Source organism: Brevibacterium salitolerans (genome assembly GCF_039531405.1).
GTDB classification, from domain to species: Bacteria; Actinomycetota; Actinomycetes; order Actinomycetales; family Brevibacteriaceae; genus Brevibacterium; species Brevibacterium salitolerans.
This window is the reverse complement of record NZ_BAAAPZ010000003.1, coordinates 135,764-193,434: the sequence shown is the minus strand read 5'-3', so window position 1 is coordinate 193,434 and position 57,671 is coordinate 135,764. Positions and strand designations below refer to the sequence as shown.

Annotated in this window: 47 protein-coding genes and 1 tRNA gene; 21 read left to right on the top strand and 27 right to left on the bottom strand. The window is 71.4% G+C overall.

All coding sequences use genetic code 11. From position 1 onward, the window contains the following. Nucleotides 1-33: 33 nt before the first annotated feature. The 3 genes from ABD240_RS05535 to galU form a co-directional block, all read right to left on the bottom strand. Complete coding sequence (locus ABD240_RS05535) at nt 34-2,220, bottom strand: hypothetical protein (RefSeq protein ID WP_344335975.1); 2,187 nt, start codon at nt 2,218-2,220, stop codon at nt 34-36. Nucleotides 2,221-2,318: 98 nt separating this feature from the next. Further along, entirely contained in the window at nt 2,319-2,918 is a 600-nt protein-coding gene (locus ABD240_RS05530) for a GNAT family N-acetyltransferase (protein WP_291794337.1), read from the bottom strand. 27 nt (nt 2,919-2,945) lie between these two features. Then, nucleotides 2,946-3,857, bottom strand: a complete 912-nt coding sequence (gene galU / locus ABD240_RS05525) for a UTP--glucose-1-phosphate uridylyltransferase GalU (protein ID WP_344335971.1) — start codon at nt 3,855-3,857, stop codon at nt 2,946-2,948. A 130-nt stretch (nt 3,858-3,987) separates the two neighbouring features. Here galU and ABD240_RS05520 point away from each other — a divergent pair, with 130 nt between their 5' ends. From ABD240_RS05520 to mscL, 4 genes are all read left to right on the top strand, one after another. Further along, on the top strand, nt 3,988-4,674 hold the full coding sequence (locus tag ABD240_RS05520) for a 5-formyltetrahydrofolate cyclo-ligase (RefSeq protein ID WP_344335968.1): 687 nt from the start codon (nt 3,988-3,990) through the stop codon (nt 4,672-4,674). Between the two features lie 84 nt (nt 4,675-4,758). Further along, nucleotides 4,759-5,106: an FmdB family zinc ribbon protein gene (locus ABD240_RS05515; RefSeq protein ID WP_291794331.1), complete on the top strand. Its 348-nt coding sequence runs from the start codon at nt 4,759-4,761 to the stop codon at nt 5,104-5,106. Between the two features lie 172 nt (nt 5,107-5,278). After that, nucleotides 5,279-6,040 (top strand): SAF domain-containing protein, encoded by a 762-nt coding sequence (locus ABD240_RS05510; RefSeq protein WP_291794330.1) that lies wholly within the window; start codon nt 5,279-5,281, stop codon nt 6,038-6,040. Nucleotides 6,041-6,235: 195 nt separating this feature from the next. Continuing rightward, entirely contained in the window at nt 6,236-6,688 is a 453-nt protein-coding gene (gene mscL / locus ABD240_RS05505) for a large conductance mechanosensitive channel protein MscL (protein ID WP_291794327.1), read from the top strand. Between the two features lie 482 nt (nt 6,689-7,170). On the opposite strand, the gene ABD240_RS05500 is transcribed toward mscL, so the two are convergent. Together ABD240_RS05500 and ABD240_RS05495 are read right to left on the bottom strand one after the other, a co-directional pair. Beyond that, entirely contained in the window at nt 7,171-12,144 is a 4,974-nt protein-coding gene (locus tag ABD240_RS05500; protein ID WP_344335963.1) for a DUF4011 domain-containing protein, read from the bottom strand. 385 nt (nt 12,145-12,529) lie between these two features. Continuing rightward, nucleotides 12,530-12,602: transfer RNA gene (locus tag ABD240_RS05495), tRNA-Arg, on the bottom strand. Between the two features lie 153 nt (nt 12,603-12,755). On the opposite strand from ABD240_RS05495, the gene ABD240_RS05490 reads away from it, so the two are divergent. After that, complete coding sequence (locus tag ABD240_RS05490; RefSeq protein WP_344335960.1) at nt 12,756-15,104, top strand: choline/carnitine O-acyltransferase; 2,349 nt, start codon at nt 12,756-12,758, stop codon at nt 15,102-15,104. A 127-nt stretch (nt 15,105-15,231) separates the two neighbouring features. Here ABD240_RS05490 and ABD240_RS05485 read toward each other — a convergent pair whose 3' ends face one another. The 5 genes from ABD240_RS05485 to pdxH all read right to left on the bottom strand — a co-directional run bounded on the left by ABD240_RS05485 (nt 15,232) and on the right by pdxH (nt 20,428). Next, nucleotides 15,232-16,230, bottom strand: a complete 999-nt coding sequence (locus tag ABD240_RS05485) for a universal stress protein (RefSeq protein ID WP_291792177.1) — start codon at nt 16,228-16,230, stop codon at nt 15,232-15,234. Nucleotides 16,231-16,449: 219 nt separating this feature from the next. Further along, nucleotides 16,450-16,953, bottom strand: a complete 504-nt coding sequence (locus ABD240_RS05480; protein ID WP_291792175.1) for an HNH endonuclease — start codon at nt 16,951-16,953, stop codon at nt 16,450-16,452. 503 nt (nt 16,954-17,456) lie between these two features. Next, nucleotides 17,457-18,239 carry a C40 family peptidase gene (locus ABD240_RS05475; RefSeq protein ID WP_344335956.1) on the bottom strand — a complete coding sequence of 261 codons (783 nt, stop codon included), beginning with the start codon at nt 18,237-18,239 and terminating at the stop codon, nt 17,457-17,459. 616 nt (nt 18,240-18,855) lie between these two features. Further along, nucleotides 18,856-19,539 (bottom strand): iron-dependent transcriptional repressor DtxR, encoded by a 684-nt coding sequence (locus ABD240_RS05470; protein WP_291792170.1) that lies wholly within the window; start codon nt 19,537-19,539, stop codon nt 18,856-18,858. A gap of 190 nt (nt 19,540-19,729) precedes the next feature. Then, entirely contained in the window at nt 19,730-20,428 is a 699-nt protein-coding gene (gene pdxH / locus ABD240_RS05465) for a pyridoxamine 5'-phosphate oxidase (protein ID WP_291792168.1), read from the bottom strand. Nucleotides 20,429-20,626: 198 nt separating this feature from the next. Here pdxH and serC point away from each other — a divergent pair, with 198 nt between their 5' ends. Then, nucleotides 20,627-21,781, top strand: coding sequence for a phosphoserine transaminase (gene serC, locus ABD240_RS05460; protein WP_344335952.1), 1,155 nt, complete (start codon nt 20,627-20,629; stop codon nt 21,779-21,781). 178 nt (nt 21,782-21,959) lie between these two features. Here serC and ABD240_RS05455 read toward each other — a convergent pair whose 3' ends face one another. Continuing rightward, the gene (locus ABD240_RS05455; protein ID WP_291794857.1) at nt 21,960-22,472 is read right to left on the bottom strand and encodes a DUF456 domain-containing protein; all 513 of its coding nucleotides are present in this window, start codon (nt 22,470-22,472) and stop codon (nt 21,960-21,962) included. Between the two features lie 181 nt (nt 22,473-22,653). On the opposite strand from ABD240_RS05455, the gene ABD240_RS05450 reads away from it, so the two are divergent. Then, nucleotides 22,654-23,496, top strand: coding sequence for a DUF4166 domain-containing protein (locus tag ABD240_RS05450; RefSeq protein WP_344335949.1), 843 nt, complete (start codon nt 22,654-22,656; stop codon nt 23,494-23,496). Here the strand turns inward: ABD240_RS05450 and ABD240_RS05445 are convergent. From ABD240_RS05445 to ABD240_RS05430, 4 genes are all read right to left on the bottom strand, one after another. Continuing rightward, nucleotides 23,478-24,749 carry an MFS transporter gene (locus tag ABD240_RS05445; RefSeq protein ID WP_344335946.1) on the bottom strand — a complete coding sequence of 424 codons (1,272 nt, stop codon included), beginning with the start codon at nt 24,747-24,749 and terminating at the stop codon, nt 23,478-23,480. The genes ABD240_RS05450 and ABD240_RS05445 overlap by 19 nt on opposite strands. Nucleotides 24,750-24,887: 138 nt before the next feature. Next, on the bottom strand, nt 24,888-25,919 hold the full coding sequence (locus ABD240_RS05440) for a DUF3027 domain-containing protein (RefSeq protein WP_344335944.1): 1,032 nt from the start codon (nt 25,917-25,919) through the stop codon (nt 24,888-24,890). After that, complete coding sequence (locus tag ABD240_RS05435) at nt 25,919-26,287, bottom strand: cold-shock protein (protein WP_291793038.1); 369 nt, start codon at nt 26,285-26,287, stop codon at nt 25,919-25,921. Before ABD240_RS05435 ends, ABD240_RS05440 begins: the two co-directional genes overlap by 1 nt. Before the next feature lie 344 nt (nt 26,288-26,631). Next, complete coding sequence (locus ABD240_RS05430) at nt 26,632-26,865, bottom strand: hypothetical protein (RefSeq protein WP_291793035.1); 234 nt, start codon at nt 26,863-26,865, stop codon at nt 26,632-26,634. A gap of 183 nt (nt 26,866-27,048) precedes the next feature. Between ABD240_RS05430 and ABD240_RS05425 the strand changes: the two genes are divergently transcribed. Then, the gene (locus ABD240_RS05425) at nt 27,049-29,574 is read left to right on the top strand and encodes a helicase-associated domain-containing protein (RefSeq protein WP_291793033.1); all 2,526 of its coding nucleotides are present in this window, start codon (nt 27,049-27,051) and stop codon (nt 29,572-29,574) included. 42 nt (nt 29,575-29,616) lie between these two features. Then, nucleotides 29,617-31,305, top strand: coding sequence for a DNA repair helicase XPB (locus ABD240_RS05420; protein ID WP_344335936.1), 1,689 nt, complete (start codon nt 29,617-29,619; stop codon nt 31,303-31,305). A gap of 363 nt (nt 31,306-31,668) precedes the next feature. Here ABD240_RS05420 and ABD240_RS05415 read toward each other — a convergent pair whose 3' ends face one another. Continuing rightward, nucleotides 31,669-32,739 (bottom strand): EamA family transporter, encoded by a 1,071-nt coding sequence (locus tag ABD240_RS05415; protein ID WP_344335933.1) that lies wholly within the window; start codon nt 32,737-32,739, stop codon nt 31,669-31,671. A gap of 282 nt (nt 32,740-33,021) precedes the next feature. Here ABD240_RS05415 and ABD240_RS05410 point away from each other — a divergent pair, with 282 nt between their 5' ends. From ABD240_RS05410 to pspAB, 9 genes are all read left to right on the top strand, one after another. After that, nucleotides 33,022-33,729, top strand: a complete 708-nt coding sequence (locus tag ABD240_RS05410; RefSeq protein ID WP_344335930.1) for a CGNR zinc finger domain-containing protein — start codon at nt 33,022-33,024, stop codon at nt 33,727-33,729. A 232-nt stretch (nt 33,730-33,961) separates the two neighbouring features. Then, a complete protein-coding gene (locus tag ABD240_RS05405; RefSeq protein WP_344335928.1) occupies nt 33,962-34,729 on the top strand; it encodes a response regulator transcription factor in 768 nt (255 codons plus the stop codon). A 70-nt stretch (nt 34,730-34,799) separates the two neighbouring features. After that, nucleotides 34,800-36,668 carry a sensor histidine kinase gene (locus ABD240_RS05400; protein ID WP_291794841.1) on the top strand — a complete coding sequence of 623 codons (1,869 nt, stop codon included), beginning with the start codon at nt 34,800-34,802 and terminating at the stop codon, nt 36,666-36,668. An 11-nt stretch (nt 36,669-36,679) separates the two neighbouring features. Then, on the top strand, nt 36,680-38,500 hold the full coding sequence (locus ABD240_RS05395) for a trypsin-like peptidase domain-containing protein (protein ID WP_344335923.1): 1,821 nt from the start codon (nt 36,680-36,682) through the stop codon (nt 38,498-38,500). A gap of 202 nt (nt 38,501-38,702) precedes the next feature. Next, nucleotides 38,703-38,993, top strand: a complete 291-nt coding sequence (locus ABD240_RS05390; protein ID WP_291794843.1) for a WXG100 family type VII secretion target — start codon at nt 38,703-38,705, stop codon at nt 38,991-38,993. Nucleotides 38,994-39,139: 146 nt separating this feature from the next. Next, nucleotides 39,140-39,925, top strand: coding sequence for a PspA/IM30 family protein (locus ABD240_RS05385; protein ID WP_291794844.1), 786 nt, complete (start codon nt 39,140-39,142; stop codon nt 39,923-39,925). Next, on the top strand, nt 39,922-40,206 hold the full coding sequence (pspAA, locus tag ABD240_RS05380) for a PspA-associated protein PspAA (protein WP_291794845.1): 285 nt from the start codon (nt 39,922-39,924) through the stop codon (nt 40,204-40,206). The genes ABD240_RS05385 and pspAA overlap by 4 nt, the downstream gene beginning before the upstream one ends. Before the next feature lie 227 nt (nt 40,207-40,433). Further along, nucleotides 40,434-41,324 carry a zinc metalloprotease HtpX gene (gene htpX / locus ABD240_RS05375; protein ID WP_291794846.1) on the top strand — a complete coding sequence of 297 codons (891 nt, stop codon included), beginning with the start codon at nt 40,434-40,436 and terminating at the stop codon, nt 41,322-41,324. Nucleotides 41,325-41,457: 133 nt separating this feature from the next. Continuing rightward, entirely contained in the window at nt 41,458-42,036 is a 579-nt protein-coding gene (gene pspAB / locus ABD240_RS05370; RefSeq protein WP_291794847.1) for a PspA-associated protein PspAB, read from the top strand. A 215-nt stretch (nt 42,037-42,251) separates the two neighbouring features. On the opposite strand, the gene ABD240_RS05365 is transcribed toward pspAB, so the two are convergent. From ABD240_RS05365 to ABD240_RS05355, 3 genes are all read right to left on the bottom strand, one after another. Beyond that, the gene (locus ABD240_RS05365) at nt 42,252-42,512 is read right to left on the bottom strand and encodes an RNA-binding S4 domain-containing protein (protein ID WP_291794848.1); all 261 of its coding nucleotides are present in this window, start codon (nt 42,510-42,512) and stop codon (nt 42,252-42,254) included. Nucleotides 42,513-42,520: 8 nt separating this feature from the next. Then, the gene (locus ABD240_RS05360; RefSeq protein WP_291794849.1) at nt 42,521-43,324 is read right to left on the bottom strand and encodes a hypothetical protein; all 804 of its coding nucleotides are present in this window, start codon (nt 43,322-43,324) and stop codon (nt 42,521-42,523) included. 87 nt (nt 43,325-43,411) lie between these two features. Beyond that, nucleotides 43,412-44,161: a sulfite exporter TauE/SafE family protein gene (locus ABD240_RS05355; RefSeq protein WP_291794850.1), complete on the bottom strand. Its 750-nt coding sequence runs from the start codon at nt 44,159-44,161 to the stop codon at nt 43,412-43,414. A 103-nt stretch (nt 44,162-44,264) separates the two neighbouring features. Between ABD240_RS05355 and ABD240_RS05350 the strand changes: the two genes are divergently transcribed. After that, complete coding sequence (locus ABD240_RS05350) at nt 44,265-44,957, top strand: DUF1707 SHOCT-like domain-containing protein (protein WP_344335913.1); 693 nt, start codon at nt 44,265-44,267, stop codon at nt 44,955-44,957. A gap of 94 nt (nt 44,958-45,051) precedes the next feature. Here ABD240_RS05350 and groL read toward each other — a convergent pair whose 3' ends face one another. The 5 genes from groL to ABD240_RS05325 all read right to left on the bottom strand — a co-directional run bounded on the left by groL (nt 45,052) and on the right by ABD240_RS05325 (nt 50,083). Continuing rightward, complete coding sequence (gene groL / locus ABD240_RS05345; protein WP_344335910.1) at nt 45,052-46,680, bottom strand: chaperonin GroEL; 1,629 nt, start codon at nt 46,678-46,680, stop codon at nt 45,052-45,054. A 272-nt stretch (nt 46,681-46,952) separates the two neighbouring features. Then, the gene (locus ABD240_RS05340) at nt 46,953-47,156 is read right to left on the bottom strand and encodes a cold-shock protein (protein WP_344335908.1); all 204 of its coding nucleotides are present in this window, start codon (nt 47,154-47,156) and stop codon (nt 46,953-46,955) included. Nucleotides 47,157-47,302: 146 nt separating this feature from the next. Then, entirely contained in the window at nt 47,303-47,935 is a 633-nt protein-coding gene (locus ABD240_RS05335; RefSeq protein WP_344335905.1) for a LytR C-terminal domain-containing protein, read from the bottom strand. A gap of 9 nt (nt 47,936-47,944) precedes the next feature. Then, a complete protein-coding gene (locus ABD240_RS05330; RefSeq protein ID WP_344335903.1) occupies nt 47,945-48,295 on the bottom strand; it encodes a DUF3263 domain-containing protein in 351 nt (116 codons plus the stop codon). Between the two features lie 321 nt (nt 48,296-48,616). Beyond that, complete coding sequence (locus tag ABD240_RS05325) at nt 48,617-50,083, bottom strand: aldehyde dehydrogenase family protein (RefSeq protein ID WP_344335900.1); 1,467 nt, start codon at nt 50,081-50,083, stop codon at nt 48,617-48,619. Between the two features lie 390 nt (nt 50,084-50,473). Between ABD240_RS05325 and ABD240_RS05320 the strand changes: the two genes are divergently transcribed. Next, nucleotides 50,474-51,151, top strand: a complete 678-nt coding sequence (locus tag ABD240_RS05320; RefSeq protein WP_344335897.1) for a uracil-DNA glycosylase — start codon at nt 50,474-50,476, stop codon at nt 51,149-51,151. A gap of 116 nt (nt 51,152-51,267) precedes the next feature. Here the strand turns inward: ABD240_RS05320 and ABD240_RS05315 are convergent, their stop codons facing one another. After that, complete coding sequence (locus ABD240_RS05315; RefSeq protein WP_344335895.1) at nt 51,268-53,145, bottom strand: threonine/serine exporter family protein; 1,878 nt, start codon at nt 53,143-53,145, stop codon at nt 51,268-51,270. Further along, nucleotides 53,142-54,470, bottom strand: a complete 1,329-nt coding sequence (locus tag ABD240_RS05310; RefSeq protein ID WP_344335892.1) for an amidohydrolase — start codon at nt 54,468-54,470, stop codon at nt 53,142-53,144. The genes ABD240_RS05315 and ABD240_RS05310 overlap by 4 nt, the downstream gene beginning before the upstream one ends. Before the next feature lie 240 nt (nt 54,471-54,710). Between ABD240_RS05310 and ABD240_RS05305 the strand changes: the two genes are divergently transcribed. Then, nucleotides 54,711-55,730 (top strand): SGNH/GDSL hydrolase family protein, encoded by a 1,020-nt coding sequence (locus ABD240_RS05305; protein WP_291798446.1) that lies wholly within the window; start codon nt 54,711-54,713, stop codon nt 55,728-55,730. A gap of 299 nt (nt 55,731-56,029) precedes the next feature. Here the strand turns inward: ABD240_RS05305 and ABD240_RS05300 are convergent, their stop codons facing one another. Beyond that, nucleotides 56,030-57,490 (bottom strand): NCS2 family permease, encoded by a 1,461-nt coding sequence (locus ABD240_RS05300; RefSeq protein ID WP_291798503.1) that lies wholly within the window; start codon nt 57,488-57,490, stop codon nt 56,030-56,032. Nucleotides 57,491-57,671: the final 181 nt, after the last annotated feature.

Here is a 57,671-nt window from a genome sequence, read left to right as displayed (position 1 = left end):
TGCTCCCGGGGAGAGCGGCTCCGGGAGAACGGTTCAGGCGCGGCGGCGGGCGAGGATGTCGCCCAGGTGCGCCGTGTCCTGCTCCTCCGCCGGAGCCGCCGGAGCGCCGCCGGCGTTCTTCCTGCGGGTCGCGTTCTTGCCGTGGCTCAGCGGGCCGGGATCGGCGGCATCGCCCTCACGGGCGGCGTCCTCGAGCGGCGGCCGGAACCCCAGCTCGTCCGCGAACTGTGCCGCCAGCGACTCCCGGCTGGTGGGTGCGAGGGCGTACGAGGAGGCGTCCGCGACGACGGGCTGCGGCTCCTGCCGCTCCGCCACCGGCGCGTCCACGTAGGTGGGAGCCGGTACGGCGGACGGCGTCCAGCCGCCGGAGCGCAGCCGGCGCGCCAGAGCGTCCCCGGCGGCACTGCTGCGGGGCAGACTCGCAGTGTCCGGGACCGCCGGGGCCGGGGCTGCCGCCTCGGAGTCTACGGAGGCGTCTTCCGAGGCGTCCGCGGCCGCAGCCGTCCGGCCGGTGGTGTCCTGAGCTCCGGCCTCGCGTTCGGCTGCCGCAGTGCCGGCGGACTCCGCGCCCGCCTTCCGTGTGCTCACTGCGTCAGCGCCCGAGGCCGCAGCGGCTCCGTCCGCGGTCTCACCGCTCTCGGTCTCCGGGCCGGGAGCACCTGCGGCGCTGCGATCGGCCTGGGCCGAGGCCCCCGCAGCGGAGCCGCCGGAGGCGGGTTCGGTCGCAGCTGTGTGTGCGGAGCCGGAGACGCCCTCAGCCGGAGCCTCCGCAGAGCCGGACGCCGTTCCACCGGCCTTCTCTCCGGAGGAGGCTGTGAAGCCCAGCGACAGCGAGGGGGCGGATGCCGAACGCTCCACGATGGAGCGGGCAGGCTCACGCACCGGCGCCGCCTGCTCGGCCGCCCTGTGCCGAGGCGCTGCGGAGACGGCCGGGATCTCCGCGGTGATCGGGTCGGACTCGTCGGAGCCCGGCGCGGAGCGGTCGGCAGCGGCCTGCGCCTGGCGCGGCGCGCCCTCGTCGAGGTCGAGCACCTCCCGCGACTGCGGCTTCCGGCCGGCGGCGGAGCGCTCCGACACGTGCCGGGCTGCGCGGCCTGCGGCCTCACGTGCACGGCCCGCAACCTCGGTGGCGGCGCCGCGAGCACGGTCCGCGAGCAGCTTCTCCTCCCTCTCGATGCCCTTCCGCAGAGCGGTGATCTCGCGGTTGAGCGAACGCAGCAGGACGAGAGTGGCGGCGGCGAGCGCAGCGGTCACGGCCGGAGCTCCCCAGGGCAGGGAGCCGAAGACGGTGAAGCCCAGCATGACCACAGTCGCGGCGGCCAGGAGCAGGAACCCCAGGCCGCAGTAGGGAAGGATCCGCCGGAGGCCCCGGATGCGGCGGCGATCCGCGGCGGAGACCTCTGCGATCCGGCCCGGACGCGGTGCCTGGCCGGTCCGCCCAGCGGCAGGACCGGCCGCGCCGCCGGAGGTGCCGGCGCCTCCCGCACCCTGCGGCGCGGTCCCGCCGCTGCGGCGCGGGGACGAGGCGTACGACTGGTCCAGCCGGGCGCGGACGTCCGCCGGCAGTGCACGGGGCATGCGCTCGGCCGCCGCGGCGATGCGTCGGGGAGCGGTGCGGGGCGTGTGGTTCATGGCTGGATCCATCGGTTGGGAACGTGTGGAGGCGACGACGGTGAGGACCGGCGCGTGCGGTGCTGCGGAGGAGCTGCCGGGGGCACTCCCGCTGCCCGCCTCGGTGAGGACCGTGGTCTCACCCACCGCCATGGGGAGCGCGACCACCTCGGCCTCGGGGAAGGGGGTCGTCTCACGATACGGGTTCGCCGCGGCGACAGGGCGGACCGTCTCGGCTGCGGCCTCGGCGACCCCCGCCCGGACCGTGTGGTCCGTGCGGTCCGCCGGGGCCGGCTGGTCCGTCTCGCCCACGACCTCGAGCACCGGATGTGCGCGGCGCAGACGCAGCCGGGGCGCGGTCTGCACGTATTCCGCACCGGCCTCCGGCAGGCCCACGTCCGCAGGATGTGCACGGTCCGCGAGGAGCACGGGACGGGAGGGGTCCACGGCGCATCCGGGGACGCGGGGGGCCTCGACGGGCTGGGCACGGGCGCGCTCGTCTTCAGCGGGATCCGGTTCTGCGACCTCGGCGCCGCGGCGGAGGACGGAGGGCACGATGAAGACGAACAGCGCGGCTGCGACGATGGCGATGGCGATGCTCGTATCCACGCTCCAACTGTAGGTTCGCTCACGGGCTCCGGAACGCATCAGGCACGGTGTGTCTCCACCTCTCGGGAAGTTGTGAGGGAATTGAACACCGTCTCAAGTCAGTGCTCAGCCTCTTCCGCGTCCTCCCACCTGCGCTGACGCAGGTACCAGGCGAGGAGTCCGAAGGGGACGTCCTCGCTCAGCAGGCTGAAGACGAGGTGGTCGCGCCAGTCGCCGTCGATGTGCATGTAGCGCTCCCGGAGCCCTTCCCGGCGGAAGCCCAGCTTCTCGACCACCCGGAGGCTGGCGGCGTTCTCCGGGCGGATGGCGATCTCCATCCGGTGCAGTCCGTGCGCAAAGCAGTGGTCCACGGCCAGCGCCACCGCCAGGGGCACGTGCCCGCGGCCGGCCTCGCGCCGGTCGATCCAGTAGCCCAGGTGCGCTGAGGCCAGCGAACCCCATTCGAAGCCGGACACCGTCAGCTGCCCCCGGAAGCGCCCGCCGATGTCGATGGCGAACGGCAGGGAGCGCCCCTGTCTCGCCGAGGCCTGGGACAGCCGGCGCATCTCCGCGAAGTCCGGGCGCGACCAGAGGGGATCCGGGACCGTGGCCTCCCAGGGCCGCAGCCACTGGACGTTGGCCGCACGGACCTCCTTGTATGCCCTGCGGTCCCCGCGCACGTGCGGCCGCAGCAGCACCTCCCCGTGGGAGAGCTCCACGGGCCAGAGGGGAGAGGAGCCCACCCGTCAGTCGTCGAGGTCCGCGACGAAGCCGCGGAGCCAGGCGCGGAGGTCCGCGCCCAGGTCCTCGCGCCGGCTCGCCAGCTCCACGACGGCCTGGATGTAGCTGAGCTTGTCACCGGTGTCGAACCTGCCGCCGGAGAACACCACGCCGTACACGCCGTTGGACTCCGGGTCCGCCGCGAGGGACTTGAGCGCGTCCGTCAGCTGGATCTCGTTGCCGCGGCCGGGCTCCGTGCGGTGCAGCGCCGGGAAGATCTCCGGCGCCAGCACGTAGCGGCCGATGATCGCGAGGTTGGAGGGGGCGTCCTCCTGAGCGGGCTTCTCCACGAGGTCCGTCACCTTCACGACGCCGTCCGAGTCCGTGGGCTCCACGGCCGCGCAGCCGTAGAGGCTCACCTGGTCCTCCGGGACCTCCATGAGCGCGACGACGCATCCGCCGGTGCGCTGCTGGACCTCCACCATCTCCGGGAGGATGGGCGTGCGCTCGTCGATGAGGTCGTCGCCCAGGAGGACGGCGAACGGCTCGCTGCCCACGTGGAGCTCGCCCTTGAGGACGGCGTGGCCCAGGCCGAGCGGATCGCCCTGGCGGACGAAGTGGATGTCCGCGAGTTCGGAGGACTGCTGCACGAGCTCCAGCTTGCGGTCGTCGCCCTTGGCCTGCAGCGCGGATTCGAGGCCATCGACCCTGTCGAAGTGGTCTTCGAGCGGCCGCTTGTTGCGCCCGGTGACCATGAGGACGTCGGTGAGACCGGCCTGCACCGCCTCCTCCACGACGTACTGGAGGGCCGGCTTGTCCACGACCGGCAGCATCTCCTTGGGCATGGCCTTCGTGGCGGGCAGGAACCGCGTTCCGAGTCCGGCGACCGGGATGACCGCTTTGCTCACTGTGGCTGAGGAGGGGGCTTGGTTCGACATGGGCACAGCATAGTCCCGCACCTCTGCGAATGCGCTGACCGATGCGGGCCGGTGCGGGGACCCGCGGAATATGCGACAGGGCCGGTGCAGAGCACGCCACCGCACGCGGCACTGGCCTATCCTCGGGAGGATGAGCGAATCCCCCGAGCAGCGCCGCCGCGAGGAGCACGAGGAGAAGACCGCGCTGAGAGCGGAGATCCGTGCCGCGCGGCGGGCACAGGCAGGCCAGGACCAGGGTTCGAGTGCGCACACGCAGCTGTGCACGCACGCCGCCGGGCTCGTCTCGCAGGTGCGGCCCGCCGCTGTCATCGGCTACGCGGCCCTGCCCGGCGAGCCCAGCATCGACGCGTTCCTCGAATCCCTCGCGCCGCAGACTCCCGCATTCCTCCCCGCCACCCGGCGCGGAGAGCCCCTCCGCCTCGGCAGGCTCACCGGGAAGGTGGCGGAGCTCCCCGCCCGCATCTGGGGCATCCGGGAGCCGGAGGACACGGACACCGTCGCCGAGGCGCTGGCCCGGGTCCCGGGACCGGCTGACCTGCTCGTGCTGGTCCCGGGACTCGCCTACGACGGCAGCGGCGTGCGCCTCGGCAACGGGGGCGGGTTCTACGACCGCACCTTCGGACCGCTGGGGGAGCTCGCCGGGCTCGCCCGGGCCGGGGACCCCGCCGCGGCCGCGGTGCGTGAGAGGCTGCGCTTCGTGGGCGTGTGCTGGGAGCGGGAGCGGGTCGATTCGCTGCCGTGCGAGGACTGGGATCTCACGGTGTCCGCCGTGCTCACGGAGAACGGCGTGAGGCCGGTGCAGGAAGCCGGTGCGTGAGGCCGGTGCGTGAGCAGGGCGGGAAGCGGGGACGGGAGCGGAGTATGATTCTTCCGGTCTCTGATTGGAAGGTCACAGGAAGACATGCCCACATACGCATACCGCTGCAAGAACTGCGACTACGCCTTCGACATCCACCAGGCGTTCACCGACGACGCCCTGCGCGTCTGCCCGGAGTGCGGTGAGGAGAAGCTGCGCAAGGTGTTCGGAACGGTCGGCGTGACGTTCAAGGGCTCCGGCTTCTACGCGACGGACTCCCGGTCCGCCTCCTCCGCCTCCGCCCCCGCGTCGTCCGGATCCTCCTCCGGTGCGGGGTCCGCGGACTCCGGCTCCGCGAGTTCCGGGGCCTCCGGCACGGGGTCGGGTGCCTCCAGCGCAGGGTCCGAGGGCTCCTCCTCGAGCTCGAGCAAGCCCGCCGCCGCGGCGTCCTGAGCCGTCCGCCCGGCAGCGGCGGGCTCGCTCACAGACGCTGACCACCGCAGGTCACACACCGCATCCCGCAGCACCTCGACATGAGGTCACAGACGGTCACTCAGAGGGCGCCGGCATCCACAGGATCCGGCGCCCTCTGGTGTTCCACGTGCAACGGCGCCACGGTTCTCGTATGCATGCTCTCCGCCGCATCCCACAGCTCCTCCGCCGCCCGCTGGCGCGTCTGCCGCCGCGCCGGACCGGAGCGGTCCTCCTCTGCCTCGCCGCGGCCGCAGCGGCATGGGCGCTCGTCCCCCGCACCGCGGGCCACGGTGTGCTCGTGGCCGCGCACGATCTGACTCCCGGCCAGGTGCTCGCGCGCGGCGATCTCCGCATGGCCGACTATCCCGCGGAGCTGATCCCCCAGGACGCCCTCTCCTCCCCGGCCGAGGCCGTCGACGCCGTGGTGGCAGGCGGACACTCCGCCGGCACTCCCCTGACCTCCGCCTCCGTGCTCGCTCCGGAGGCCGCCGCTCGTCCGGAGGGGACGCTGCTCGTTCCCGTGGTGTTCGGCGACGGGCAGGCGGCCGCGACGATCCGGCCCGGGCACCGGCTGCGCGTCTACGCCGCCGTGGACCCCCTCATGGACACGGGTCCGCCCGGCGGCGGAGGGGCGGACGGGAGTGGTTCCGGTCCGGACGGGCCGGAGCAGACGGACACGCGCGCGGACGAAGGGGCCGACGGCGGCGTCCTGCCGGGAGTGGGCGGCCCGCTCTCCGCGGGCGGAGCGGCCTCGGGCGCGCTCGTCGACGATGCGGCGGTGGCCGCGGTGCAGGCGCAGGGCGGCGGCCTGGGGCAGGGCGCCATGGTCGTCACGCTGGCGGTGACGGAGCGCGATGCCGCCGCTCTCGCACGCGCATCCGGCTCCCACCTGAGCTTCGCGCTGCTGAACTGAGCCGTGCGCCGGTGCCCGGGCATGTCATCGCGCGTCCCGCTTCCCTTCCTCACCGGGCTCCGGCCGTGTAATCTGTCCGCGCACACGCCACTGCGCAACGGACGTTCCCGCACGGGGTCGCCCGCACCCGCGAATCCGGGCGCGTGCGCTTCCCGTCTCACATCAGCGCCGGGCCCCGGCCGCGAAAGGACTGCAATGCTCAAGGGCTTCAGGGACTTCATCCTCCGAGGCAACGTCATCGAACTGGCGACCGCCGTCATCATCGGCGCCGCGTTCACCGCGATCGTCACCGCCGTCTCGGACAAGCTCATCAACCCGATCATCGCGTCCTTCGGCAGCACGGATGTGGAAGGGCTGGGGTTCCAGCTGCGTGAGGGCAACCCGGCCACGTTCGTGGACTTCGGCGCGATCATCACCGCGGTGATCAACTTCCTCATCGTCGCGGCCGTGGTCTACTTCCTCATCATCATGCCGATGAACAAGGTCAACGAGCTGCGCAAGCGCGGTGCCCCGGAGGAAGAGGTGCCTCCCACCTCGGAGGAGCTGCTCGCGGAGATCCGCGACCTGCTCGCCACCGCACAGCAGCGCCAGGTGCCGGACGCGCGCATCGAGGGGACGGACCAGGGCGGGAGCACTCCCAGCCACTGAGACCTCTCGGACATGACGAAGGCTCGACGTCTGCTGACGTCGAGCCTTCGTCATTCTCCGCCGGGTCCGGCGTCCGATCGGGCGGCCTCAGGCGTCCGGGTCCCTGCGCGATCCGGTGTCCTGATCCTCACCGCATCCGGCGTCCGGGCCCTCGCCGTGTCAGGCGTGTGGATTCTCGCCGCGTCCGGCGTTCAGGTTCCCGTCCGGTCTGACCTCCGGATCCCCGCGGCGCTCCGCATGTTCGGGCTGCCCGGAGAAGCGGCGCGAAGTTTCGGGGCGGTACGAGGAGCTGTACGACGGCGGGCTGTGGTGCGGGGGCCGTTCCGCGAGGTATCGGGCCAGAGCCGGATCCCCTTCGCCGGCGCCCACGGACTCCTCCGGCTCAGCCCGATTCCCCAGGAGACGGCGATACTTCGCGATCGCTGCGCGGGCCTCCGGGCTCAGCGCGGAATGGTCCGGCGACGGGGTGCCGCCCATCCGCCTCAGTCCTCCGTCCGTGAACCGTCCGCGCCGGAGGCCCCGGGGTGCGCCTCCGCGGAGCCTCGCCCCTGCGACCCGTCCTCGGCCTCGGCGGACGCAACGCCCGCGCCCGGGGCCTCGAGCTGCGTCTCCGTGCCCTCGGTACGGCCCGCTGCGCCCGTGGTCTCAGATCGGTCGGTGCCTGCGGCGTCTGTCGTGCGTGCCGCACCCTCCGCGCTCTCCGCGTCGTCGGCCTCGGCCCCTGCGGCGGCACCAGTCGTACCCGAGGCACCAGTCGCACCAGTAGTACCCGTCACACCAGAGGCACCGGCGGACGCAGCCTCGCCGGCGCCCTCACCTGTGCGGGAGGCCGTGGGCGCAGTTTCGCCGGCCGAGGTCTCCCCCTGCACCCGGTCGTCCGAGGCAGTCGCCCGGTTCTCTCGTCCGAGGCTCCCGTCACCGCTCCCAGTCTCCCTGCTGCCGGCCTCGGCGTCCCGGTCAGCGGGGACCTGTGCCTTGGTCGCACGGTCCAGGGTCTCGTCCGAGAGCTCGTCCACGACCGGGCGCAGGCCAGCGTCGCGGAGCTCGGCATGCCGCAGGCTGTTCGTGTCGTAGGGCGGAAGCACGGAGTCCGCGGGCGGGCCCACGAGCTCACCGTTCTCGTCGCGGCGGAGCTCCTCGGAGCGGGTACGGCGGGAGGCACCGCGGCGCGAGGCACCAGCGGGGCCTGCCGCACCGGTCTCAGCAGCACTGCCGGAACGCCCGAGTCCGCGTCCGCCCGCGGCGTCCCCGTCCGCATCCTCGGCGCCCGCCTGCGTCGAGGAGGGAGAGCCGGCATCCGAGGCCGCACCCGTGCGAGGCTCGTCGGCACCCGTGCGCGGAGTCCCCTCGGCACGATGCGCACCGCCCTGCCCGGGCGCGCCTCCGCCGCCCTCGGAGGACTCCCGGGCCTCGGCGTCCGCCCGCTTGAGCTCCGCGACCTGCCTGCGGTAGGCGCGCACGGCGTTCTCCAGCGCGGATTCGGTGCGGCCCAGCCGGTTCTTCTGCGCCAGCGCGGCGCGCAGCTGCTCCTTGAGCTCGCCGTCGCCGCGGGCCACGCCGTCGGACTGGATCCACTCGAGCATCGCCACGAGCTGATCGTCGGTGTACATGTGCATGGGCAGGCCGGAGGCCACCCGCGGGCGGCTGCCCTGCCGGTCCACGACCACCGCGGCGGCGCGAGCGGCGTTGAGCAGCGCCTGCGGGGAGAGCTCCTCCACCGTCTCCCGCCACGCGTCGAAGAGGCGTCCGGCCTGCTGCTGCGGATCCACGAAGGCGTCCGTCGTCCACACCCGCACGGAGCGCCAGCCGCGCCGGGCCAGCTGCTCGGAGCGCAGACGCTCGCGCTGGCGGATGCTCTCCGTCGCGGCGTAGGCGGGGCCGTCCGTCTCCACGGCCACGACCATGCCGTGCAGATCGTCCGCGGAGTTCGCGATCGCGAGGTCGATGCCCTGATAGTCCAGGTGGGCCATGACGCCCTTGCGGCTCAGCCGTTCCGCGAGGTCCGCGACGATGGGATCGCCCAGCTCCTCGAACGGCTCCGTCGCCAGGCGGCTGGGGTCCGTCCTGCCGCCGTCGGCTGCGGCGTTGGTGCCGGTGACCGCGCCCGAGGCCCGAGCGGTGGGCTCTCCCCCGCTCGCCACCTCCGCGAGGATGTCCGGGAGCAGCGCGGCGCCGTCGCTGAGGCGGGCACGGTCGAAGTCCTCGGCCTCGAAGGCGGACACGAGGGTGAGCCTGCGCCGGGCGCGCGTGAGCGCCGCCGCGAGGTACCGCTCGCCGCCGGGCTTGGACAGCTCGCCGAAGCTGTGGATGACACGGCCCTGGCGGGTGCGGCCGTAGCCCAGCGAGAAGATCACCACGTCGCGGACCATGCCGTGCACCTGCTGCACGTCCGTGACGATGAACGGCTCCCGGCCGGGGTTCTCGAAGAACGAGGCGACGTAGGGGTACTGGCGGATGGCCTTCTGGATCGCCGTCGCCACCCGCTGCGCGTGCCACGGGGTGAGGGTGACGACGCCCAGCGACTGCCGCGCACGCGTGCGCGCGTGGCGGATCACGAGGTCCACCACCCGGTCCACCTCCACGTCGAGGCTCTCCACCTGTCCGGTGACGTTGTCCGGGGTGCCCAGCGCGTCCTGGACGTAGGCGAACTCCAGCCCCGTGCCCTCACCGGTGAGCGCCGTGGGCACGGTGCGGATGGACGAGTCGTAGAAGTGCCGGTTGGCGAGCTCCACCAGCTCCAGCGGAGACACGCGGTAGCTCGTGTGCAGGCGGTGGACCGGCAGGAACTCACTCAGCTCCGACAGCACGCTGCGCGGGCGCTCCTTGGGCGGGCTGAGGGGGCGCCGGTCCACGGCCACGCTGAAGTCGCGCGGCTCCAGCAACCGTTCGTCGCCCATCGCCACGACCTGCCGGGCGCGGGCCAGGGCGGGCAGCGCCTCCGCCGTGGTGAGGCGCCCCGCATCAGCGAGGATGACGGTGTCGAACCGCGGGCCCTCGGCGAAGAGTTCGGGCACGCGGAAGGGGCTCGCCGCCCAGACGGGAGCGAGCGTGCTCAGCACGTCCGGAGCCGCGGCGGAGAGCCGGCGCAGGTCCAGGTGCGGGCTCTTGAGTGCGGTGCGCAGCTCCTGCGCCTGGTCCCGGTGCTCTCCGATCGCCGCGCGCCACCGCTTCGAATGGCTGTAACGCAGACGGGAGGCGCCGGCGGCCACGTACTGCCGGTCCGCCAGCCGGTACTCCGCGGCGATCCGGCTGAGCACATCGCCGTCGTGCGCGCCGATCAGCGCATCTGCGCCCGCGAGATCCTGGAGCACGGTCGCCCAGTGCGCGAGGTCGAACTCCAGGCCCACGAGCTCGTGCGGCACCCGGCGGGCCCGCAGGTCGTCGAGCAGGTCGCCCAGCCCGGCGTCACGCAGCTCGTCGTCGAGGCGGGTGCGTTCGGGCAGATCCCGCAGGGAGGCGCGGTCCTCCACGAGCGCCTCCAGCCGGGCCTCGAGCTCCTCGACGAGCATCTCCTCGAGCGCCCCGCCGTCCGGGGTGTCCTCGAGGTAGGGGCTCAGCGCTCCGAGCTCGGCGGACAGCGCGCGGTACTCCGCCACGGCCTCGGGCACACCGCGCGGCACCTTGGGGCGGATGTCCGCTCCCGCGAGCTCCCGCAGCTCCTGCCGCTGGGCGGAGGCCGCGAGGAGACCGGCGTGCAGATCCGGGGCCGAGGCGCCGGGCCGCAGGAACTCCTTCGCCGCCTTCTTCAGGCGGTTGCGCTCCAGCATGCCCATCTCGCGGCCCACCTGGGCGCGGTACTCCGCGGTGCCGGTCGCGGCGAGGAGGTCGGAGAGGCTGTGTTCGAACACCTCGGGGCTGAAGACGTCCAGGGTGGCGCGCATCTCCTGCAGGAGCTCCAGCGAGCGGCCCCAGGCGCCCACCGTCCGTTCGGGGTTGAGGCCGGACTTGCGGAGGACCGGCAGGGCGGCCTCGGAGAAGGCGGGGATGAGGGCGCGTGCCGCCTCCGCGAGCGAACGTGCGCGCTCCGCCTCGTCGTCGGACTCGAAGCGCGCGCCGAACCACACGGTGTCCACGACGTCGAGGGTGAAGGCGCCCCTGTCGGAGAGGGTCAGGAGGGAGTCCCGCAGCTCGCTGCGCCGGGCGTCGTCGAGGTCGAGGAGCTCACGCGAGAAGCGCACGGAGGTGGACGGGCCCGGGCGCACGCTGGTGAGGGCGGCGAGCCGCTGCATCACCTCGTAGGCGGACACGCCCCAGGGCTCGCGGATGCGGTGCAGGGACTCGATGTGCTCGGTGAGAGCGGTGCGGTGTTCGCTCAGCGTCTCGACCAGGCCGGAGAGCTCCGGCTTGGGGGACCTCTCCGCGGAGGTGATGAGCGTGATGAGGCTGCGCCGCAGCTGCTCGCGGTCGCCGCGGCCGTCCACCGCGAAGTCCTCCAGGCCGGTCGAGGCCATGCGGCGGCGGAACTCGTCGAGGTCCGCCGCGTCCTGCGCCACGTAGAGCACGCTGCGGCCGGTGTGGGAGAGCGTCGTCGCCAGAGCGGTCGCGAGCTGTGTGGCGCCCGTCCCCGGGGGCGTGTCCACGACGACGGACTCCCCCGCCATCGCCGCGTCCACGACAGCCTGCTGGTCGCCGTCCACGTCGATCGCGAGGAACTCCTCGTGCGGGGCGCGGTCCCTGAGCTCCCGCGGTGCCGGATCCGGCGCATCCCCGGACAGGCCGGCGCGGGCCTCGGCGTCCCCGGCCAGGGCGCGCAGCAGCGGGTGGGCCTCCGGCAGCTCCTCCGTGGAGTAGGGGTCGGCGATGTTGGCGAAGGTGGACACGACCAGGCGCTCGTTGACGAGCATGCCCGGCACGGACCGGGTGACGGCGCGCAGCCGGTCGTACGCCGGTGCCGGGTCGAAGCCGTGGCCCACACGTGTGGAATCCGCCCATTCGTCGACGTCGACGGTGACCTCGTGCTCGCGGTGCAGGTAGTCCACGAGAGCGGGATTGACGCGCACCTCGTCGTCGAGGCGGATCTCGTAGTCGTCGATGCTGGAGCCGCGCGGCACGAGTGTGACGTGGCGCAGCAGCACCGGAGCGCCGAACTCCTCCCGGCCCGTGGCACCCTCGCGGCTCCAGGAGGCGAAGCCGATCGCCAGATAGGCCGTGGCGATGCCCCGCTCCCGGCTCAGCTGATCCGCTTTGGACCGGATGGCCCGTGCCCGCCTGCGCGCGTCCGCGAGGTGCTCGGGGTCGCGGAGCAGACTGGAGAGCCGGGTCGCCCGCCCGGCCAGCAGCTGCGCGAGGCCGGAGGGATGGGCACCGGTGAGGTCGATCGAGCCGTCACGGGAGTCGCGGAAGTGCAGCATGGTGTCGCGACCGCCGATCCGGGCAGCCTGCGCCCGCCATGCGGCGAACGCCTCGCCGACGGCCTGAGCACCAGTCTGGGGAAGAGTGGAATCGGTATGTGACACGTGTTCGAGCCTAACCCGTGGAGTCCCGGACTCCCATACGGCGCACCGGACACCGCCCAGAAATGCGGGGCGGCGGGGGCCGTGAGCGGTTGGCGAAGGGCGCGACTGAGGTGCACGCATGCGGCCGGAGCATCTGCGCCCGGCCGGGAGCGCGCACAGCGGTGGGGTGCCAGACGACTACAGCCGCCCACTGGGTTCCCGTCTGCGAATCGGCCGCTTTGTGCACGGATCCCCCGGCGGATCCGCAGACGGGAAGGGATCCGTTGCCATTTCCCGTCTGTTTCGATTTTCGGATACCGACATATGCGGCTCGCCACGGCCGTGGACGAATTCGTCGCGTAAATGTCTCGCGGGCCGCGAGACTCAGTCTCGCGGCCCGGATCTGCGCCCCAGGCAGGATTCGAACCTGCGACACCCACTTTAGGAGAGTGGTGCTCTATCCCCTGAGCTACTGGGGCCGGCGACAGAAAGAGTGTAGCAGTGACCGTGCGGTCGCCGGCGCGCATCCACTCCCACACCCCGAAATGGGATGTGGCGGGAGAACGCGCCGGGATCCGGCAGAATGAGTGCACTCGCCGGCGAGGGTGCCGGCAGGAGAGGAATCCATCGCCATGCCGCAGCCACCTCTGCCCGTCCCCCGCCTCGAGGCGACGCTCGAGCGCATCATGCACTCGGTAACCGCCGTCTGCCCCCCGCTCGAACAGGAGCAGGCCAGGGCCGATGCCGCACGCTTCCTCTCAGGCCCGGGCCCCGCCCTGCAGTCCGCACTCGAACGCTTCGCGGACGAGGAGACCGCCGCCGGCCGCAACTGGCTGACGGAGCTGTGGCAGCACGCATATCTGGACGTGCGCGAACCGCTCTCCCTCACGACGAACGTCGCCTTCCAGCTCGCACTGCCCGCGCCCGCCCCTGAGGCCGCGCCTGAGGCCGTCGCCGCGCCGGAGACTGCATCCGAACCCGCACCCGAGGCCGAGGAAGGCACCTGCGCCGCCCCCGCCTCACACGTGCTCCACACCGCCCGCGTCCTCCGCAGCATCGCCACCGTGCATCTCACTCAGGCCCGGGGAGACACCGCTCCCGTGGTGGACGCCCGCGGGAGCGAGCTCTGCATGCGCCAGTGGGCCGCCTTCAACGGCGGCGTCCGCCATCCTGCGCCCGGCCGTGACCGGTTCCTGCCCTGTACGCTCGACGGTCGGCTGCGGGAGACCGGCGTGCTGAGAGACGGCCGCATGTTCGCAGTGACCGTGAGCGACGAGAACGGCCTCCCCCTCAGCGAGGAGGCCCTCGTCTCCCAGTTGCGGCAGGTTCTCGCCCACGCCCGGACGGAGCCGCGCCCCTCTGGAGAACTCGCCCAGTCCGATGGACCGCTCCCCCACACCGACGAGCTCCCCCACCCCGGTGACCTCCCGAAGGCCGAGGCCCTCCGTGCCGCCGGGCCCGGTTTCGCCGAGGCCTCCCACCTGGGCAGCGACACGCTCGCCGCGATCCTCGACGAGATGCTCACAGACGGCAGCAATGCCGCAGTGTACGACCGGCTGCGCGACTTCCTCTTCACCGTCGCACTCACCGGCGAGGACCGCGGCCACCGTGAGGACCACGAGGCCAGTGGGGACCACGAGGCCAGTGAGGCCGGTGAGGCCAGTGAGGACCACGAGGCCAGGGACGCTTGCGACCTCGGTGACGACCGCGACCCCGAGGACGTCCGCGACCTCGGCAGCACCGGCGACACCAGCGGCCGTGACGATCCCGGTTCGCGCGGCTCCGGGCAGGCACCCGCCCACCAGGCATCCGCCCCGGCAACGGCAGACAGGACGACAACGGCAGACGACACGGCAACTGCGTCCGCCCCGACAACGACAGACGCGACGGCAGCGGCAGACGAGACGGCGGCTGCAGACGCCCTGCGTTCCGCTCTCACGGACCGGCGGGCCGCATGGGTCCGCAAGCCCCTGAGCTACCTGATGGACCTCCACGCCGGGACCGTCATCGTGAATGTGGAACACACCGTCGTGGACGGCGGCAGTCTGGTCGACGCCGTCACCCGCATGCAGGAGCATGCCGCGGCTCAGGTGCCCGAGGCATCCACTCCGGCGTCTCCCGGCACTCCCCCGCCGAACCTCCAGGCGAGTCCGAACGCCGCGACAGACCCGAACGCCGCAACAGCCCCGGACCTCCCGGCGAATCCGGACGCTCGTGCGGTTGCAGAGATCCCGGCACGCTCGAACACGCCGGCGGAGCTCCGGTGGAACCTCACTGCAGGACTCCAGGCCGCACTCACGGCTGCCCTGACCGACCTCGGGCAGCGGGCGGAGGATCTGCGGGTGGCGGTGGTGCGCGTGCCGCGGCCCGCGGCCGACGAACAGGCCCGCCCCTACAGCTCCGATGCGCTGCAGCAGCTCATCATGGCCTCGGCCCAGGTGCTGACCTACGGCCGCGTGCGCGGAGTCTACGAATCCGTGGACATGCGGGCGTTCCAGGACGGGCGCACCGAGTGCCTGCGGCCCGTCACCCCTGAGGCCGTCACGTTCGCCCGCCGCCTGTGCGATTCCCAGGCACGCCTCGAGGACCTGGAGGCGGCGCTGGACGCCCATCGTGCATGGGTCAAGGCCTGCAAGTCCGGGAACGGGTTCGACCGGCACCTCGCCGGGCTGCGCATGATGGCCGCTCGACAGGGCGGCACCGTCGACCCCTTCCTCACCTCATTCGCCCTTGCTCGGATGCGCACCGACTTCCTGTCCACCACCTCACTGGGCACTCCCGCACAGGTGGTCCGGTACGCCTTCGCCCCCACCGTGGAGGACGGGTTCGGGATCGCCTACACCCAGCGCGCACAGGACTACGAGTTCTGCGTGAGCTGGCATGCAGGGTCCGCCGAGGCCCCTGACGCCTTCCTGACGAACATCCCCCGGGCGGCCGCCCTGCTGAGGGACTTCCTGCGCACTCTGTGCACAGACGGCTGACGCACAGCGGAAAGCAGACGGGAACGCGAGCGGTGCGCGTTCCCGTCTGCTGATCGGCCTCCCAGAGCCAGCGACCGCGGCGAATCCGCAGACGGGAAGCGTGGCCGCGGCCGCTCCCGTCGGTCACTCAGCGCTTGACGCGCACCACCATCGTGGGCGCTGCGGAGTACGGCAGGACGGACTGCGAGGTCGAGCCCAGCAGGAGCCCGGCGAAGCCGCCGCGTCCGCGGGAGCCGATCACCAGGATGTCGCAGGTGTCCGAGGCCCGGACCAGCACCTCGGCCGGCTGTCCGTCGAACAGCGTCCACCGCACGTCCAGCTCCGGGTGCTTCTCACGCACCGCCGCGCGAGCAGCCTCCAGCTTGTCCGTGCCCTCCGCGATCAGCCGCTCGAGGTCACCGGTGGACGGAATCCACTCCGGACCGATCACGGTGGTGGTGATGACCGCCTGGATGTGCAGCGGGCTTCCCCGGCGGGCGGCCAGCTCAGCGGCCGACCACAGTGCCGGGGACTCCTTGCCCAGCGCGTCCACGCCCACCACGACCTGGCCGGAGTAGTCGATGCCGGGGACCGTCTCGCCCTCACCGTCCTGCTCGATCTTGCCGTCCACGCTGCTCCAGACGGGGCGCGAGGAACTGGGGCCGGGGGTGCGCTCGGCCTCCAGGCTCCAATTCACCGGCACCACCACGGTGGGGCAGGCGGAGTGCGCGGGAAGCGCGGAGGACACGGTTCCCAGCAGCCGGCCGGCGAATCCGCCCTTGCCGCGCGAGCCCACCACCGCGAGGCTCGCCTCCTTGGACTCCTCCACGAGGACGCCCGCGGCGTCACCGATCTCGATGACGGCCTCGACGGCGACGCCGGCGGCCTTCACCTCTGCCGCGGCCTCCTTGAGCGTCGCGGTGACGGCGGCGCGCACGGCGGAGTCGTCGATGGGCACATAGGAGACGTCGATGGTGGCCGCGGCCACGCTGGGGACCGTATAGGCGCCCACCAGACGGATGGACCGTCCCAGCGACTTCGCCTCCGCGATCGCGAAGCGGAGCGCATTGCGGCTCGCGTTGGAGCCGTCCACGCCGACGACGATGGCCTGCGGGTCTTCGACGCTCGAGTCGAACCTGTCCGTCATGTCCCCTCCTCAGAGTCTGCCGCGCACCCTACGCGGCGGGGCTGTGTTGCAGAACACACACTACCGCTCCCGCGGCACCCTCACCCGCTGCGACGCATGACGATTCGCGGCGCTTCGGCATCCGGACGGACGCGCATGAATCACGCGCCTGTGACACTCTGAGGAGGGCTTGCAGGAGCCGTTACGCCGGCCGCCACGCCGCAGAGCGGCCGCCGTCTCTCAGGCGGCCTGACCGAGCGCGAGGAACGGCGCCCAGCCGTCGGCCGGATCCTCGATCTCCCGCAGCCAGAAGCGGCCCGTACGCGGAGGCTTGGGGTCGATGAGCAGCCGCCAGCCCATCTCCTCCGGCGTCCGGTCGCCCTTCAGCGAGTTGCAGGTCCGGCAGCAGGCCACCAGATTGGTCCAGGTGTTCTGACCGCCCCGCGAGCGCGGCATGACATGGTCCACGGTCTCCGCACTCCTGCCGCAGTACGCGCAGCGGTGCGCATCCCGGCGCAGCACGCCGCGCCTCGACAGGGAGACCGTCCGCGTTTCAGGAGGCTTCACGTACCGCGTGAGGATGATGACCGTGGGGCGATCCAGCTCCAGCCGCTCGCTGCGCACCGGCTGCTGCGCGTCTGCGCTCAGCACGCTGGCCTTGCCCGCCAGCACCAGGACGACGGCGCGCTTGAACGACACCACGGACATCGGCTCGTAGCCGGCATTGAGCACAAGGGTCTTCACGACCCACCTCCTGTCCCCCGGAGCCCGCCGCTGAATGCAGAAGACGGCGCCGCGCACAGAGCGCGACGCCGTCTCGAGCACACCACGGCACTCGCAGGGCGTATCGAATCCGCAGGGGATATCGAGTCAGCAGGGGTGAGGGGAGTGGGGAAGGCGCGTCCCCGCACGGCAACAGCACGACAGCCGGGGACTCCGCGGCGACGGGCAGCGATCTGACTGCGCGCGGCCACGGCCCCGGATATGCATACGGCACCTGCTGAACTCACCCCATCAACATTAGGCGGTGAGACCGCGGCGGGGAAGGGATTCCGGGGATCACGCCGGACTCACAGCTGCCGGTCGGCCCGGGTTCACCCGGATCACCCGCGCATTCACCGCCCGGACCACCCCATGCCCGAGGCGCGCGCCCGCGGACAGAGACAGCTCACCCCCGTGCGACCGGACCTTTGGGTCGCACGGGGGTGAGCGGCGCTCAGCGGAGCGCGGAGATCACTGAAGCAGGATCAGAGAACGCGAATGTAGGTGACGCTGCCCATCCACGAGTGGCTGCGGTAGGAGGTGCCGGAGCTGGGCGAGCCCGCGTCGTACATCATGCCGTTGCCCGCGTAGATGCCCACGTGGCCGGGGTGCCAGACGAGATCGCCGGGCTTGGCCTCGGAAGCGGAGACCACGCGGCCTGCGCTCTTCTGCGCACCGGAGGTGCGGGGCAGGTTCACGCCCACCTTGTTGTAGACGAACGAGGTGAAGCCGGAGCAGTCCCAGCCGCTGGGGGTCGTGCCGCCGCTCACGTAGGGAACGCCGGTGTACTGCTTGGCGATGGCGATGACCTGCTCGGCCTTGGAGCCGTCCGGAAGAGCGACGTCGCCGCCCTTGGACTTCTCGTCGCCGCTGGAGGAGCTGGAACCGGAACCCTCGGAGGAGCTGCTGTCCGAGCTGGACGAGTCGTCGGAGGATTCGCTGGAGGCTGCGGGCTCCGGCTCGGGGGCGGGCTCCGGAGCGGCGGTGGCGGTGACGTTCTCGACGGAGACCGCACCGACCAGGTCGGAATCGTCCTCGTCGGCCTGGGGCACGACGGTCTTGGCCTGGTTGACGAACTCAGGCGCGGTCTGTGCCTGCGCCTCCGATTCGGCGGCGACGGCGGCAGTGCCCTCGTCGTCCGCGCCCATCGCCGGGAGGGTGGCCGTGACGACCAGTCCGCCGGCGGCTGCGACGACGGCGGCGCGGCGGCCCACGACGCCGTAGTTGGCGCTGAGCGATTCGGTGAGCTCGGTGAGCGGGGTCTTCACGCGGGTATCGGCCGCGCGGCGACCATGCTGACGAAGTTCCACGATGTCCTCTCCAATTCCTACGAGGCCTCTGCGCCGAGCTGGAGATGCCCTGCCCTGCCTGGAGGACTGCGCTTCCGGTACTCCCGGTGCCTCGCCGCCGCTCAGGTCCACATGTCCGATGATGCTGGGCGCGGCGTGCGGAACCCTGCTCGGACCGCCCCCAGGTGAGGGCGACTCGACAACTGTAAACGATCTGCAACGCCATGTCACGTTTACATCACGACCGCGGTTACAGAACGTGATCCGGCCGCCGCAATCTCAGGCGTAACACCAGGTCACGGCGTTGATCACGGCTATACATTTCGATATCAAGTGATGTGATCCACAGGACTGCACCCGTTACCGGAAGGACTCGGACGCGCAGCGCGGACGATGCGGGCCTGGGCACGCGCACGAGCGCGGCAGGTGCGCGAGGCGTGGGATGGGTGTCGTGGACGTGACGAGGCCCGCCCCGCGCACTCGGCGGGAGCGGGCCGTCGGCATCTCAGCAGCGAAGCAGCGCCTCAACCACGGAGCAGCGCCGCAACCACAAGACGAAGCCTCAGCCGCGAAGCAGAGGTCCCGGCTGCGGAGCTCAGGCCTTCACGAAGACGAAGGCAGCGGATTCCGTGGGCAGGTCGAGGACCTCCTCGGCCCCCTCGGCCCGGAGCGTGATGTAGTCGCCGTCGCTCTCCGCGGTGACGGTCGCCCCCGGGACGATGCCGGTCTGCTTGAGCTGACGCAGGACGTCGTTCTCCACCTGCAGCGGCTCCGCGATCCAGGCGACCCTGAGGCCGGAGGTCCTCCCCTGCTTGACCGCGCGCACCACGGACAGCGCCGGGTAGGTGGCGGCCTCCGGGGCACCCAGCTCGGAGAGCCCGGGGATGGGGTTGCCGTAGGGGTCCGTGCTGTGCTCCGGGAGGATCGTGAGCAGCCGCGTCTCCACCTGCTCGCTCATGACGTGTTCCCACCGGCACGCCTCGTCGTGGACGAGCTCCCAGTCGAGGCCGATCACGTCGCTGAGGAGCCGCTCCGCCAGCCGGTGCTTGCGCATGACGTGCGTGGCGATCCTGCGGCCCTCGGGGGTGAGCTCCAGGTGACGATCCTCATCCACGATGACGAGGCCGTCCCGCTCCATGCGCGCCACTGTCTGCGAAACCGTGGGACCGGAGTGGTCGAGCCGTTCCGCGATCCGCGCACGCAGCGGGATGATGCCCTGCTCCTCGAGCTCAACGATCGCCTTGAGGTACATCTCTGTGGTGTCGATGAGATCGTTCACGTCTTCAGCTCTCTCCTCGCCGTCCCGGGCGCGCCGCTTCTATGGACCGTGCCTGCGCAGCGGCTGCAGGCCGCTTCCAGGCTGAGTGTCCATTGTAGGCGCGGAGGCCTCGCCTCCGGTACTTCGGACGGCACATCGGACGGGCCCGTCACCTGCCGGTCACGCACCGGCTCGCCGAGGCCGCGACAGGTCACGGCTGCAGGCGGACCTGCGACCAGCGCTCGGGATCGTCCAGTGGCGCGGGAGCACCGTCACGGCTGGTGAGGAGGAACCTGTCGTGCATACGGTTGCGCCGTCCCTGCCAGAACTCGATCTCGTAGGGCCGCACCCGGTACCCGCCCCAGTGCGGCGGCCGGGTGGGCTCGCGGTCCGCGACCTCGGCCTCGAGTGCCGCGGACCTCTCCTCGAACTCTGCGCGCGAGGCGATGGGCCGGGACTGCTCGGAGACGATGGCTCCCAGCTGCGAACCGCGGGGGCGCAGCGCGAAGTAGGCGTCCGACTGCTCCGGCGAGACCTTCTCCACAACTCCGCGCACGCGCACCTGCCGCTGCATCTCGTGCCAGGGGAAGACGAGGGCCACCAGCGGATGGGCCTCGATCTGCCGGCCCTTGGCGGAGAGGTAGTTGGTGTAGAAGACGAAGCCGTCCGCGTCGAACTCCTTGAGGAGGACGATCCTGGCGGCGGGGCCCGCGTCGTCCGCGGTCGCCACCACCATGGCGTTGGGCTCCGTGAGTGCCCGGCCGGCCTCGGCGTACCACTCGGAGAACACCTGGGCGGGTGAGTCGCCGGGCAGCGCCAGATCCGCGTCGTCGTACTCGACCCGCTGGCGTGCGAGCCGGGCGAGCGCCTCCTGCGCGTCCGCCGGTGCCTGTGCCGTGTCATCGCTCATGCGCACACCGTACTCCGGGCTCCCGGCGCGGGGATCAAGGGTCCGCCGCCGAGGCCGCAGCCGTGCCCTCCGGCCCCCGCCGCCCCGGGCTCCCCGTGCGGCTCCCACCCGCTCCCGCAGACGGGCCCACTCAGCACTCTGCGCCGCGTTCCGCGGACAGGTGCCCGGGCCGCACGCCTCCCGCAGTAGGATCGCTGCGTGAGTGAGACAGCCAACACACCAGTCATCATCCCCGACGATCTCAAGCCCGCCGACGGCCGCTTCGGCGCCGGCCCGTCCCGCGTGCGCCCGGCCCAGATCGAAGCGATCACGGCAGCCGGACGCACCGTGATGGGGACCTCCCACCGGCAGGCGCCGGTGAAGGCGCTGGTGCGCCGCGTGCGCGAGGGGCTGGGGCAGCTCTTCTCCCTGCCGGAGGGCTACGAGGTCGTCCTGGGCAACGGCGGCTCCACGTCCTTCTGGGACGCGGCGACATTCAGCCTGGTGCGGGAGCGCGCCTCCCACGCCTCGTTCGGGGAGTTCGGCTCCAAGTTCGCCAAGGCCACGCGGACCGCGCCCTTCCTGCAGGATTCCCTGGTCGTCGAGGCCGCCCCCGGCACCGGCGCGCTCCCCCAGGCGGACGCCTCGGCGGACGTGTACTCCTGGCCGCACAACGAAACCTCCACGGGCGTGGCGGTGCCGGTGGTGCGACCGGAGGGGATCGCCGAGGACGCGCTGGTGGTCATCGACGCGACCTCGGCCGCCGGCGGCCTGAGCGTGGACATCGGTGAGGCGGACGTCTACTACTTCGCGCCGCAGAAGAACTTCGCGGCGGACGGCGGACTCTGGGTCGCGGTCGTCTCCCCCGCCGCAGTGGCGCGCATCGAGGAGATCGCCGCGAGCGGGCGCTGGATCCCGGAGTCGCTGAGCCTGAAGACGGCGCTGGACAACTCCCGCAAGGACCAGACGTACAACACTCCCGCGGTCGCCACGCTCATCATGCTCGCGGAGCAGATCGAGTGGATCAACGGCAACGGCGGACTCGAGTGGGCAGCCGCCCGCACCGCGGAGTCCTCCTCGCTGGTCTACGCGTGGGCCGAGGCCTCCCCCACCGCCACGCCGTTCGTCGCGGACCCGGCGGAGCGCTCCGCGGTGGTCTGCACCATCGACTTCGACGAGTCCGTGGACGCCGCTGCGCTCGCATCCGCGCTCCGTGAGAACGGGATCGTGGACGTGGACCCCTACCGCAAGCTGGGCCGCAACCAGCTGCGCATCTCCACCTTCGTGGCCATCGAGCCGGACGAGGTGCGCGCGCTGCTCGCCTGCATCGACTGGGTGCTGGCGAAGTGGGGCGTGCCCACCGCCGACGGCTGAGCGGCGCTGCACCGGCCCACACCGCTCACACGGTTTCCCGCCCACATATGAGTGGGTGGGAAACCCTGTGCGCGGGCCCTCACGCCGAGGGCACCCACCTCACTCTGCCGGCGCTCACGCGGCCGGTGCCCACACGTCGCCCGTCCGCGGCACCCACCTCACACGGCCGGCGCCCGCCTCAGGCCGCGGGTGCGAGAGCGGTGAAGTAGTAGACGGAGGTCCCGACGAACACTGCCAGTGCCACCGCCGCACAGCCGAACTCCACGAGGATCCCCACTCCCGCGGCCTTGAGCGCGGTCCAGCTGGAGTCCCAGGCGGGGCGGGCCTCGCCCAGCCTGCGCCATTCCGCCAGCCAGAGGCCCACGACGAATCCCAGCAGCAGGCCCACCACGGGAACCACGAAGAAGCCGACGACGGCCAGCACCCCGCCCATGAGCATGGAGGAGTTGGGGATGCCCCGCTCCTTGAGTCTCTTTCCGGTGAGCACCCAGGACGCGGCCATGCCCACACCCACGAGCACCCCGATCACACCGAAGGCCGTCCACGCCGCACCGCCGCCCAGCACGATGGCCCAGACGAGGGCGGAGATCCCGATGAGGATGGAGCCCGGCAGAACGGGAACGACGATCCCCACGCATCCCACCAGCATGAGCAGTCCGGCGACGAGGGTGACGACGAGCTCGGTCGTCATGGAGGGCTCTCCGTTCACACGGGTGCAGGTACGCCGCGAGTCTACGGGAGCAGGCTCCGCGATACCGGGGAATACCCGCTCTGCCCTGCCGGTCAGCGCGTGATCCGCTCCAGAGCCGCAGTCGCGGCGACCCTGCCGTCGCCGGCGACCCCGCCGTCCGCACCGCTCCTAGACTCACCACATGGCCTCACCCGAGCGTTCCGAGCCGGCACTCTCCCCCTACGAGCGAGCGCTGGGCCCTGCCGCGGCAGCCCGGCTCCATCCTCGGCTGCGCAGTTACTTCCGTGCGCTGACCGCCGCCGAGGTGGGAGTGGGACACGGCGTCTTCCGCACCGCCGGCTGCCCCGCGGGGCAGGGCCGGGTCCGGATTCTCCGACCGCTCCTCTTTCCCCTGCTGCGCTGGCTGCAGCGCCGTGGGGTGGTGTTCGCCGGGCACGAACACCACGTCCCCTTCCGGGTGGAGAACCGCACGCACGCCGGTGCCACGCACGCTCGCCGCACCTTCCACCTGCTCAGCGGAGACTGGACGATGCAGGACGCGGTGTCGTTCTCAGGGAAGACGCCAGCTGCCGGGACCGAGAGCAACCCGGCGGGGAACCTCGCCCCCGCCCCTGCCGCCGAGGCCGCCCCCGGTCCCGCAGCACATGCCGGCCCCGCAGCACATGCGCGTCCTGCGGGGCACACGGGTCCCGGCGTCCTCATCGACGAACTCGGAGAGCCCGGGATGCTCAGAGCCGCGTTCCACGCCTTCGAACACGGCGGTGCGCTGCACCTGCGCAGCCTCGCGCTCTGGGTGAGGCCGCTCCGATCAGGCAGGGGGTGGATACACATCCCGCAACTGATTGCACCGGTGGTCCGGCTGCGTGAGGAGTTCGCCGAGGCCGCAGACAGGCAGCGGGTCACGCTCACGGTGGACGCACCGGTGGTGGGCCGGATCTACGGCTACGAGGGGACGTTCGAGTACGAGATCAGGAGCGAGGCCCACCCGCTGCACACGGACGCCTCTCACGGATGCCCGTCGTAGGTGAAGTGGATGAGCCGCAACCGGGAATGCCGCACTCGTTCCACGCGCAGGTGCTTGGCGGTGAGCATCCAGATCGCGCCCACGAGCATGCCGGCCACGCCGGCCGCCGCACCCACACCCAGGGCGGCACGCGGCCCCAGCAGGTCCGCGACCCAGCCGGCGAACGGCGCTCCCAAGGGAGTGCCTCCCATCACCACAGCGGAGTACACGGACATCACCCGGCCGCGCACATGGGCCGGCGTGGTCGTCTGCACGTAGGCGTTCGCGCAGGTGAGCATGGTGATGGACGAGAAGCCGATGAGCATGAGTGCGACGGCGAACGTCCAGTAGTCCGGCATGACGGCGGCGATCCCGCAGGCCAGGCCGAACCCTCCCGCGGCGAAGAAGACGATCCGCAGCCGGGGCAGTTCGCGTTTGGCGGCGATGAGCGCACCGGTGAGCGAGCCCACCGCGAGCACGGAGTTGAGCAGTCCAAAGGCCCCTGCGTCCCGGTCGAACTCCACGCGGGCCATCGTGGCGGTGTAGATGTTGAAGTTGATGCCGAAGGTGGAGACCACGAAGATCACGGCGAGCACCACCACGATGTCCGTCCGGGTGCGCAGGTAGGAGAACCCGCCCAGCAGGCCGCGCTTGCCCTCGGACCGCCGCGGCGGGGGCGGGTGCAGGCGGGAGCCGTCCAGCCAGAGCAGCACGGCCACGGTGCCGGCGAACGCCAGGCCGGAGAGGAGGAACACCGTCGAGGCCCCGGCCGCCGCCGTCATCACGCCCGCGATGGCGGGCCCCAGCATGCGGGCGCTGTTGAACGAGGCGGAGTTGAGCGAGACGGCGTTGGCCAGCAGCTTCTCGCCCACCAGTTCGGAGACGAAGGCGTGGCGCGCGGGTGCGTCCACCGTGGCGACGATGCCCAGCAGGAGCGCGAGGAGATAGACGTGCCAGAGCGCAATGGCCCCGGTGACGGTGAGGACGAAGAGGACCAGGCCCATCGAGCCCATGAGGATCTGGGTGAGGAGCAGCAGGCGCCGTTTGGGGAACTTGTCCGCGATGCTGCCGGCGAAGGGGAACAGCAGCAGCTGCGGACCCAGCTGGAGCGCCATGCAGATGCCCAGCGCGGTCGCGTCCTCGTCGGTGAGGTGGGTGAGGACCAGCCAGTCCTGCGCCGTCCGCTGCATCCAGGTGCCGGTGTTGGACACCAGCGCACCGCCGAACCACTTCCGGTAGTTGGGCTCGTGCAGCGAGCGGAACATCGACGACATCGGGTGGGTGGACGCCCCCTTCCGGGACTTGCGGTATGCGGTTCTTCAGCGGAGCCGATCGTCCGTGATCCGGTCTCCGGTCAGGCGGCCGGCGGATCTCCCAGCCCAGCCTCGGGCAGGGGCCGCCGGAGGCCGGGGTCAGCCCGGGTGGGACGCGGCGCTCACAGACGCGGCACCCGCCGTAGCGGTGTCCGCGGTGTCGAACGTGTCGAGCGGTTCGTTGATCTCGTCCAGCACGGCCTCGGGCGGCGTGGTGGAGCGGTGGGCCACATCCGTCTCGGAGTGCGCTCCGCAGCCGGAGTCCAGCGCGACGACCCGGCCGTCGAACGGCGACCACGCGTTGGCGCACACACCGAACCGCGTGCGCACGCTGCCGGCGATGGGCAGCAGGTAGCCGCAGGTGGAGCACTGGGCGCCTGCGCGCTTGGCGTACTCGCCCTCCGGTCCGGCATCCGACTTCTCCCAGCGCTGCGCGGCCCGAGCGATCCCCTCACGGGAGAGCACACGGGCGCGGCCCAGGCCGAACTCGAAGTTGGGGACCTGGTCGATGTCCTCGAGCAGGTCCGCGTCGACCTGCTCGATGCCCAGCTCCAGGTTGGGGTCGTCCTCCGTCCTGGGCAGGACGTCCTTGGGGCCCATGTCGCCGGGCTGCAGCCGCTTCTCCCACGGCACCCACTCCGGGGCCAGCAGCGCGTCCGGTCCCGGCAGCAGCGCCGTCTCGCAGACGGTGGCCTTCTTGGACCGGGGCGCGCGTGCCAGCACGGCCACCCAGTGCCAGCCGCGGTAGGCCGGAGCGGTGCACTCGAAACTGTGGGTGACGAGGCGGGTGCCCTCCGCGACGCTGCCCAGATGCGCGCCGATCTCCGTCTCCGGGGCCACTTCCAGGAGCGCCCCGCGCGCCACGTCCACGGCGGCCGCGAGCACGGCGTCGAGGACCGGCGGTGCCGCCCTGCGGGCAGGACGTGCCGGGGCTGCGGGGGCGGGTGAGTCCGCAGGTGCGGGAACATCCGCGCCCGAGGCCACGGGCACCTCGGGCGCGGATGTCTGAGGCACGGTCCCCTGAGGGGCCGTCCCCTCGGCGGGGACGGACGGCTCCACCGCGGTGCCGCCCGGATCCTTCCGGGTGGTGCTCTGCACCGAGGCGATCCAGCGGTCGAACAGTCCGGACATCAGCCCTCCAGGTCGTCAGCGATTGCGCGGAGCACTTCCGCCACGCGGTGGGAGTGTCCGCTATCAGGGTACCGCCCGTGCCGCAGCCCGTTCGACGTGTCCTCCAGCACCCGGATGACGTCCTCGATCATGGAGGCCGTCTTCTCCGGGTTCCGGCGGATGCGGGCGGGCGCTTCGATGAGGCGCGCCTTGAGCACCTGCTTGCCCTTGCGGCCGTCGACCACGTCAAAGTCCAGGCGGGTGCCGGGGGCGACCTCGGCACCCGCGGGCAGAGCGGAGCTGTGGAGGAAGACCTGCTCGCCGTCATCGGCGGTGACGAAGCCGAATCCCTTGCCGGCGTCGAACCACTTCACGCGTCCAGTGGGCATCGTGCGTGTCCTTTCATGTCCTGTCGGGTGGGTGTGCCGCGGTGCGGCAGGGTGGATGGTGGGGCTGAGCGGGTCACGTGCGGGAGGCGAGCGCTCCGTGCGGCGGCCGGGGCGGGCTGGATCCTCCGTGGGCTCGGTGCTCGAGGGCTGCGCGTGCTGCTCCGTGCTGTTCGGCGGTATCCCGTCCGCGTCTGCCCTTCCCGATGCCGTGGTCCTCCGGGCCGGTCCGCTGCGGGGGCCGCGTCCGCGAGAACTGTTCAGGAGGCCGGGAAGCGTCGATCGTGGGGCGGAACGGACCCGAGGCCGCAGGCGGCGTCAGCGAGCGGCTGACGGGAGGGTGCTTCTCAGCTGGTCCGCACGCGCCGGGTGAACTGTTGGATCAGCACGATCACGAGGAGTGCGAATGCGATGGGGAGCAGCACCAGTCCCGCCCAGGTGAAGACCGGCGAGACGACCACCCCCATCAGGCCCGTCGTGACGACGAGGGCCAGGCAGAGGAGGCCCACCACGGCGATGACGGCGGCGGTGAGGCCCATCCAGGCACCCGGGGGTCTCTGGGATGCGGGGACTGCACTCATCGGGCACCTCCTTCTGCGACGGCGGAGACGGGACCGCCCCGCCTCTCATGCGCACACCATCATAGCGCTCGGTGCAAGCCGGTGCGGAAGCCGCCGCGGAAGGCGGGACCCGGCTGGTGCAGGGGAGGCCGCGGGCAGTCGCAGAGAGACCCGTTCCGCACGTGTCCGCGTAGAATCGGGAGGATGCGCGAGACACTCTCCTTCGCCGCCTGGCTGGCCGCCGCCCCGCAGTCCTGGTTCCTCCGGATCGCCCGGACCCGCACCGATCTGCTGCGCACGGACGCCCCGGACGTCCGCCGCCTCGCCGCCCTGGCCGCCTCGCGCACCGCGGCCGCCGCGGGTCTGGAGATGCTCAGTGCGGATGCGCTGCGGGTCGTCCACCGCGCCGCCGTGCAGTCACGCATCGCCCCCGCCGTCCCCCGGGAGAAGCTGCCGGCACCGTCCCCGGCCTCGGGAGCGGGCACGGGAGCGGAGGCGAGCGCACCTGCCTCCGCCCAGGACCGCGCCGCCCCGGAACCTGCCGGGCTCGCACGTGCGGTGGAGGCCGGGCTGCTCTGGCCTGCCTTCCCGCCCGAGACCTCCTCCACGGGTTCCGCCGCGAAGTCCGCGTCCGCCGCCGGCGCCTCCTCCGAGGACTCCTGGCCCCTCACCGCAGCCGCCTACCGCGTGCACCCGGAGGTGCCGGCGCTGCTGCCCATGACCGCGGCCTCGCGCGCGGACGGCCTCGCCTGGGACAGCGCCCGGGATCCCCGGCCCCTCACCACCGACTCCGTCTCCGCCTCCCTCCTTCTCAATGCACAGGCGGCCGGAGCGGCGGGCGCGGTGTCCCGCGCCCTGGACGCCACGGCGGAGTTCGCCCGGCACGAGATCTCCCAGCTGGTGAGCGGCGGCGTGGGCAAGCGCGACGCGCAGACGCTCGCACGTGCCGTGGACCTCAGCCCGGGGCGGCTGATCCTTACAGTGGAGCTCGCGCACCGCCTCGGCTGGCTGTCCGTGTCCACCGACCCCTCGGACCCCGTCTGGCTGCCCACCCCGGCCTACGACTCCGCCGCGGCCACCGCCCGTGAGGAGATCTGGGCGCAGCTGGTCTGGGCCTGGCTCACCCACCCGGTCGACGTGGTCCACGTCCTTGCAGGCACCACTCCCGCCGGCGAGCGCGTGCACCTGCTGGGCCGCGACGACCACTCGCGCAGCGCCTTCCCCGGCTTCCCCGTCGCCGCACCGCAGATCCTCCGGCTGCGGCGGCTCGTGCTCTCCGCATTGCTGCACGCGGGCGAACCCGGCACGGCCGTACAGCAGGAGGAGCTTCTGGCCCTCCTCATCTGGGAGCATCCGCTGCTGGCCGTGCTCACGGAGGAGGAGCTGGCGCAGGTGCTCGACGAGACGGAGTCCTTCGGCCTCACCGCCTCACCCCTGGGCCGTGCCCGTTCCCATGCCCTCACCCCGCTGGGCCGCACCCTGGCGACCTGGCTCGAGGAGCACGCACACACCGCCCACGAACCCGAGGACCCGGACGCCGCCACGCCGCTGCCCACCTCCCTGCTGGCGGAGGTCGCGGCCCTCCTGCCCCCGCTCGAATCCACCGTCACGCTCCAGTCGGACCTCACCGCCGTGGCCGCCGGACCTCTGGAGCACACGGCGCAGACGCGGCTGGAGGCGCTCGCGGAGATCGACACCCGCGGGCAGGGCACCGTCTTCCGCATCACGGACGACTCCATCGCCGCAGCCCTGCGCGCCGGACGCGACGCCCCGTCCCTCCTGCAGGACCTCACGGAGCTCTCCTCCACCGGAGTGCCCTCCACGCTCACGCACATGATCGAATCGCAGGCCTCCCGGCTCAATAGGGTGCGGGTGGCCGCGGCGCGCAGCGTCATCGTCGTGGACGACCCGGCGGACCTCGACGTGATCTTCGACGACCCGGCCTCCGCGGCCACCGGCATGCGGCGCCTCTCCCCCACCGTCGCCGTCTCACCGGCACCCGCGGACCGCGTCACCGCCCTCGTCGAGACCGAGGACCGTCCCGTGCTGCGCGCGGACACGGAGGCCGAGTCCGGCCGCCCCGACCGCGCTCCCGTGCCGGTGCGCCCGGCCCCGCCCGTCACCCGCACCACTCGCGTGCCGGCGGACCGCGTGGAGGAGCACATCGACCGGCTCGAGCGCACGCGGTCCGCGGCGGCGAGCCGGAGTGGGGCGGCGGCCGGCAGAGCGGGCAAAGGCAGGGCAGGCGAGGGCAGGACGTCCGGTACGGGTGCCTCGGGTGCGGGGGCCTCGGGCGGTGCGGCGGCTCGCGGCGATGGGGACGCGAGAGGAGCAGGCACCACTGCACGCGGCGATGGGGCACGTGGCGGAGCCGGGCGCGGATCCGGCACCGGCGGCACAGGTGCTGCAGGCCAGGCCACCCGTTCCCGAGGCGCCACCGGCGCAGGCGCTGCCGGCCAGGGCGCTGCCACCTCGGTCCCCGGCGGGAATGCCGCGGCGGTCTCCGCCGTTGGGGCAGAGACGGGAACGGCAGGCGTCCTCGCAGAGCTGAGTGAGGCCGCTGCGGTGAAGGCGGAGGTGGAGCTCATCGCCGCCGGATCGGACGGTTCGCTGCGGCGTATCCGCATGCTGCCGGAGGGCGTGCGCGCCGGTCGCGTACTGGGGCGCACCTCCGCCGGGACCGCGGTGCGGATCGCGGCCTCGCGCGTGGTCGAGGTGCGACGTGTGTGAGACGGCTCAGCACAGCAGCGGCACGGGAACAGTAGGAGGAGCATGCACAGCGGCGTGACGACGGGTGGACCCCTCATCGTCCAGTCGGACAGGACCATCCTGCTCGAATCCGATCACCCGGAGGCCGCCGAGGCCGCCATCGCCATCGCGCCCTTCGCGCAGCTGTCGAAGACGCCGGAGCACATCCACACCTACACGATCACACCGCTGGGCCTCTGGAACGCCCGCGCCAGCGGCCACGACGCGGAGGGCGTGGTCGACGTGCTGCTCGACTACGCCAAACACCCCGTGCCGCACGAGCTGCTCCTGGACATCGTGGACGTCATGGACCGCTGGGGCGTGCTCACCCTCACGCGCTCCCCCGTCCACGGCCTCGTCCTCGAGAGCACGGACGCCGCCCTCCTCGACTCCCTCCTCACACAGCCGGATCTCGCGGGGAAGACCGGTGCGCGCATCGACGCAGGCTCCGTGGCCGTGCATCCCTCCGAACGCGGCGAGCTCAAGCACGTGCTCCTCAAGCTCGGCCACCCCGTCGCGGATGCGGCCGGCTACGTGGACGGCGAGGCACACGCCATCGACCTCACCGAGCGTCCGGAGCAGAGCGAGCCGGAGGGCGGACAGGACAGCGTTGCCGACGGGGCATGGGCTCTGCGCCCCTACCAGGCGCGTGCGGTGGACACCTACCTCGCGGGCGAGTCCGGCGTCGTGGTGCTGCCGTGCGGCGCGGGCAAGACTCTCGTGGGTGCGGCGGCGATGGCGCGGGTGAAGGCAACGACCCTCATCCTCGTGACCAACTCCGTCTCCGCGAAGCAGTGGAAGGCGGAGCTGCTGCGGCGGACCACGCTCACGGAGGAGGAGATCGGCGAGTACTCCGGCACGGTCAAGGAGATCCGCCCCGTCACCATCGCCACCTACCAGGTGCTCACCACGCGCAGGAAGGGCTCCTACCTCCACCTGGAGCTGCTGGACGCCCGCGACTGGGGACTCGTGATCTACGACGAGGTCCACCTCCTGCCGGCGCCGGTGTTCCGCCTCACCGCAGGCCTGCAGGCACGCCGGCGGCTGGGCCTCACCGCCACACTGGTGCGCGAGGACAGCAGGGAGGACGAGGTCTTCTCCCTCATCGGCCCCAAGCAGTTCGAGGTGCCGTGGAAGGAGATCGAGCAGGCCGGCTACATCGCCTCCGCACACTGCCACGAGGTGCGCGTGCGCCTGGACTCCGGTCTCCGCCGGGCCTACGGCAGCGCAGAGGGTGAGGACCGCTACCGGCTCGCCGCCACCGCGGATTCCAAGATCCCGGTGGTGAAGGAGCTCGTGGAGAACCACGGGGATGCGCAGATCCTGGTGATCGGGCAGTACATCGACCAGCTCGAGGAGCTGGGTGCCGCGCTGGACGCACCCGTGCTCACGGGCAGGACGCCGGAGCGGGAGCGCGAGGAGCTCTATGCGGGGTTCCGGGCGGGCACCGTGCGCGTGCTGGTCGTGTCCAAGGTCGCCAACTTCTCCGTGGACCTGCCCGAGGCCTCGGTCGCCATCCAGGTCTCCGGCTCGTTCGGCTCCCGGCAGGAGGAGGCGCAGCGGCTGGGCCGCATCCTGCGTCCCAAGGCCACCGCCCGCTCCGCGGAGTTCTACACCGTCGTCACCGCGGAGACCGTGGACGAGCGCTTCGCCGCGCACCGCCGCCGCTTCCTCACCGAGCAGGGGTACTCGTACACCATCGAGAACCGCTGAGCGGGCGGCGTCGCGCAGGCAGGGTGGGCGCGGCGGCGCGGCGTCAGGGCGGCGGTGCGTGGGAGACGTCTCCCACGCACCGCGAGGCGCCTCTATCGCACCACGCACCACAAACACGTTTGGCCGCCCACATATATGTGGGCGGCCAAAAGCATTGCCGGGCCCCTCGCACAGGCCACACCGCACACATGCCCTCCCACCCACGCATATGTGGGTGGGAGGGCATATACGAGGGTCCGCCTGGCGGCGCGCTGCGCAGAACCGGCGCAGCCGCACCTGCCGTGATCACGGACATACGCACTACCGGCACCAGGGAAGGGCCTCACCTCGCACGCGCGTTCCCGCCCAGTCACGGGTGGGCAGCTATGTCCATTCGCGGGCCCTCTCCAGCTCACGGGCACCCGCCGCCTTGTCCTCAGCCTCCTCGCCCTCGGCCGCGCCGGCCGCGGGGTCGGACGCCGCAGCCTGCACGTCCGCCAGCGAGAGCGGGCCGGTGGCCGGGTCGGAGAGCACGACGGCGCGCTGGATGCGCCTGGTCTGGCGCACCTCTCCCCACTTGATGAAGACCACCCCGCCCAGGATCCCCAGACCGCCGTACATCTGCACGTGCGTGGGCAGCTCCGCGACGAGCAGCCACGCGACGATGACGGAGAACGGGACCTCGGTGAGGTTGACGAAGGCACCCACGGTGGCGCCCACCATCCGCAGACCCCAGATGCCGAACACGTACGCACCCGCCGTGAACAGCACGATCTGCGCGAGCGGCACCATCCAGGAGACGGTGGCCGCACCCATCTGCACCGGCTCGAGGACGAAGTCCGCGGGCAGGACGCCGGCCAGCAGGATCACGGCCATGACCACGGCGCCCACGGCCATCCCCAACCCGGTGAGCGCCACCGGCGGGATGCCGGAGTCCGCCTTGGCGGAGACGAGGAAGTAGCTGGAGAGGCACACGGCCGCACCCATCGCGAAGAGCACTCCGCTGAGCGAGATGTGGCTGGAGGACGGGTCGAGGATGAGCATGAGCCCCGCGAGCGAGAGCGCCATTCCGATGAAGGTGACGGTGGCCGGCCGGATGCGGGTGGTGATCCAGAGCCAGAAGACGATGAGCAGGGGCGAGGTCATCTCCAGGAGCAGGGCCACCGCGACGGTGAGCTCCTGCACTGCGAGGAAGTACAGCAGCTGGACGCCCACCATGGAGACGATCCCGTAGGTGACCACCATCCGCCACGAACGCACCACCTCGCCCCATTTCCCACGCAGCGCCAGCAGAGTGGGGATGAGCAGGATGAGGGCGCTGCCGGCCAGCCGGAGAAGGACGACCGCTCCCGGCGACCAGCCCGTCGCGTACATGGTCTTCGCGATGGGTCCGGAGACCGCGAAGAAGAACGACGACAGGAGCATGAAGCCGAATCCGACCATGGTGCGGTTCATTCTCTTTGACCTCCTCGACAGGCGCGCGGGCCTCCGCCGCGGCTGTCCGTTCGGCCTCCTCGTGCGCACGAGGGTTCTGCTCCCGGGTGCGCGCAAACGCGGCGCCCACAGGCGCGGCGCGGCGGAGCAGACGGATGCCCGGGAACAGGGGTGGCGAACGGGAGGCCGGACGGGCGGAAGGCCCTTCCTCAGCCGCAGGACAGCGGCTCGGGCACCATGAGACACGAGCATCCTGTCACGAGTCAAGGTGCCGATGGTCCTTACATGTGCGAGACTCGACACATGCAGATCTCCACCCACAACCGCTCGATCCTGGCGATGCTCACGGAGCTTGCGAATTCAGGACTCGACGGGGAGTCCCTCACCGCGCCCGCGGATGTCATCGCATTGGGAGAGCGCTACGGCTTCACCCCTCCCCTTCTCGCCGAGCAGGCGGACGTGCGCGCCCTGCACACCCTGAGGAGCCGCCTGCGGACCGCCCTCGTGCCCGAGGAGCCGCCGGGAGTGCCGGCAGGTGCCGCGGGGACTGCAGATCCCGCCGTCCCCGCTGCACTCACCGATCAGCCGCCGTCCACCCGCTCGGCCCACTCCGCAGAACTGCACGCCCCCACCCGGCCCTCCGAGCCGCACAGCGCCCCCGATCCCGAGGATCCCGAGGATCGCGAGCGGCAGGCGGCCGAACTCGTCAATGCGCTCTACCGGGAGACGCGCACCCTGCCGGAGCTGCAGAAGCACGACGGCTGGGGCTGGCACGTGCACGCTGTGCCGAACGAGGCCGCCCTCTCCGTCCGCATCGCCTCGGACCTCGCCGTCGCCCTGACGGACCTGCTGGTGGACGGAGAGCTCTCCCGCCTGGGCGTCTGCGCCGCCGTGGACTGCGACGGTCTGTTCACAGACCTCTCCCGCAACCGATCCAAGCGGTTCTGCGACAGAGGCAACTGCGCCAATCGCACACACGTCGCGGCATACCGCGCACGGCAACCGGGCTGAACGGCCCCACCCCAGCAGTCGGCACCCGGCCCCCACCCCAGCGGTTGCCCCCAAGAGGCCAGCGCCTGCCCCGCGCAGCCACCCTCCGCAACGGCCGGCACCTGCCCCGCGCGTGACCGTGACCGCGGGTCACCGTGACAGGGCACCATTCCGGAACAGAATGTGACGCAGCTAACAATCGCATTCAGCTTTGATCCAGGAGACTTCCAGACTAGAGGTCCACACTGGATGCATGAACGCACAGAACCCCGTCATCCCGGAACCCGACACCGAGGCAACCCTGCTTGTCGTGGACGACGAGCCCAACATCCGTGAGCTGCTCTCCACCAGCCTGCGCTTCGCCGGCTTCGACGTGCTCTCCGCCGCGAACGGCACGGACGCGCTGCGGATCGCGGAGCAGAAGGAGCCGGACCTCCTCGTCCTCGACGTGATGCTCCCGGACATGGACGGCTTCGCCGTCACCCGCCGCCTGCGCCAGATGGGCAAGCACATCCCGGTGGTCTTCCTCACCGCACGCGACGACACCTCGGACAAGATCACCGGCCTCACGGTGGGCGGCGACGACTACGTCACCAAGCCGTTCAGCCTGGAGGAGGTCGTGGCCCGCATCCGCGCAGTCCTCCGCCGCACCCACAGCCTCGAGGAGGAGGAGAGCGCCGTCATCGAGGTGGGCGAGCTCGAACTCGACGACGACACCCACGAGGTGCGCCGCGGCGGCATCCTCATCGACCTCTCCCCCACGGAGTTCAAGCTCCTGCGCTACCTCATGCTCAACGCCAACCGCGTGCTGTCGAAGTCACAGATCCTCGACCACGTGTGGGAGTACGACTTCGGCGGGGACACCGGCATCGTGGAGTCCTACATCTCCTACCTCCGCCGCAAGATCGACGTCGCGCCCACCACGGACGAGGCCGGCACCCCCATCGAGCTGGAGTGGACCCCCATGATCCAGACGAAGCGCGGCGTGGGCTACATGCTGCGCACCCCGGACTCCAAGTGATCCGCGTCCCCGGCCCCCGCCGGGGACCGGGCCGTCCATCCGCACCACCGTCAGGAAGAGCGTTTCAGCCGTGAGCAGACACACCAGGCGACGCCGGAGGGTGATCTGGGACGAGTGGTCTCTCACCGCCAAGCTCCTCACCATCATGATGACGCTCATGCTCATCGTGATGTCCGGCACCAGCGCATGGGTGCTGGAGAACCTCCGCTCCAGCCTCATCGAGCGCACGGACGCCCGTCTCGTGCAGAACTCTCAGGCGCTGGCGATCCAGGCGGCGGAGACGGTGTCCCAGACGGACGAGGACTCCGGGGACGCCGCGAGCACCTCCCCCACGGAGTCCTCGCTGCGCCAGCTCCTCCCGGCCTCCTACTACGTCCAGTTCTACGACCCGGACGGCACCCCGCTCTTCTCCCCCGTGGCACCGGAGGCGGACAACATGCCCTCGCTCCCGCACATCGACGAAGACACCGTCCAGGCGATGCAGGGCACTCCATTCACCACGGACGGCACCACGTCCAAGTGGCGGGCGCTGGCGCTGCACGTCAAGGACTCGCCGCTGCTCGTGGCGATCGCGATCCCGTTCGAGCAGGACATCGACACGGTCAGCGAACGCGCGCGCAACACCATGCTGGGCATCGGCATGCTCGCACTGGCCCTGGTCGCCGGAGTGGGCTACTTCGCCATCACCAACACCTTCCGCCCGCTCAAGGACATCGAGATGACCGCGTCCAAGATCGCCGCGGGAGACCTCTCCCAGCGCGTGACGCCGTACCCGGACAACACGGAGCTGGGCAGGCTCTCCGCCGCGCTCAACACCATGCTGGGCCACATCGAGGACTCCTTCGACGGGCGCACGCGCTCGGAGAAGCGGATCCGGCAGTTCGTCTCCGACGCCTCCCATGAGCTGCGCACCCCGCTCGTCACGATCCGCGGCTACGCGGAGCTGTACCGGCAGGGCGCGGTGACGGATCCGGAACAGGTGCGGCAGGCGATGGACCGGATCGAGGCCGAGGCCAAGCGCATGGGCGTGCTCGTGGAGGACCTCGTGGTGCTCGCCCGTCTGGACGAGCGCCGGCCCGCGGAGATCGGTCCGGTGGACGTGGGAGCGATCGTCCGCGATGCCGCCGCCGATGCCGTGGCCCAGGCACCGGACCGCGACATCAGCCTCATCGGACTGGACGGTGGGGACGCCCCGGACACCCCCACCGTGCTGGGCTCCGAATCGCGGCTGCGGCAGGTCATCGTCAACCTCGCGGGCAACGCGATCCGGCACACCCCGGACCGCACCGCCGTGGAGTTCGCGGTGGGGGTGCTGCAGCCCGGTTCCGCAGGCCCCTCCGGTACGGCGGATTCCGGCACCGGAGGATCTGCACAGGCCGCCTCGGAGGGCCAGCGGAACGGCTCCCGCTCCGGCAGGCAGCCGGGGCGCGGTGCCCGAGGTTCGGGTCGCGGCACCGGCAGGTTCCCCCGGATCCTGCCGGGCGGGTCCGGGCAGGATCAGACCGCCGCCGAGGCCTCGGTCCCCGGCGGCGGCAGCAGCGGCGCGTTCGCCGTGGGACAGGCGGGGCAGTCCGGCTCCGGGACGGCGCAGATGACGAACTCCAACCCGTTCGTCACCGGCCCGCTCGAGCTGGGCGAGGACCTCTCCGGATTCCCGTACGGACGGGTGCGGTTCGAGGTCCGCGACCACGGCGAGGGCATCGCACCGGACCAGGCCCACCGCATCTTCGAGCGGTTCTACCGGCTCGACGCCTCGCGCACGCGAGACACGGGCGGATCCGGACTGGGCCTCTCGATCGTCAAGGCGATCGTGGAGAACCACTCCGGTGCCATCTCCGTCCATCCCACCCCGGGCGGCGGCGCGACCTTCCGCGTCGACCTCCCCATCCCCGGCGCGGACTCCGTCCGCCGCTCCGTCACCCCTACGTCCGCATCCTGAAAGGCGACGCCATGACTCAGCCACCAGAGCTCCCCCGCTCCACCGGCCGGCACGCGAACGGGTCCCGGCAGACATTCCCCTCGTCACATGAGCGTGCGCCGGGAGACGATGCCGGGCTGCGGGCGCAGACCTCCGCGCAGACGGAGGAGGGCTGGACCGCCTCGGCGCAGCGGACCGGTTCCGCCCCGCAGACCGGGCACGGCTCCGCGCCCGGCGGTGCGGCTTCTCCGCAGGGCGCTGTTCCCCCGGCTCCTTCCGGTCCCGCGCCCACCGGGCAGCACCCCACCGCTCCGATGCCGTCCCAGCCGCATTCCGCACAGCTGCCCGTGCCCTCCGGTGCAGAGGCACCCTCCGGTGCAGAGGCATCCTCCGGACCGGACCGCACCGCCGAGGCCGGCGCGAACCGGCCTGCGCCGGGCATGCCCGAGGCGGGTCAGGCAGGCGCAGGACGCACGAGCTCCCCGGAAACGGGCCATCCCGCCGCGGCACAGGCGAACGGACCGTCCCCGGCCGGCGGACCCGCACAGCCCGGCGGACCGCACCCCGGTGCCGCCCAGGGCTTCGCCACAGCCGCGGAACCGCCCCGGACCGGCGATCCCCACGGCGGCGCCGTCCCACCCGGAGGTGCTGTGCCGCCCGGAGGAACCTTCGGAGACCCGCAGGCCGGGCCTCCCGCCGGTCCCCCGCAGGGACGCCGCCGCGGCCCCGGCTGGGGCGGCGTGGTCGGCATCGCCGCGATCGCCGCGCTCCTGGGCGGTGTGCTGGGAGGGGGCGGCGCGCTGCTGGCCGGCGGCCTCGACCTCACCGGCAGCTCGGCGGCTCCGCAGTCGCAGTCCGATGAGCCCAGGAGCAGCCAGCCGCTGCACGACACCACGGAGACCCCCGACTGGGCGAGCATCGCGGACTCGGTCTCCCCCGGCGTCGCGGCGATCCAGGTGGGTGTGAACGGAGAGGTGTCCGGTCTGGGCTCCGGCTTCGTCTACGACGACTCCGGGCACATCGTCACCAACAACCACGTCGTCGCTCCTGCCGACACCGACGGCGGCGAGATCCAGGTGATCTTCAGCGACGGCAGCACGGTGGACGCGCGCCTGGTGGGCCGCGACCCGGAGACGGATGTGGCGGTGCTCGAACTCGCGACGGTGCCGGACGACGTCGCACCGCTGGACCGCGGCGCCTCCGAGGATCTGCGCGTGGGCGATCCGGTCATGGCCCTGGGCAATCCGCTGGGGCTGGCGGACACGGTCACCACCGGCATCGTCTCCGCTCTGGACCGCCCGGTGACCACGCAGAACATCGGGGACCTCAGCGAGCAGGAGGCGACCACCACCATCACCAGCGCCATCCAGACGGACGCCGCGATCAACCCCGGCAACTCGGGCGGTCCGCTGGTGGACGGCAACGGCCGGCTGGTGGGGATCAACTCCTCGGCCGCGACCATGAGCGCACCGGGCTCGGAGGAGCAGAGCGGTTCGATCGGGATCGGGTTCGCGATCCCCGTGGAGCAGGCGGTGAGCATCGCCGACCAGCTCATCCAGACGGGCAGGGCGACGCACCCCTTCCTGGGTGTGACCATGCGCGATTCGACTGTGGAGCTGGGCGGGGTGACCCGCAGCTCCGCGCAGGTGCAGGAGGTGGCCTCCGGCTCCCCGGCGGAGGCGGCCGGGTTCGAACAGGGCGACGAGATCATCGCGGTGGGCGGCAAGCCGGTGAGCTCCGGCGTCTCCATGCAGGCGCTCGTCCGCTCCTCCACCCCTGGTGAGCCGATCGAGATGTCCGTGGTGCGCGGCGGCCAGGAGCAGACGCTGACCGTCACGCTCGAAGCCAACTGAGCGGTGACCGCGGGCGGCTGACCGCCTGCGGTCACAGCAGGGATCTCCGCAGCACCCACTCTGCGCACGCATGGCCTGTGGACGGTGCTCTGCCGTCCACAGGCCATGCATGCGTCTGGCGCTCCTCCCCCACACGGGCGCAGGGTGGACGGTGTCAGATGCCGCGAGTGGACGTTCGTCCCCGTTCCCCCAGGAGGAGCCCATGTCCCTGTTCGAGGTCGACCCGGAGCGCGTGCTGGGCACCGCCGCCAGCGCGTCCACCACCGCCGAGGAGCTGGGCGCGCAGGCGGAGGCGCTCATGTCCCAGCTGCGCGCCCTCGCCGATTCCTGGAAGGGCGCGGCCGCGCAGAGCTTCCAGGCCGTCGCCGAGGAGTGGGACGGGGTCAACAAGCACGTCCAGCAGTCCCTCCGCTCCATCAACGAGGCCCTCCGCGCCGCCGGTGCGCAGTACGAGGAGGTCGAGGCGCAGAACACCCGGATGTTCGCTCCGTGAGTGCTCCCCGCACGGCGGAAAATCTCAGTGTGACGCAGTAGGGTTGAGGAGGAGAAGCTGACGCGGTGCCCGCTGTGCGCTTCCGCAGGACACAGCTGACCGCACTGTGCGGCGGCACTGAGAACGGAGCCGTAGAAGGAATGAGCATGTTCCAGCGACTGAAGACCATCTTCGGGGCCAAGGCAGACAAGGCCCTCGACAAGATGGAGAACCCCAACGAGACCCTCGACTACTCGTACAAGAAGCAGCTCGAGCTCCTGCAGAAGGTGCGCCGCGGTGTGGCGGACGTCGCCACGAGCCGCAAGCGGCTCGAACTGCAGATGAACCAGCTCACCCAGCAGCAGGAGAAGCTGCAGGGCCAGGCGCAGAAGGCCATGGAGATCGGCCGTGAGGATCTCGCCCGCGAGGCGCTCAACCGGAAGTCCGGACTGAGCCAGCAGATCAGCGACCTCGAGGCCCAGCACCAGAACCTGCTGGCCGAGGAGCAGAAGCTCACCACCGCCTCCCAGCGCCTCCAGGCGAAGGTCGATTCCTTCCGCACCCGCAAGGAGACCCTCAAGGCCACCTACAACGCGGCTGAGGCGCAGACGAAGATCGGCGAGGCCTTCACCGGGATCTCCGAGGAGTTCGGCGACGTCAACATGGCGATCCAGCGCGCCGAGGACAAGACCAACGAGCTCCAGGCGCGTGCGGGCGCTGTCGACGAGCTGCTGGCCTCGGGCGCACTCGACGACGTGACCGGCACGCAGCGCGACGACATCGCCGCGCAGCTGGACGCCCTCTCCTCGGACCAGGACGTGGAGCTCGAGCTGCAGCGCATGCGCCAGTCCCTGCCCGGCGGTTCCGCCGGCGGGCCCCGTGCCGCGCTGGAAGCCGAGGACGCCCAGACCGCGGGGGAGCCGCAGCCCGGCCAGGGAGGCGGTCAGGCATGATCATCCGCATCCTCGGCGAGGGCCAGTTCGATCTCACTGATGTGGACGAGGCCGCTCTGCAGAGCTACGACGATGAGGTGGAGAAGGCGTTCGAGGCCGGTGACGAGAATGCGGTCCACACCGCACTCACCCAGCTGCACGACTTCATCACCGCCCACGGCTCCCCGGTCGCCGACGACTTCCTGGGCGCCTCCGACGTGGTGGTGCCCGGCACGGACGCCACCATCGCAGAGATCCAGGAGCTGCTCTCCGGCGAGGGCTTCGTCCCCAACGGCGGCTGACCCTCCGCACGGAGGCTGCCGCTGGCGGTCTCCTCCGGATCCGGCCGCCGCGCAGGCACAGCTCTCCCACCCAGCGCACCGCCGCGCGGACGTCCCTCTCACCCCTCGGGACGCCCGCGCGGAATGCGTTCAGCACTCCTCCATCGTGTCGTTCCTCCTCAACCTGGTGGAACTGTCGTGGGGAGGACGTCAACCCCTCTCGCACCGTCGCGGAAAGGACGCCCCACATGGCCCGCTCACGTTTCGCCAAGGACGCCGGACTCTCGTTCCGCATGGGCGTCACCATGTTCCTCAACGGGCTCATCTACGTGGTGCTCATCCTGGGCATCTGGTGGGCGCTGGGGAGGAACCCCGGCGGCGTCGTCCTCGCCCTCCTCATCTCCGGCGGGATCTTCTGGTTCCAGTGGTACTTCTCCGACTCCGTCGCGATGCGCGCCATGGGCGCACGCGTGGTCACCCCGCAGCAGGCTCCGGAGCTCCACTCACTCGTCGACAGACTCTGCCAGCAGGCGGACATGCCCAAGCCGCGAGTGGCGTTCTCGGACACTCCCGTGCCCAACGCCTTCGCCACGGGGCGCTCCCCCGAACACTCGGTGGTCTGCGTGACCCGCGGACTGCTGGACCGGCTGGAGCCCAAGGAGGTCGAGGCGGTGCTCGCTCACGAGCTCTCGCACGTCGCCCACCGCGATGTCACGGTCATGACGGTCGCCGGCGTCACGGGCGTGGTGGCGAGCCTCATGATGCGCACCTTCCTCTACACCGGCGGCAACCGCAATAACAACAACAACGGTCTGCCCGTCCAGCTCGTGCTCATGCTCGTGGGCGTCGTCGTCTACGTGCTGAGCTTCTTCCTCATCAGGGTGCTCTCCCGCTACCGGGAGCTCGCAGCGGACCGCGCGGCAGCGCTGCTCACCGGCAGCCCGTCCACGCTGGCCTCCGCGCTCGTGAAGATCAGCGACACCGCCAGCCGCCTGCCCAAGCAGGATCTGCGCAAGTCCGCCGGTGCGGCTCACCTGGCCTTCTTCGAGTTCGGCAGCCTGTTCTCCACGCACCCCAGCCTGGAGAAGCGGCTGAGCCAGCTGGAGAAGATCAGCGGCCAGCTCTCCACCGAATACTGAGCCTCTCTGCGCTCCACCAGACGCTGCACGCGCGCAGAGCAGATTCATCCCCGCCGGCTCACCTCTCCCGGACCCGTTTCACCCGGTCTCACCCACCCGCCCGGACCCACCACACGAGGACACTTCACACTCCATGGGATTCTTCGACGCACTCTTCGGCCGCTCCAAGCCCAAGGAGCCCAATCTGGACGACCTGTTCGCGGTCCCCCCGGCTGCTCTCACGCTCGAGGCCCGGAACGGTCTGCGACCCACCGGTGTGGGCGCCGTGGCGTTCCGCGAGGTGGAGGGCGGTGCCTTCGACCGCGCCGAGGAGGAGGCGCGCGCACTCATCTCCTCGGACCCCAACACGGAGGTGGAGCAGGTCAACGACGGCTACGGGTACACGTGGCAGGTGGTGAGCCAGCATGTCACCAGCACCCCGGATCTGGTGACCAGCCTCCACGCCGTCAATGCGGCTCTGGAGGCGCAGGGATTCGGCCCCATGCTCCTGTGCTCGGTGGTGTACTTCCGCAGCGATTCCTCACCGCGCACACTCGCACTCGTCTACCTGTACAAGCGCGGGACGTTCTACCCCTTCGTGCAGACGGGGAAGCATCAGCGCGACGAGCCCTTCGAACTGCAGATGCGCGGCGTGCTGAATGAGGATCTGCCGGTGGAGAAGGAGCTGTCCAAGTGGTCGCCGCTCTGGGACGCCCCCGGTATGGATCGCTGAGCGGAGCCGCGATGGTGCTCGCTGCCGCACCGGTGCCGTGCCGCTGCATGTGCACGGTGCCTTCGGACCCCGGCCGGCACCCAACCTTTCGCAGCTTTTGACGCTGTGCACATGACTGGTCATGTGCACAGCGTCAAAAGGTGCGAAACGTCATCCCGGTGAAGCCCCTGCGACCGGTGAAGCCACCGGGCTGGCGGAGGCGGCGCAGCCGCCTGTCAGCCGCGGGTGGCGACGGTGAAGACCTCTCCTGCGGCGTCCACGATGTCGCCGGGACGGACCTTGGCTCCGCGGCGGGTCTCCACCGCACCGTTGACGGAGACGGCCTCCGCGGCGAGCATGTCCTTCGCCTCCGCGCCGGTGCCGGCGATACCGTGCAGCTTGAGCAGCTGTCCCAGGGTGATCGCCTCGTCGCGGATCTCGATCGTCTCGATGCCGCCGGTGGCCTCGGGCGCGGGGCCGCCCCCGGTGCCGTTCACAGCCGCCATCAGAAGTCGAACCCGCCGAAGTCGAATCCGCCGCCGTCGTCGAAGCCGCCCATGTCCCCGCCCATGTCGCCGCCGGCGTCGCCTATGTCGCCTCCGGCATCCGCGCCGTCCATGCCGCCGTCCCAGCCTCCGCCGAATCCTCCGAAGAGCATGGCGCCCATGAGCACGCCGGGAAGAAGGCCGGAGCCCGCATAGGAGTTGAAGTAGCCGCGGTTGTACTCCGAGTAGGCCGGTCCGGCCTCCCAGTAGGCGCGGCGCTGCAGGCCATTGCCCACGGGCACGGTGCGCACGGCGGGTTCCGCACCGCAGCTCACGCGCTCCGCATCAGCGGCGCACACCGGAACCGGTCGCGGCTGTCCGCCGGCAGGTGCCCAGTCCACGTCCTCGACGGAGGGACCGTGCTGGGGGTTGAAGAAGCAGGGGGGACGCCGGACGGGGAGCGGCTTGCCCTCCACCCTCGCGCGCACGCACTTGGCGGCGTAGCGGCCGTCCTCGATCGCCTCGGTCACGTGGCGGATGTCCTCCGCACGGCTGAGCTGGGACAGCGTCTCCTTGGCACGGTCGTAGCAGTCCAGTGCCCGCGCGTAGTCCTGGCGGCCGCCTTCGTCCAGCTGCACGCCGGCGGTGACGATGTCGAGGTCCGCGACCTCCTCGCCGAACGCAGTGACGTCCTCCTCCGCCGTGCGGCTCACCCGTTCGAGCTCCTCTGCGCGCTGTTCCTGCGCCCGCGCCTTCTCACGGCGGCTGCCGACGAAGAACGCCGCTCCCACGCCTATGAGAAGCAGCAGGAAGACGAGGGACATGTCATCACCTTTCGACGCGGGGCTGGACCGAGGATCCGGATCCCAGTATCCCAGCCCAAGCTGGATGCGCTCTGTATGGGAGCAGGGTCACAGCACGCCCAGGCCTCGGAGGATCGTGAGGATCCCGCCCAGGAACGCGAGCACGAGCATGCCGTTGCGCGCCAGCGTCACCGGGGTGACACGGGAGAGCAGCTCACCGGCCAGCTGACCGATGACCAGCGCGGCCAGGATGAGGGCCCAGGTGCCGAGGCCCAGGGACGGCCAGGCGCCGTGGTCGAGGACGAGCTTGGACAGGATCGAGAACGCGGCCATCACGACGAACACCGGCTGGATGGTCGCGGCGAAGGAGCGCTGCTCCCAGCGGGTGAGGACGGAGAACGCGCTCAGCGCAGGGCCTCCGATGCCGGCAGCCGAGTTCATCGCCCCTGATGCCAGCCCCGTGATGACGGCACCCCGCTTGCGACGGGTGAGCGGACGGGTGAGGACACGGCCCAGCAGCAGCGAGGCGGCCAGCGCAGCCACCACGAGCGCGCCGATGAGGATCTCCAGAGCGTGCGAGGGCAGGGCGACGGCCAGCAGCGCGCCGGGGAACGCGCCGATCATGCCGCCGAGCGCCAGACAACCCGAGAACTTCCACTCGACCTCGCGATAGGTGCGGGCCAGGACGATGATCGAGGACACCAGCCCGCACACGTTGACGAGCACCACACCGGGCACCGGGTCGAGGAGGAGGACCAGGAAGGGCCCGGAGACGAGGGCGAAGCCCATGCCCGTGATCCGTTGGGCCAGTGCTCCCACCAGGACGGCGAGGAGAATGAGGACGATCACGAGCTGCATGAGCCCCAGACTATCCCCCGCTCTGCCCCCTCCGACCTCCGGGTCCGGGAAGGGCAGCGCTCAGCGCCGCCCCGCGGCGGCCTCCAGGGAGTACCGTTGGACCATGCCCCTCGATGCAGGCGTCTGGGCGGAGTTCAGCGCCGATCCCCACAGAGAGCCGGAGCTGCGCGCCTCGGATGCGGACCGTGCCGTCCTCTTCGCCGCTGTGGGCGAGGCCTATGCCACCGGCCTGCTCGATGCGGACGAGCATGACGAGAGGCTCACCGCGGCGGGTGCAGTCAAACGGCTCGGCGACGTCGTCCCGGTGCTGAAGGACCTCGTACCCCCGCCGGCCTCCGCCGCTGCGGGCACTGACCTCGACGCGCGCACCGCGCAGACCCTGGCCCGGCTGCGCGCGGCGGACGATCCCGTGCCCACCACGCCCGAGGCGATCGACGCCGCCGCCCGGGCGTACTACTCCGCGCGGGTGAAGAAGGAGGCCTGGGGCCTCGTCGCAGGTCCGGTGGGCATCTGTCTGGCCATCTGGCTGTTCACCTCCCTCGGCGGCGGGTTCTACTTCTTCTGGCCGCTGTTCGTCATCCTCGGCGTAGGTGGCGGCTTCGTCTCCACGCTCACCCGCAAGGAGGCGATCATCGCGGAGCGCCGGCGGCTCCTCACCCTCCGCGCTCGCGCGCAGCTGGGCGATGCGCGAGCGCAGCAGGAGCTGGAGAAGGGCGGCTCCCTCGGACGCGATGTCACGGACACCCGTGAGGAGCGCAGGCGGGCCCACCGGCGCCGTCACCACAGAGAGGACTGATCCTCACCCTGCGGCCTGGCGCCCCCGAACAGCACGGGGCCCTGTGGACGCGCGCGTCCACAGGGCCCCGGTGTCCCAGCGGGACGGAGCGGACTCAGAAGTCCATGCCGCCCATGCCGCCGGTCGGATCGGCACCGGCGGCCGGAGCGGGCTCCGGCTTGTCGGCGACGACCGCCTCGGTGGTGAGGAACAGACCGGCGATCGACGCGGCGTTCTGCAGCGCCGAACGGGTGACCTTCACCGGGTCGTTGACACCGGCGGCCAGCAGGTCCTCGTACTCACCGGTGGCGGCGTTGAGGCCGTGCCCGGAGGGCAGCTCGCGGACCTTCGCGGCGACGACGCCGGGCTCGAGGCCCGCGTTGAAGGCGATCTGCTTGAGCGGCGCGTCCACGGCGACCTTGACGATCGAGGCGCCGGTGGCCTCGTCGCCGGAGAGCTCGAGGCCCTCGAAGGCGGTCTTGCCGGCCTGGATGAGCGCCACGCCGCCGCCGGCGACGATGCCCTCGTCCACTGCGGCCTTGGCGTTGCGGACGGCGTCCTCGATGCGGTGCTTGCGCTCCTTGAGCTCCACCTCGGTCGCGGCGCCGGCCTTGATGACGGCCACGCCGCCGGCCAGCTTCGCGAGGCGCTCCTGGAGCTTCTCACGGTCGTAGTCCGAGTCCGAGGCCTCGATCTCGGCACGGATCTGGGACACGCGACCTGCGATCTCCTCGCTGTCGCCCGCACCCTCGACGATGGTGGTCTCGTCCTTGGTGACGACGACCTTGCGGGCGGTGCCCAGCAGGTCGACGGTGGCGTTCTCCAGCTTGAGGCCGACCTCCTCCGCGATGACCTGACCGCCGGTGAGGATCGCGATGTCAGCGAGCTGCGCCTTGCGGCGGTCGCCGAACCCGGGAGCCTTGACGGCCACGGACTTGAAGGTGCCGCGGATCTTGTTGACCACGAGCACCGCCAGGGCCTCGCCCTCGACGTCCTCGGCGATGATGAGCAGCGGCTTGCCCGACTGCTGCACCTTCTCGAGGACCGGGAGCAGGTCCTTCACATTGGAGACCTTGGAGTTGACGATGAGGATGTAGGGATCCTCGAGCACCGTCTCCTGGCGCTCCGCGTCCGTGACGAAGTAGCCGGAGATGTAGCCCTTGTCGAAGCGCATGCCCTCGGTGAGCTCGAGCTCGAGGCCGAAGGTGTTGGACTCCTCGACGGTGACGACGCCTTCCTTGCCGACCTTGTCGATGGCCTCGGCGATGAGCTCGCCGATCGCCGGGTCGCCTGCGGAGATGCCTGCGGTCGCCGCGATCTGCTCCTTGGTCTCGATCTCCTGGGCGGAGTCGAGCAGCACGTCCGTGACGGCCTTGACGGCCTTCTCGATGCCGCGCTTGAGGCTCAGCGGATCAGCGCCGGCCGCCACGTTGCGCAGGCCCTCGCGGACCAGCGCCTGGGCGAGGACGGTGGCGGTGGTGGTGCCGTCGCCTGCGACGTCGTCGGTCTTCTTGGCGACCTCCTTGACGAGCTCCGCGCCGATCTTCTCGTAGGGATCCTCGAGCTCGATCTCCTTGGCGATGGACACGCCGTCGTTGGTGATCGTGGGTGCGCCCCACTTCTTCTCCAGGACGACGTTGCGGCCACGGGGGCCCAGGGTCACCTTGACGGCGTCGGCCAGCGTGTTGAGGCCGGTCTCGAGGCCGCGACGTGCCTCTTCGTCGAATGCGATGAGCTTTGCCATGTGGCTTGCTTCCTCCCTCTTGCGGGTGGTGCGTCTCCCCCGACCCGACATGCCCGCGACGGCCGGGCCCGCCTCACTGCTCCATGCCGCAGAGACGCGGTGCCCTCGTGTCGTGTGCGAGGTTCACAGTCCAATTTTTAGCACTCTCACCCCCGGAGTGCAAAAGATTCCGCTGACGGCGGAGACTGTGCTCGCCGTCAGCGGAATCGCGTGCGCGGGGCGCGGGGAGGGGGACCTGCCGGAACGCCGTGCGACCGCGCAGGTGAGAGCGGTCAGAGGGGCGTCACCTGCTCCGCCTGGGGACCCTTCTCGCCCTGCCCCACCGTGAATTCGACCGTCTGCCCCTCCTCGAGGGAGCGGTACCCGTCCATCTGGATAGCGCTCCAGTGGACGAAGACGTCCTGACCGCCGCCGGCCTCGGTGATGAAACCGTAGCCCTTCTCAGCGTTGAACCACTTGACTGTTCCCTGAGCCATCGCTCTGTGCTCCGTTCCGGATACTGCATTGCCACCGGCCGGCGCTCATCGCCGAGCGGCCCGCTCAGCCTATCCGGCACCCTGGGGGCACACCGCGGGCGGACGCACCCGTTACGCAGTTGTGACCGCCGCTCAGGCGCCTGCGCTCAGGCGCCGGAGTCCTGCGCGCCGGCATCGTCCTCGGCGCCCGCGTCGCCCTCGACCTCCGGCGGCCCCTGCTCCGCGATGTCCGAGGTGATGACGGCGGTGATGTGCTCCGGGAACTCCCCAGACTCCGCGATGCTGTCGATTCCCAGATCGCTGGCGAGAACGGCTGCCTGAGCCTCGTACTCCGGAGCGGAGTAGTAGACGGTGGAGGTCGTGGACGGGGTCGCGTAGGTGACGATGTCCGAGACGGTCCAGCCATGGGCGGTCGCGGCGTCCGCGAACGCGCTCCCGGCGCCGTTGACGCCGGAGCCGTTGTAGATGCCGATGCTCACGGAGGACTTGTCGACCTCGGCCTCGGAGGGGTCGCTCGCCTCGTCCGTGGGACTCTCCTCCCCTTCCGGCTCCTCGCTCTGCGTGGCCGCGGGAGTGGGCTCTGCGACGTTGTCCTCCGGGTTGGAGAACGAGGTGCGGATGATGTTCACGACGCCCACGATCAGAAGCACGGCGATGACCGCGACCACCGCGATGATCGTGTACGCGCCGCGCTGACCGCTCTCCGGCTCGCGCCTGTGCGCGCCGCGGCGGCCCGTGGGGGCGATCCGATCGAACTCGTCTTCTGGGTATTCGGGCACGGACTCTCCTCAGCGTGCGATGCGGGCGTGCGAGCGGTTGCGCTGGCGACCGTCGCGGATCCGGCGCAGCCGCTTGATGAGAACGGGGTCATGGGCATAGGCGTGCGGGTCGTCGAGGAGCACCGCGAGGCGCTGGAAGTACGCGCCCGCGGACATGTCGAAGCGCTCACGGATCGCATGGTCCTTGGCGCCGCCGTAGGTGAACCAGGTGCGCTCGAACTCCAGGATCTCCTGGTCGAGCGCGCTCAGCTCCCCGCCGGGCTCCTGCGGCTCCGCCGTGGTCTCCGGCGTCGCCGGCCGGTCCGCCGCGCCCGCCGCCGCGTCCGGCGACTCCCCGGAGTTCTTCCGCTCCTCAGCCATTCCGCCTCCTTCGAGGGCCGAGTCTACCCGCCACCGGGCGCCTCCGGCCCTGCGCCGCACCGGCGAGTGCCGATCTCCCCGCCGGCGCGCGCCCGGCACCCTCCTCGACACCCGGCACCCCGTCCGGGTCGGCACGGCCGAGGACGCAGACAGGCCCCCGTCCGTCCTATGCAGGACGGACGGGGGCCTGCTTCACGAGCGCAGAGGGGTCACGCCTGCTGCGCAGTGTTGTCACGCGGCTGTCACAGGTCGGCGGGGACGACATGGAGGAATCTCGCCCACCGCCGCTGACCTGCAACGACGGTGGGCGAGGAGGATTGATCAACCCAGCTTGACGTTGACCTGCTTGATCTGGGTGAAGCCCTCGAGCAGGCCCTCCAACGAGGCCTCGCGGCCGAACCCGGACTGCTTGAAGCCGCCGTAGGACTGGCCGGCCACCTGGCCGCCGCCCTGGTTGACCTGCACCCACCCGGATTCGATCCGGTGCGCGGTGCGCAGCGCCGCGTCCACGTCCTTGGCGAAGACGAACGCTGCGAGGCCGTACTCGTTGTCGTTGGCCATCTCCACGACCTCGTCCTCGTCCTTCCACGGGATGACGGAGAGGACGGGCCCGAAGATCTCCTCCTTGGAGGTCTGCCAGTCGTTCCGGGCACGGGAGAAGACGATGGGCGCGTGGTAGAAGCCGGGCTCCCCCACCTCGAGCGACTCGCGGCCGTCGTAGGCGATCTCCACGCCCTCCATCGACTCGCCGATCTCGATGTAGTTCTGGATGGTGTTCCACTGCTTGGCGGAGTTCACCGCGCCGATGTCGCTGGCCTCGTCGCGGGGATCGCCCACCTTCATCGCGCCGATGCGCTCCACGACCTTGGCGAGGAACGAGTCGTAGATGTCCTCGTGGAGGAACAGGCGGGAGCCCGAGGTGCAGGACTGGCCCTGCCTGGCGAAGCGGGTGGAGAGGACCACCTGGTCCGCCACGGCGTCCGTGTCCGAATCCGGGAACACGATGCAGGGCGACTTGCCGCCCAGCTCCATCGAGGAGTGGGCAAGGCGCTTGCCCGCGACCTCGGCGATGTGGCGGCCCACCCCGGTGGAGCCGGTGAAGGAGACCTTGTCCACGCCCGGGTGGACGGCCAGGCGCTCGCCGATCACGGAGCCCTTGCCGGTGACGATGTTGAGCACGCCCGCGGGGAGGATGTCCGCGATGATGCGGCCCATCTCCAGGATGGTGAGCGGGGCGTCCTCCGCGCACTTGAGGATGATCGTGTTGCCCGCGGCCAGCGCGGCCGGGGTCTTGAACGCCGCGATCATGAGCGGGGAGTTCCAGGGCAGGATGCCCGCGACCACGCCCAGGGGCTCACGGCGGGTGTACTGGAGCTGCTGCTCGCCGGCCGGCAGGGTGACGCCCTTGACCTCACCGGCGACGCCGCCCATGTAGCGGAACAGGTCCACGAGCGTCTGCGCCTCCGGACGCGCCTGCGTGCGCAGCGCGTTGCCGGTATCCACGGCCGTGAGCTGGGCGAGGTCCTCGATCCTGGCCTCGAGCGCGTCCGCGGCCTGGAGGATGAGCTTCTGCCGCTCCTTGAAGTGGAGGCCGGCCCAGCCGGGGAACGCTGCGCGCGCGGCCTCGACGGCGCGGTCCGCATCCGCCTCCTTGCCCTGCGGCACCGTCGCGATCACGACATTGCGGTCGATGGGCGTGATGACGTCGGAGGTGGAGCCGTCGAGGGCGTCGACCCACTCCCCGCCGATCAGCATGGGCCAGTGCTTCTTCTCCGGGAATCCCGTCATGGTGAAAGTCTCCTCAACTCGGTCGATGCAGCCGGACCGCACGGTCGGATGCACGCATCAGAGCCTGGCGTGAACGTCTGTGCCGTGCACGCCCCGGCTGCTGCGGATACGGCTTCGAAATCGGGCCGCACGCGGGCACGCGTGTGGCGTTCGTCTCTGAACCTCCCTCAGAGCATATCCACCACTGCGCCCGGTGCGCACGGCCCGCCTGCAGTCCGGAACCCGCACCGGGCACTCGAACCCGCACAGGGGCTGTGCGCCGGCGCGCCGTGTCAGCCGGCGCTGTCCGCAGAGCCCCGAAACGTGTCTCCCACCCACCCATGGGTGGGCGGGAAGCCGCATGACGGGTGCGCCTGCCCAGGGACCCACATCCGCCGTATGCTGGCAGCCATGCCTGACCAACCGCTCGAGAACATCATGGCCGCTGACTGGGCGCAGGCGCTGGCGCCCGTGGAGCCCGCCATCCGCCGCATGGGCGCATTCCTCCGCGAGGAGAACGCCGCAGGGCGCGGGTACCTCCCCTCGGGGGACCGGATCTTCGCCGCCTTCGTCCCGCCGCTCGCGCGTGTGCGCGTGCTCGTCGTGGGGCAGGATCCCTACCCCACCCCGGGCCATCCCATCGGTCTGTCCTTCTCCGTGGCGCCGGACGTGCGGCCCCTCCCCCGGTCGCTCACGAACATCTACCGGGAGCTGCAGGACGATCTGGGCATCCCGCCCGCCTCCACCGGCGACCTCACGCCGTGGTCGCAGCAGGGAGTGATGCTCCTCAACCGCTGCCTCACGGTCATGCCGGGCAAGCCCGCCTCGCACCGCGGCCGGGGCTGGGAAGAGGTCACGGACCGCGCCATCGAGGCACTCGTGGAGAGGGAGGCACCCCTCGTCGCGCTCCTGTGGGGCCGTGACGCGCAGTCGCTGCGGCCGCGGCTGCGGGGGATCCCCACCGTCGAGTCCGCGCACCCGTCGCCGCTGTCCGCCTCACGCGGGTTCTTCGGCTCCCGTCCGTTCTCCCGCGTGAACGCCCTGCTGGAGCAGCAGGGCGCCGCCCCCGTGGACTGGCGCCTGGAGTAGGCGCGGACCCGCGTCCGCCGCTCGACGGGCACGAGCACCGCGCCGGCGGCGGACGTCGGGGTCCGGCACAGACCGCCGAGGCCCGGGCGGAGCTGAGTTCCGCACTCGCCGCCGGGTCAGGAGTCGGCCTCGGCAGCGGCCTGCTTCCCCTTCCCCCGCAGGTTCCGCAGCCGCTTGCCTGCCTTCCCGTAGGGCAGCGCGGTGGCGAGGAAGCCGCCGAACACGCCGCCCACGGCCAGTGCGGCATTGGTGGCGATCGCGGAGAACAGCGAGGAGAGCCCGTCGGAGAGGTTGACGCCCTCCGCCGGCTGCACGATCGTGTACGCCGCGGTGAAGATCGACAGGCCGGACAGCAGCGGATAGATGCCGGGGATCAGCACCACCGTCGCCGGCGCGCCCAGCCGCAGCGCCGTGGGCCGGGCGAGGATGCCCACCACGGTGGAGGCGAGGAAGCTCGTGACCATGCCGTCGAGCCCCGCCACCAGGCACAGCACCATGACGCCGAAGCCCACGAGGCCGATGAGACTGGTGGGCAGCAGGAGGCGCTTGGAGGCCTGCATGCCGATCGCCCCGCCCGCGGCCACGAGCAGCGCCGCGAACAGTGAGACGAGCGTGGTGAGGAACTGCGTGCCGGTGCTGGGCAGCGTCACCTCGATGGTGCGCAGCCCCACCGCGTTGCCGATCGAGATGCCCGCCGCGATGCCCGTGACGATGGCGGTGAAGGACAGCGCCACCTGGATGACCCGGCCCGAGGCCGTGAGCGGGAAGTCCGTGAGCGCGTCCTGCACGGCGGAGACCAGTCCCATGGTGGGCAGCAGGAGCACGATCCCGGACGCCACCAGGAACTGCGGCGTGGAGATGAGGTGGAGCGTGTTCGCGGCCATCGCGATGAGCGTGATGGCCATCGCCTGGAACACCACGATGAAGAAGTACGGCATGCGGGTGCGGGAGAGGATCTCGCCGAACCGCATGTTCGCGATGGTGATGACGAACCCCAGCAGGGAGGACACCCACGAGCCGCCCACCAGCGCCACGAATCCGGCCACCAGCGCGCCCCAGGCCGTGTAGACCAGCCACTCCGGGTAGGGGCGCTTCTGCCGACGGATCGCGTCGAGGCGGTCGCGGGCCTCCTGGTAGCCCAGCTTGCCGTCGACGAGGTCCGTGACCAGCGTGTGCACGGCGGAGAGCTTGGCGAAGTGCAGGGACTCCTCGCGGTTGACGCGCATGACCGTGAGGAGCCGGCCCTCCGGGTCCATGTAGTGGACGGTGAGGGAGTTGGAGGTGAGGTCGACCTCTGCCGTGGACAGCCCCAGGGAGGTGCACACCGCGATGACGGAGACCTGCACGTCCTGGGTGCCGGAGCCGGCCCGCATCATGATGGCGCCGAGGTCGCCCGCGAGGTCGAGGATCTGCCGGGCCTCGTCCTCGCTCTTGGCGGCGGCCTCGACCGGGGCGGAGTAGGGGGTGCCGCGAAGCACCGCGACGATGGGGATGGGGTTGGTGCTGGGGGCGGAGTCGTCGACGATCTTCGTGACGGCGCGGCGGGCGATCCGCTGCGCGGCCCGCGCGGCACTGGCGCTGGACCGCGGGCCGGTGGAGCGCACCAGCAGGCTGCGGACCTGCGCCCGCCGCTGCTGGGAGCCGATGGGCGCTCCGGACCCTCCGCCGGGACCGGCCGGCGATCCGGCACCGGCGTGCGGACCGGCGGGGACCGTCACGGCCTCCGCGCGCGAGGACCGGCCGGGTCGCCGCCCGCGTGAGGGCGCGGTGCCGGTCTCCCCACCGAGCGGCGGCCGGGAGGGCACGGCAGGCCTTCCCGAGGTGGGCGCGGTGCCGGTCTCGCCTCCACCCGTGGGGGCCTCGGCGGGCAGCGCCCCGCCCGTGGGAGCCGTACCCGCCTCGCCGTCGGAGGACGGGACAGCGCGCGTGCGGAGCCCGTCCGCGGTGCCGGACGGGCCTCGGCCGTGCTCCTGTGCGCCGTGGGCCTCGGTCACCTGGTATCCGCGCTCCTCTCCGTCTCGCCTGCCTGCGCCTTCCCGCCTGCCTGCACATGTGCCACGCGGGTGGGGCCGTGGGGATCTGCGACCTCGCCCTGACCGCTCTCCTCGTCCCAGCGGTACACCCGGCGCCCGGCGATGTAGACGTGCTCGGCACGGGCGTGGACGTCCAGCGGGTCCGCCGACCACACTGCGATGTCCGCGTCACGGCCGGGCGCGAGCGAGCCCACGCGGTCGTCCAGCCCCAGCATCGCGGCGGGGTTGACGGTGAGGGACTCGAGCGCGACGACGGGATCGAGCCCGTCCTTCACCGCCAGCGTCGCCTCGTGGATGAGGAAGTTGATGGGGACCACGGGGTGGTCCGTGGTGAGCGCGATGCGCACGCCCGCCTCCGCGAGCGCGGCCGGGGTGGCGAGCGTGCGCTCGCGCAGCTCCACCTTGGACCGGCTGGTCATGAGCGGACCGACGATCACGTCGATGCCCTTCTCCGCGAGGTAGTCCGCGAGCAGATGCCCCTCGGTGCCGTGGTTGACGACCAGACGGTAGCCGAACTCCTCGGACAGGCGGACGGCCGTGGCGATGTCGTCCGCACGGTGGCAGTGCTGGTCCCACGCCAGCTCCCCCGCGAGCACCGCCGCCAGGGTCTCCTTGCCCAGATCGCGGGCGAAGGGCTTGCCCTCGGAGTGCGCGGCGGCACGGGCGGCGACGTAGTTCTGGGCCTCCACGAACGCCTCGCGCAGAGCCGCGGCCACGCCCATGCGCACCGAGGGCATCCTGCCCTTCTCCCCGTGCACGCGCTTGGGGTTCTCCCCCAGCGCGGACTTCACGGACACGTCCTCGCGGATCACCATCTCGTCGACCACGCGGCCCCACGTCTTCACCGCGACGGTGCGCCCGCCGATGGGATTGCCGGAACCCGGTTTGACGACGGCGGAGGTGACGCCGCCCCGCAGTGCGTCCTTGAAACCCACCTCGCGGGGATTGATGGCATCGAGGGCCCTCAGCTTCGCACCGTCGACGATCGTCATCTCGTTGGTGTCGTCGCCGGCCCAGCCCTCTCCGTCCTCGTGCACGCCCAGGTGCCCGTGCGCCTCCACGAGGCCGGGCGTGAGCACTGTGCCGGCGCAGTCGATCACCTCGGCCTCCGCCGGGACCTCCACCTCGCCCACCGCACCCACGGCTGCGATCCGCCCATCCCTCACGAGCACCACACCCGGGTCCAGCGGAGCCGCCCGCCGGCCCTGCTCGTCCGCGACGGGAAGCACACGGCCGCCGACGAGGGCGAGGTCCCTGGCGGCGGGAACGGAAACGGATCGGTACACGGCGAACCTCCTGGTGAGCACGGGCGCTGGGGCTGAAGGGCAGCACCGGCCGGGGATGCGCAGCGAGTGCTCCGTGCGAGCGTTCTGACCGGCGGCGCTGCGTCCGGAACTACGTTACCGCGACGTTCCCTGTGAGACGCGCCCGAGTCGTAGGATTGCCGACGACGGCAGGGGAACCTCCCATGGTCCCCGCAGCGAGCAGCGCGAGTCTGCGAACCGGATGCCAAGGAGCGCACACCCATGACCTTCTCCAGCTACGTGGCCATCGGCGATTCCTTCACGGAGGGTCTCATGGACTTCCACGATCCGCAGCCGGACGCGGGCGCCGCCGGGCAGGGCGCCGGGACCGGCGAGCCGGGCGCAGGATCTCACGGCGGGAAGACGGGGCCGCAGGAGGACTACGTCCGCGCCGCCGGCGTCGGCACGGGAGGACGTGCGCGGGCAGCGGACGGCGGGGAGGGTGCCGCCTGGGGCAGCACCCTCGCGGAGGCCTCGGGGGCCGGTGACCTCGCGGCGGGAGCGGGAGCTGCCGATCTCGAGCACCCCCACGGGAGCGAACGGTTCCGCGGCTGGGCGGACAGGCTCGCGGAGCAGCTCGTCACCTCGCCCGCCGGATCCGAGGACCTCACCTATGCCAACCTCGCGATCCGCGGACGGCTCGCGGACCAGGTGCTGGCCGAGCAGCTGCCCCGCGCGCTGGAGCTGGCACCGGATCTCGTGAGCATCTGCGCCGGCGGCAACGACTGCCTGCGGCCCTACACGGACATCGACGCTCTCGCTACGGAGATGGAGAAGGCGATCATCCGCCTGCGGGAGGCGGGCATCGCCGTGCTCATGGTCAACGGGTACGACACGGAGACGGCGAGCCCGCTGCTCAGGGCCGTGCGGCCGCGCGTGGCGATCTACAACGCCCACCTGTGGACCATCGCGCAGCGGCACGGCTGCTACATGCTCGACGTCTGGGGTCTGCGGGACCTCTACGCACCCCCGATGTGGGCCGACGACCGCATCCACCTCAGCGCGGCGGGACACGAACTCGTCTCCCAGCAGGCGCTGGCCACGCTCGAGGGCACGCCGGGCACCCGCTCGGGATTCGCGATGCCGGAGCGGCCCGGACGACAGGTCCGGCAGGCCGTCGCCGAGGAGGCAGCCTGGGTGCGCACGCACCTCGCCCCGTGGGTGTCACGCCGCCTGCGCGGCGTCTCCTCCGGCGACGGTCTCGAGCCCAAGCAGCCCGGGCTCACCCGTGTGCGGGAGTGAGGTTCGGCGTGCGAGGTGCGGAGAGCCGGGCGCGCGGGTGCCTCGCCGGGTGAGCGGGTGCCGGACACCCGAGGCGGCCTCGGGCGCGGCGAGAGTTCTGGTGCCCGAGCGCCCGTGTATGTGCACGCACACCCACCCATACGTGGGCGGCACCGGGGACTCGCGGGCCCTGCATTCGCGAGGGCCCGGAAATGTGCGCCGCCGCCCACTCATATGTGGGCGGCACGGAGGACTCGCGGGGCCCGCACTCAGCGCAGCACCAACCCCAGCGCGGCGTCCCACCCGCGAACGGGCAGCGCTCAGAGACCGGCGACGAGGTCCTGCAGCGGTCCCGAAATGAAGTACACGGCGAACAGCGCCGAGGTGAGGTACATGAGCGGGTGCACCTCGCGGAAGCGGCCCCGCACCAGCTTGATGATGACGTAGGTGATGAAGCCCGCGCCGATCCCGTTGGTGATCGAGTAGGAGAACGGCATCATGACGATGGTCATGTAGGCCGGGATCGCGAGCTCCAGGTCCTTCCAGTCGATGTTCGTGATCTGCTGCATCATGAGGAAGCCCACGAGGACGAGGGTGGGCGAGGCGGCCTCGGTGGGGATGACTGCTGCGAGCGGCGCGAGGAGGATGGTGAGCAGGAACAGCACACCGGTGACCACGTTCGCCAGCCCGGTGCGTGCGCCGTCGCCGGCACCCACCGTGGACTCGATGAATCCGGAGTTCGACGAGGTGCCGCCCATGCCGCCGCCCACAGCGCCCAGCGCGTCCGCGATCATGATCCGCTTGGAGCGCGGGATCTCACCGTTCTCGTCCTCGATGCCGCCGGTCTTGGAGACGGCGACCATCGTGCCGAGCAGGTCGAAGAAGTTCGCGAGCAGCAGGGTGAACACCGCGAGCGTGGCCGAGAGCACGCCGATGTGGGACCACGATCCCAGCAGGTTGAAGGACCCCAGCACGGAGAAGTCGGGCAGGCTCAGCCATTCCTGGTCCAGCGTGGGCACGGAGAGGCCCCAGCCGTGCTCGTTGACGACCCCGCCGTCCGCTCCGGTCTGCGGCCCCACACGGAAGACGGCTTCGAGTACGAGTGCCACGACGGTCGCACCGATGATCGAGTAGAGGATCGCGCCGCGCACACCGGCGGCCCACATGACGAACAGTGCGAACAGCGCCAGCAGGAAGATCACGAGCGGCCACCCGGAGATGTAGCCGTTCATGCCCAGCTGGAAGCCGGGGCCGCCTTCGTAGGAGATGAAGCCGGTGTTGATCATGCCGATCATCGCGATGAACAGGCCGATGCCCACGCTGATCGCGGTCTTCAGCTGCTCCGGGACCGCATTGAAGATCGCGGTGCGGAAGCCGGTGAGGACGAGGATGAGGAGGATGACGCCCTCGATGACGACGAGGCCCATCGCATCCGCCCAGGTCATGCCCGGCAGCGCGACGATGCCGTAGGTGAGCAGCGCGGAGAGGCCCAGGCTGGACGAGACCGCCATCGGGAAGTTGCCCACGAGGCCCATGAGGATCGTGAGCAGACCGGACACCAGCGAGGTCGCGGCGGCGATGGCGGGGAGGTTGGGCTCGGCTCCCCCGCCGAGGAACTCACCGGCCGAGTCCGCCACCGTTCCCATGATCAGCGGATTGAGGACCACGATGTAGGCCATCGCGAAGAAGGTGGCGACGCCGCCCCGCACCTCCCGCCCCACGCTCGAGTTGCGGGTGGAGAGTTCGAAGAAGCGATCGAGGAACCCGCCACCGGACTTCACGGCTGCTGAGGACGTGGTGCCGGTGCCGCCGGATGCGGAACCCGCCGCCGAGGCCGGGCCCGCCTGTCGCTGTGAGGTGCTGTCGCTGCTGGGAGTCTGGTGCGAATTCACCGCCCCATGCTACCGGCTCGACCGGACGGGTGAACGCGCTGCCTGTCTCGACGAACCGTGTCCGAGGATG

Coding starts and splice junctions, on each gene's coding strand:
- galU (WP_344335971.1), bottom strand. CDS start 3,857: ATGTCGAACCAAGCCCCCTCCTCAGCCACAGTGAGCAAAGCGGTCATC.
- ABD240_RS05520 (WP_344335968.1), top strand. CDS start 3,988: ATGAGCGAATCCCCCGAGCAGCGCCGCCGCGAGGAGCACGAGGAGAAG.
- ABD240_RS05515 (WP_291794331.1), top strand. CDS start 4,759: ATGCCCACATACGCATACCGCTGCAAGAACTGCGACTACGCCTTCGAC.
- ABD240_RS05510 (WP_291794330.1), top strand. CDS start 5,279: ATGCATGCTCTCCGCCGCATCCCACAGCTCCTCCGCCGCCCGCTGGCG.
- mscL (WP_291794327.1), top strand. CDS start 6,236: ATGCTCAAGGGCTTCAGGGACTTCATCCTCCGAGGCAACGTCATCGAA.
- ABD240_RS05490 (WP_344335960.1), top strand. CDS start 12,756: ATGCCGCAGCCACCTCTGCCCGTCCCCCGCCTCGAGGCGACGCTCGAG.
- ABD240_RS05485 (WP_291792177.1), bottom strand. CDS start 16,230: ATGACGGACAGGTTCGACTCGAGCGTCGAAGACCCGCAGGCCATCGTC.
- pdxH (WP_291792168.1), bottom strand. CDS start 20,428: ATGAGCGATGACACGGCACAGGCACCGGCGGACGCGCAGGAGGCGCTC.
- ABD240_RS05455 (WP_291794857.1), bottom strand. CDS start 22,472: ATGACGACCGAGCTCGTCGTCACCCTCGTCGCCGGACTGCTCATGCTG.
- ABD240_RS05450 (WP_344335949.1), top strand. CDS start 22,654: ATGGCCTCACCCGAGCGTTCCGAGCCGGCACTCTCCCCCTACGAGCGA.
- ABD240_RS05445 (WP_344335946.1), bottom strand. CDS start 24,749: ATGTCGTCGATGTTCCGCTCGCTGCACGAGCCCAACTACCGGAAGTGG.
- ABD240_RS05440 (WP_344335944.1), bottom strand. CDS start 25,919: ATGTCCGGACTGTTCGACCGCTGGATCGCCTCGGTGCAGAGCACCACC.
- ABD240_RS05435 (WP_291793038.1), bottom strand. CDS start 26,287: ATGCCCACTGGACGCGTGAAGTGGTTCGACGCCGGCAAGGGATTCGGC.
- ABD240_RS05430 (WP_291793035.1), bottom strand. CDS start 26,865: ATGAGTGCAGTCCCCGCATCCCAGAGACCCCCGGGTGCCTGGATGGGC.
- ABD240_RS05425 (WP_291793033.1), top strand. CDS start 27,049: ATGCGCGAGACACTCTCCTTCGCCGCCTGGCTGGCCGCCGCCCCGCAG.
- ABD240_RS05420 (WP_344335936.1), top strand. CDS start 29,617: ATGCACAGCGGCGTGACGACGGGTGGACCCCTCATCGTCCAGTCGGAC.
- ABD240_RS05415 (WP_344335933.1), bottom strand. CDS start 32,739: ATGAACCGCACCATGGTCGGATTCGGCTTCATGCTCCTGTCGTCGTTC.
- ABD240_RS05410 (WP_344335930.1), top strand. CDS start 33,022: ATGCAGATCTCCACCCACAACCGCTCGATCCTGGCGATGCTCACGGAG.
- ABD240_RS05405 (WP_344335928.1), top strand. CDS start 33,962: ATGAACGCACAGAACCCCGTCATCCCGGAACCCGACACCGAGGCAACC.
- ABD240_RS05395 (WP_344335923.1), top strand. CDS start 36,680: ATGACTCAGCCACCAGAGCTCCCCCGCTCCACCGGCCGGCACGCGAAC.
- ABD240_RS05390 (WP_291794843.1), top strand. CDS start 38,703: ATGTCCCTGTTCGAGGTCGACCCGGAGCGCGTGCTGGGCACCGCCGCC.
- ABD240_RS05385 (WP_291794844.1), top strand. CDS start 39,140: ATGTTCCAGCGACTGAAGACCATCTTCGGGGCCAAGGCAGACAAGGCC.
- pspAA (WP_291794845.1), top strand. CDS start 39,922: ATGATCATCCGCATCCTCGGCGAGGGCCAGTTCGATCTCACTGATGTG.
- htpX (WP_291794846.1), top strand. CDS start 40,434: ATGGCCCGCTCACGTTTCGCCAAGGACGCCGGACTCTCGTTCCGCATG.
- pspAB (WP_291794847.1), top strand. CDS start 41,458: ATGGGATTCTTCGACGCACTCTTCGGCCGCTCCAAGCCCAAGGAGCCC.
- ABD240_RS05360 (WP_291794849.1), bottom strand. CDS start 43,324: ATGTCCCTCGTCTTCCTGCTGCTTCTCATAGGCGTGGGAGCGGCGTTC.
- ABD240_RS05355 (WP_291794850.1), bottom strand. CDS start 44,161: ATGCAGCTCGTGATCGTCCTCATTCTCCTCGCCGTCCTGGTGGGAGCA.
- ABD240_RS05350 (WP_344335913.1), top strand. CDS start 44,265: ATGCCCCTCGATGCAGGCGTCTGGGCGGAGTTCAGCGCCGATCCCCAC.
- groL (WP_344335910.1), bottom strand. CDS start 46,680: ATGGCAAAGCTCATCGCATTCGACGAAGAGGCACGTCGCGGCCTCGAG.
- ABD240_RS05340 (WP_344335908.1), bottom strand. CDS start 47,156: ATGGCTCAGGGAACAGTCAAGTGGTTCAACGCTGAGAAGGGCTACGGT.
- ABD240_RS05330 (WP_344335903.1), bottom strand. CDS start 48,295: ATGGCTGAGGAGCGGAAGAACTCCGGGGAGTCGCCGGACGCGGCGGCG.
- ABD240_RS05325 (WP_344335900.1), bottom strand. CDS start 50,083: ATGACGGGATTCCCGGAGAAGAAGCACTGGCCCATGCTGATCGGCGGG.
- ABD240_RS05320 (WP_344335897.1), top strand. CDS start 50,474: ATGCCTGACCAACCGCTCGAGAACATCATGGCCGCTGACTGGGCGCAG.
- ABD240_RS05305 (WP_291798446.1), top strand. CDS start 54,711: ATGACCTTCTCCAGCTACGTGGCCATCGGCGATTCCTTCACGGAGGGT.